Source organism: Bacteroidota bacterium (assembly GCA_038746285.1).
Classification (GTDB): domain Bacteria; phylum Bacteroidota; class Rhodothermia; order Rhodothermales; family JANQRZ01; genus JANQRZ01.
The window spans coordinates 1-56593 of sequence record JBCDKT010000016.1; the positions used below are offsets into that span (position 1 = coordinate 1).

The window sequence follows — 56593 nt, forward strand, 5'->3', positions numbered from 1 at the left end:
GCAAGGAGCGTGAATGCAAAGCATCGGGGAGCGAAGCGACCCCACCAGGCGAACCGTGAGGTTCGGCGATGCAGCGCGACGCAGCCGGTCAGTTCCGCAGCCGCTCGTGGCCCGCGATCACAAATCCGAACAGCTTCTGAGCCCCGAACTCTCCCAGGCGAGGCTGTGCGGCCTGCGGTATACTTACCGTCTGGGAAGAGTTTAGCTCACGAAGTTAGTCCGTCTGACGTGTTGGTACGCTGGTTCGTCTTCATGATCCTCGCCTCGGCTGCGCAGGCGCAGCCCGAGGGGCCCCGGGCTCCGGTCCGCTTCGAGCGAGCGACGGACGTGGAGGTGCACCTGCCGCAGTCGTCGGTCTACGACATGCTGGAGGACCGGCGCGGTTTCCTGTGGTTCGCCACGCGCGAGGGGCTCGGCCGCTGGGATGGCACCACGATGCGGACGTGGCGGCGCAACCCATTCGACCCCGCCTCGCTGCCGGGCAACCTCGTCCGCGAACTAGCCGAGGACGGCGCGGGCGACCTGTGGGCAGTGGCGCAGGCGTCGGACCGGACCCCCGCCGGGATAGCCCGCCTCGTCGGGCCGGGGCACGGGGAGGTCCGGCGCTACGACCGGCTCGACCCCTGCCTCTTCATCGGGCCCGACCGCGAGGCGTGGCTAGCGGGCGCGGACAGCCTGTACCGCTTCGACCGGGCGCGGGACCGCTTCGCCGGCGTTCGCGCTCGCCTCGGCACCGGGACGCCGATGCAGGGTCTCACCGCGCGCGACGGGACGGTGTGGGTCAGCACGCACCGGGACGTGGAGCGGTACGCCGTCGGCGAGGTGCCGGAAGAGGACGGAGTCATCGCTGTACCGTGGACGCAGAGCGCCGAGTCCGAGTTCGGCGTAGCGCTCGCCGAGGACGAGGCGGGTACACTCTGGGTGGCCGGCGTCGGCCTCGCCCGGGTGAGCAGCGGGGGTGTCGAGCCGGTGGCGGTCCCGCAGCCAGAGATTCCGGGCTACGGGACGGGCCTCGGGGTGAACCGGATCGTCCCGGCGGGCGGCGTGCTCTGGCTCGGCACGCTCGGCGGGGTCTACCGCTACGCCGTCTCTGCGGGCACCACCGAGCGCTTCTCGCTCCATCTCCCCGGCGGCATCCCGACGCAGAACTGGATCACCGGCTTCCACCGCGACCGGGCTGGGACGCTCTGGGCCGGGACCGTTTGGGGGCTCCACCGCGCCGTGCCAAACGCCGCCCCGTTTAGCCTCCTTGCGCACGACCCCGAAGACGCCAACAGCCTCGGGAGCGGGATCGTGCTCTCGGTCCACGAGGACACGCGGGGTGCGCTCTGGGTCGGCACGCTCGGCGGTGGACTGAACCGGATCGGGCCGGACGGGCGGGTGACGCGTTACCGCCACGACCCGGCCGACCCGTCGAGCCTCGGCCACGACTGGGTCTGGTCCGTCCAGCAAGACGGCACCACGCTCTGGCTCGGCACCGGCGCGGGGCTGGACTGGATCGACCTCGACGCGCCGGACGCGGTCGAGCACGTCCGCGTTGACATCCCCCCTGGGCCGTGGGGGCCGAGTGCGTCGGGGCTGCACCTCGATGCCGAGGGCACGCTCTGGTTCGGCCACGCCGGGCGGCTCTTTCGCCGGTTCACCGATGGTACCTATGCGTCTACGCCGGTGCCGCGCGGCGTGGGCGTGCAGGTCGTCCGGTCGGTCCCCGGCGGGGCGTGGGTGACCTCGTCCGCCGGCCTCCTCCGGTACGATGCCCAGACGGACAGCCTCCACAGCTACCTCCACGATCCCGCCGACCCGTCGAGCCTCAGCGACAACGCCACGATGGCGCTCCACCTCGACCGGCGCGGGCGGCTCTGGGTCGGGACGCAGAGCGGGCTGGACCGCTACGACGCATCCACGGGCCGCTTCGCGCACGTCTCCTCCGCCGACGGCCTGCCGAGCAGTGCCGTCTACGCGATCCTCGAAGACGACGACGGTCGCCTCTGGCTCTCCACCAACCGGGGCCTCGCCCGCTTCGACCCGGACCGGCCGGCCGCAGGCTTCCGCACCTTCGCCTTCGCCGACGGCGTGGGGAACGTCGAGTTCAACCGCCACGCCGCGTTCCGTGGGCGCGACGGCACGCTCTACTTCGGCGGCGACCGGGGCGTGACGGTCTTCCACCCGAGCGCCCTCCGCGACAACCCGTACCGCCCGCCGGTCGTCCTGACGGCGCTGCACCGCGCCGCGCGCGACACCACGACGACGACCGCCCACGTCGGCGAGACCGTCGAGATCGATCCAGGCGTGGCATCGTTCACCTTTGAGTTCGCTGCGCTCCAGTTTGCGAACGCCCACCGCACCCGCTACGCGGCGCGGCTGGAGGGCTTCGACGCTGGCTGGGTGGACCTCGGCCAGCAGCGCCGGGCGACGTACACCAACCTCCGGCCGGGCCGGTACACGTTCCGCGTCAAGGCCGCCAACGAGGACGGCCTGTGGAACGAGACGGGCGCGGCCGCGACGGTCATCGTGTGGCCTCGGTTTTTCCAGACGTGGTGGTTTCAGGTGCTGTTCGTCGGGCTCATCCTCACCCTCGTCGGGGCGGCCGTGTGGTCGGTCTCGCAGCGCCGCTACCGGCGCGAGTTGGCCCGCCTCGAAGCGCGGCAAGCCCTCGACGCCGAGCGCGCCCGCATCTCGCGCGACATGCACGACGAGGTTGGGGCCAGCCTCTCCGAGATCGCCATCCTCTCCGAACTCGCCCAGCGCGACCTCGACGGCGACCCCGGCTCGGCCTCCGGGGCAGGCTCCGCACCGAGCACTGCACGCCTGAGCCGGATCGCCGACACGAGCCGCGCCATGCTCGACGCGATCGGCGAGATCATCTGGGCCATCAACCCGCAGCACGACCGCCTCGACCGACTCACGGCCTACCTCCGCGAGCACGCCGCCCGCACGCTGGACGAGGCCGGGCTGCGCGTCCGGCTGGACTTCCCCGCCCAGGTGCCGCCGCTGACGGTCTCGGCCGAGTTCCGGCGCAACGTGTTCCTCGTGATGAAAGAGGCGCTCCACAACCTCGTCCGCCACGCTGGAGCCACGAACGCGACGGTGCGGCTAGAGGTGGACGAGGCCGCCCTCACACTCACCGTGCAGGACGACGGCTGCGGCCTGCCCGGCGGCGACGGAGCAGTGCCTCGACCGAGTGGGCGCGGCGGCAACGGCCTAGCCAACATGGCCCACCGCGCCGGTGAGATCGACGGCACGCTCGCCCTGGACGCCGGGCCGGACGGGGGGACGCGGCTCACGCTACGCGTGCCGCTGGGCGGGTGAGTGGGAGGAGTGGGAGGAGTGGGAGGAGTGGGAGGAGTGGGAGGAGTGGGAGGAGTGGGAGGAGTGGGAGGAGTGGGAGGAGTGGGAGGAGTGGAAAGAAAAGCCGAGAAAATTACCGAGGCCGCCGCGCTCCGCGCCAACGTCCCTTCTTCCCATTCCCCCCGTTCTCCCCATTCCTCCCATTCTGCGCCGAAGGCGCACTCTCCAAATCACCTTTCCATGCGATTGACACGCGGCACCGCGTGCCCGATGTTGGGAGCCGCACACACCCACAGGAGGAGCGCCATGATTCGAGTCGCCATCGTCGAGGACCGCGTCGAGGTCCGGCAGGGGCTGGGGTACCTGATCGATGCCTCGGAGGGGTTCGTCTGCGTCGGGACCTACGAGGATGCCGAGTCGGGCCTCGCCGTGCTGACGGGCGACAACGTGGACGTGGTGCTGATGGACATCGGGCTGCCGGGGATGCTCGGCACCGAGGCCGTCAAGCGCCTCCGCGCCGAGCACCCGCGCGTCCAGGTGATGATGCTGACCGTCTACGAGGACGACGACCACGTCTTCGCCTCGCTCCAGAACGGGGCCGCGGGCTACGTCCTCAAGACCACCCCGCCCGCCGAACTGCTCGGTGCCATCGCGCAGGTTCACACGGGCGGCTCGCCGATGTCGAGCGGGATCGCCCGCCGCGTCGTCGAGACCTTCCACCGGCCCCCGCGCGCCGAGGCCGACGGGGAGCCGCTCACCGGGCGCGAGGAGGAGATCCTCGACCTGCTCGCGCAGGGCTACCGCTACCGCGAGATCGCCGAGCAGCTTTTCATTTCCATCGACACCGTGCGGACCCACATCCGGCACATCTACGAGAAGATGCACGTCCGCTCCCGCGCCGAAGCCACGCTGAAGTACCTCGGCAGGGCGTGAGCCTGCCGCCAACGTTCCGCTCAAAATCACATCAATGGACGAGGGCAACGGTGGGACCACGGTACTACGTTAACCGGGCTGACCTGCCGCTGAGTAGTTTTCTCGTCTACGCTACAGAAGGCCGCGCTACAGAGTACGGTGCTACGCGCCGATGCCTCTATGTAGCACCTCGTTTGCTCCCGCAACCAACCCACACCTGACATGCTACGTCGCATTCCCACATTCCTTTTGTGCTTTCTCTTCGCCCTCACCTTTGCCGCGTGCGACTCCGGCGGTGACGACGACGATAACGGCGGCGGCGGCGGCGGCGGCGGCGGTGGCGGTGGCGGTGGCGGTGGCGGCGGTGGCGGCATGATGGTCGACAGCGGCTTCGAAGCCACGATCGATGGAGAGAGCTTCGTCGCTAGCTTGGTCGCTCTCGCAGAGGTAGACAGCGATGGGTCGATCACCATCACCGGCTCTAACCTCGCAACGACCATCGGCCTCGAACTGGAACAGGCCGCCACCGGCACATACTCGTTCGAAGCGGACAACATCGCTACCGTCGTGCGTGCCACGAATGACGGCGTCACCGAAGCCTTTAGCACGACTGTCGGTGGAACCGGGTCGGCTACCATCACGGGTATCAGCGAAACCGAGGTGTCGGGTACGTTCTCCTTCACGGCGAACTCGCTCAGCAGCATGGGCTCGATCGAGGTATCGGGTGGGTTTAGCGTCAACATCACCCAGTAGCGTCCCCTCGGATTCAAACCTACGCCCCCGCTTGCCCATTGCTGCAGGCGGGGGCGCTGCGTTCAGCCCTCGAAGATCGGCTCGCCCGTCGCCGCCGTCTCCTCGGCGTAGAGCGCCGAGAGCCGCTCGGTCATCGGGCCAACGGACCCTGTTCCAACCCTCCGCCCGTCGATCTGGGTGACGGCGGCGAGTTCGCCCATCGTGCCGGTGCAGAACACCTCGTCGGCGCGGTAGGCCTCGGCGAGCGAGACGTTGCGCGCGGCGTGCGGGACAGCTTCGCGCGCGCACAGATCGAGGATGGTCTGCCGGGTGATGCCCTCGGGGCAAGCGTTGGTCGTGCTCGTGAGCACGGTGCCCCCCGCGACCAGAAAGACGTGCGTGCCGTTGCACTCGGCGATGAACCCGTGCCGGTCGAGCATCAGCGCGGCGTCGGCCCCGGCGTGGTTGGCCTCGATCTTGGCGAGGATGCTCTGGAGCAGGTTGTTGTGGTGGATCTTCGGGTCGAGGCAGTCGGGCGGGAAACGGCGGACGGAACTCGTGATGAGCGACAGCCCGCGCTTGTCGTAGACCGGCGCTTTCCACTCGGCGAGGACGATCAGCGTCGGGCCGGCCTGGTTGAGGCGCGGGTCCATCCCGCTCGTGATCTTCGGCCCGCGCGTGAGCGTGAGGCGGACGTGGACGCCGTCGCGCATCCCGTTGGCCTCCAGCGTCCGGCGAATCTCCTCCCGGATCGCCTCGGGGCTCGGAATCTCAGCGAAGGCGAGGGCGTGGGCCGAGTCGCGTAGCCGGTTGAGGTGCTCGGTGAGGCGGAAGATGCGCCCGTCGTAGAGCCGCAGCCCCTCCCACACCCCGTCGCCGCCCTGCACGACCGAGTCGAAGGGCGAGACCCCCGCCTCGTCGCGGTGCACGAGGGTGCCGTTGATGTTGACGATCAGGTCGCGGTTGCGTTCGTCGAACTGCTGGAGCATCGGTGGGGATGGGCGTGTGGGTGGGTGAGGGTATGAGGGAGATCAGCGGAGGCGGTGGGGGTGCAGCTGCGCGTAGTAGCCCTTGCACTCCGCCAGTACCGACTGCAGCCGCTCCGGCACGGACTCGGTCTTCGGGCGGTACGGCTTGAACCCGGTCGAGGCTTCGACAGCGGCGTACCAGTGCGCGGCCCAGACGCCGTCGGTCGGGCGCGGGCCGGCCTCCCACGTCAGCATCGCAGGCTCGAACGGGACGCCGAGGGCCTCGCAGAGCAGCCGGAGCAGGCGCGGCGGGTCGGTCAGCACGTCCTCGGCGTCGATCACGGGCGGGACACGGCCCGCCTCGTCGCGGAGGCGCTCGACGAGCGCGACCTGCTGCGGCAGACCGGTGTCTTCAGGGCGCGGGTCGGGGAGCACCTTCGCGAGGGAGGTCAGCATCGCCGCCGGCTCGCGGAGGAGGAAGGCGTGGCGGAGGTCGCCCAGCCACGGGCCGACCATCCCGGGCAGGAGATGGTGGGCCATGTGCTTCTGGTAGAAGATGTCCTTGCCGCCCGGCGCGGGTCCGGTGAGCGCCGCCGCGACCGTGCGCCAGTCGGTCGGCTGCGAGCCGAGGATGGCGGCGCGGCCGGGGTGGTCGAGGCCCGTCGCCCACAGGTAGTGCGCGTAGAACGGCTCGTCCACGACTGCCGTGTCGGCGCGGCTGCCCCACGACCGCATCAGCGCCGTCGAGATGTTCCGGGGGCCGGACCAGCAGGCGATGCGGATGGGCGTGGGAGCGGGCACGGGGCGACGGGTCGAGGGCGCGCCAAGATCGCGCCGCTCACCCCTCTGCCGCACGCACCGCCGAGGCTTTTCTGCGTTGCCGCCACGCGACGCCGTAGCACACGGCAGCGGCGAGGACCATCGCCCCGAACACAGGCATCGCCCCGACGGGAGCCAGCCCGCGCATCTTGAGCATCGCCCCGACCAGCCCGCCCGCGAGCAGGAGGTAGGCCAGCGTCGCGGCCGCCCGGCCGGGGACCGCGTCGGGTCGCGCTGCCGAGGCGAACGGGAGGATCGGCTTGACGCGGTCGTAGTCCCACGCCAGCAGCCACAGGCAGGCGAGCGTCATCAAGCCCGTGACGGCCCACGTCCCTCGGAAACCCATCGACCAGGTGATGACTGAGATCGTGGTGATGATCGGGAGGTAGAGCACAGCCCCGAGCGTGGCCGTACGCGGGACGAGGAGCAGCACGCCCGCCAGCACCTGCATCGCGCCGACGAACGCGTAGAACGCGCCCGCCTGAAAGAACGCGTCGAAGAAGTAGCCGATCGGCGTCTCGACGCTCATCTGCGTGAACCGGTGGCCGGCGAGCTTGGTGAGGCCCGGCGGAATGAACCCGGCCGCGAGGAGCACGCGCGTCCCGACCGTGAACCGCTGGAGCCAGACGCTCCGGTGGATGCGAGCGTGCGTACGGTCGAGGCGGGTTTCGAGCGACATGGAGCCATCGAGTCAATGCCCCTTCCGCTACGCCTCGATCCCACGCAGGTTACGCTACCGGGCGAGCCAGTCGGCGTAGAGGTCCGGCCGCCGGTCGCGGAGGAAGAGGCGGCGCGCGTGCGAGCGCTCGACCTCGGCCAGGTCGAGGTCGGCGTAGAGGGTTTCTTCGGTGCCCTGCCCGGCGCGGGCGACGACCTCGCCGGCCGGGTTGCAGACGAACGACTCGCCCGCGAACGTCAGCTGCTCCTCCGGCCCGACCCGGTTGACGAGGGCGGTGAAGAACCCGTTCTGGAACGCGGTCACCTGCATCTCGGCCTCGTACAGCCCCTCGGGCCACTCGCCGACCGCGCCTGCCTGCGGGACGACGACCACCTCCGCCCCTTGCAGCGCCAGCGCCCGCATGTACTCCGGGTAGTGCCGGTCGTAGCAGATCGCCACGCCGACGCGCCCGGCGGCGGTGTCGTAGACCGGAGCCCCCTGGTCGCCGGGAGCGTAGTAGCCCTGCTCGTGGAACGCCTCGTAGTCGGTGATGTGGACCATCCGCGTCCGCCCGAGGAGGGTCCCGTCGGCGTCGATCACGGGCGACGTATCGAACGTCCGGTCACCGTCGCGCTCGAAGAGGTTGAGCACGAGGACGACGCCGAGTTCTTTCGCAAGGGCGGCGAACGCGTCGGTCGTTGGGCCGGGAATCGGCTCGGCGAGGGCGAGGGTCTCGGGCGTCGCGTGGCGCTGCGGGTAGAACGGCGTGAAGGCGAGTTCGGCGAAGGCGACGAGGTCGGCCCCAGCCTCGGCGGCGCGGCGGGCGGCGCTGAGGCCGCGCTGCACGTTGGTGCTGAGAGCCTGCCCCGGACTCGACCCGGGGTCTTCGGTGGCAGGTTGTTGGACGAGGGCGATGCGCATGAGGCGGTGCGGTAGATTGGCTGGCTCCCAAAGTATCCCATCCCGCCCTGCCATGCGAACCCTCGCCTTTTGCCTCGCCCTGCTCACCGCTGCGCCCGCCCTCGCACAGGATTTTCCTGCCGACACGCCGCGCCGGCCCGTCGCCACCTACTCCATCGTCGCGCACGACGCCGAGACCGGGCAGCTCGGGGTGGCGGTGCAGAGCCACTGGTTCTCGGTCGGCGCGGTCGTGCCGTGGGCCGAGCCGGGCGTCGGGGCCGTCGCCACGCAGTCGTTCGTTGACCCGGCCTACGGGCCGCGCGGGCTGGAGTTGATGCGGACGGGCAGCTCGGCCGAGGAGGCGCTCGCGGCGCTCGTCTCGGCCGACGCGGGCCGGGCCGTCCGGCAGGTCGCGTTCGTCGACGCCGAGGGTAGGGTCGCCGTCCACACCGGCAGCCGTGCCATCGCCGCGGCGGGCCACCGCACGGGCGACGGCTACGCGGTGCAGGCTAACCTGATGGAAAACGACACCGTCTGGGACGCGATGGCCGAGGCCTACGAAGCCTCCACCGGCGACCTCGCCGAGCGGCTCCTCGCGGCCCTCGAAGCCGCCCAGGCCGAGGGCGGCGATCTCCGGGGCCAGCAGTCGGCCGCGCTCCTCGTCACCCGCGCCGAGCCCACTGGCAAGCCGTGGGCGGACCGCCTGTTCGACCTCCGCGTCGAGGACCACCCGGCACCCGTCGCCGAACTGCAGCGGCTCGTCGGGCTGCAGCGGGCCTACCAGAAACTCAACGAGGGCGACGAGCACGTCACCGAGGGCGACATCGAGGCTGCGATGGCGAGCTACAGCGCGGCGATGGCCCTCGCCCCGGACGAGGCCAACAACGGCGAGTCGGCCTTCTGGGTCGGGATCACGCTGGCAGGCGTCGGGCGGGTCGACGAGGCCGTGCCGTACCTCGCCCGCGCCTACCGGCAGGACGTACGCTGGGCGATGCTCGTCCCGCGCCTCCCCGCCGCCGGGCTGCTCCCCGAGGCGCTCGCGCCGACGCTCGTCGTGCGGATGAAAGCGCCGGAAGAATAGGAGTGGAAGAGCGGAAGCGTGGAAGAACGACGCGGCGGTGCACCTGCCATCCTCCGCTCCTCCTCTCTTCCAGTCCTACACGTCCACCCGCCAGGCGGCGGCGACGTGGCGCAGCAGCGTCGACTCCATCGGGTGCAGCGTCTCGTCGGCCTCGGCGACAGCCTGGAGCGCAGCGTAGGCCTCGGCCCGCCCGTCCGCGCTGAGTGCGCCCGCGAGGCGGTAGACGACCGTCTCGGCACCCTCCACGCGGGTATCGAGGTACGCTCTCGCGCCGTCCTTGACAATCTCAGTCACGGCCTCCGGGCTGAGGTGCGGGGCGAGCCGGTGGAGGTGCTCGGCGAGCGTGTTCACCTCGCGCGGGTCGAGGTCGGCGTCGGCCCCGTGGGCGATCACGAGGGCGAGGAGCGTGAGGTCGGCGAGGGCGTCGTCGGTGAGCGGCTCAGGCATGGCGCGGCGCGTCGGGTGGTGCGCTAACGATAGGCATCCCGGCTCACAACGGCAAGCCCGCCGTCGGCTATCGACCGATAGGCATGTGCTCGATCTCTTCGCCCGATATCCGCCGCGAAGCGAAGGGGTCCGTCGAAATGAGAGGCTCGTAGCCCCAGCAGTCGAGACAAGGACCGAAGATTTCGAAATAGTTCGTCATGCCAAGCTCGAAGCTCTGCTCAGTCGTGTATCCCGACGAAATCTGAATCGCCTCGACCGTATGGTGCTCGAAGCCCACAAACGACGCCGTCACGTCGTAGGTGCCGGCGGGGATGCCGATGACGAAGTAGTTGCCGTCGTCGTCGGCGGAAGCGCCGAGTCGGGTGCCCTCGATGATCACGTTGGCGCCCGGCAGCGGGTCGCCGAGGTCGTCCACGATGCGGCCGGAGAGCTTGCCCATCGGATGCTGCGCGAGGGCGACGGTGGAAGAGAGCAGGAAGAGCAAGAGGATGCGCGTCATCGGAGTATCCAGGTTGGTCTACCCCCAACATCAGTTCTGACATCCCCGGCGAAAGGCCAAAGCGCGTCCCCGTCAGAGCGTCGCGCCGATGACGGCGAAGCCGAAGGCGGCGACGGTGGCAGCGAGGCTGGCGTAGGGGAGTTGGGTGCGGACGTGCGCGATGTGGTCGGTCGCGGCGGCGAGGCTGGAGACGATCGTCGTGTCCGAGATCGGCGAGGCGTGGTCGCCGAAGATGCCGCCGGAGAGGGCGGCGGCGAGGAACGGCGCGGCGGGCAGCCCGAGCGCGGCGGCGGCGGGTACCGCAATCGGGATCATGATGGCGAAGGTGCCCCAACTCGTCCCAGTCGAGAAGGCGATGAAGGCACCGGTGCCGAAGACGAGCGGGAGCAGCACCGGCGGCGGGAGGACGCCCGCGACCGCCCCGGCGACGAACGCCCCGGTCCCGAGTTCGCGCGCCACGCCGCCGAGCGCGAGCGCAAGCAGGAGCACGAGCGCCATGCCGAGCATTCCGCCCGCGCCGCGCAGCCCGGTCTTGGTGAGTTCGTCGATCTGAAGGCCGCCCTGGGCGAGTAGCAGCACCCATGCCGTCGCCAGTCCAGCGAGGACGGCCCAGAGCACGCTCGTCGAGCCGCTGCCCGCGAGGAGGTCGCCGTCGCCGGTGACCCAGAGCCCGAGCGGCATCGTCGCCACCATCACCCCGAGCGGGAGCAGCATGTTGACCGTGCGCGGCGGGATCGCCGTGGTCGGCCTCGGGACGAGGGCTTCCTCGTCGAGCATCGGGGTGGCGTCGGCGTCGAACAGCTCGCCGTCCTCGGCGCGGCGCTCGGCGCGGCGCATCGGGCCGGCCGCCCAGCCCGTGACGGCGACGAACGCGGCGAGCGCGACGGCGGCGAGGGCGTAGAGGTTCATCGGGACCGAGGCGACGAAGACGCGGAGCGGCTCGGCGATGCCCTGGTCGGCGAGGAGCGCGAGGACGTAGGCCCCCCATGCGTTCAGCGGAATGAGCACGCAGACGGCCGCGCTCGTCGAGTCGATCAGGTAGGCCAGCATCTCGCGGCTGTGGCGGTGCCGGTCGAAGAGCGGCCGCGAGACGGCCCCGGCGACGAGGACGGTGATGTTGGACTCGATAAAGATGACGACCCCGACGAGGAAGGCCAGCACGCGGGCCCCGCGCCCGCCGGTGACGAGCCCGCGCCGCTCGACCCAGTCGACGAACCCGCGCACGCCGCCCCCGGCCTCGACCGTCGCGATGAGCGCGCCGATCACAATTGTAAACAGGATCACGCGGGCGTTGCCCGCGTCGCCGAGGACGCCGACGAGCGCGTCGATGCTCGCGCCGAGGCCCGCGAGCGGGTTCCAGCCGCTGAGCACCGTCCACCCGAGCCACACGCCGGCGGCGAGCGAGAGGTAGACCTGCCGCGTCCAGATCGCCAGCACGATGGCGAGCAGCGGCGGCAGAAGCGAAATCCAAGTCGGGTCGGGCATGGGCACAGGGTGAGGTCGTAGCGCAGGGTCGTAGGGGCGAGGCGGGCCTCGCCCGGTGGCGAGCGAAGGTTACGACCCGCGCCGGGTTCGCGTTATCCTCGCGTGAACACCGCGCGCACGGTTGGCAGGGCGTTTCGCCGAGGCGGATATTGCCGTTGCACCGGAACAGACGGCATGTTCGGCGAGGGCGACCACACGGGATCGCCCCTACGGCATGCATGCGTCGCTCGTCCTTCGCCATTCGACCCTCCCCTCATGGTTCGCGGCATCTACACCAACCGCACGCTCAACCTCCGCTCGATCAAGGCGGTGGGCTACGACATGGACTACACGCTCATCCACTACCACGAGCGGGCGTGGGAGGAGCGGGCCTACAGCTACATCAAGGAGCGCCTCCTCGGGCGCGGCTGGCCGGTCGAGGAGTTGAGGTTCCAGCCCGACCTCGTGATGCGCGGGCTGATCATCGACACCGCGCTCGGCAACGTCGTCAAGGCCAACCGCTTCGGCTACATCAAGCGGGCCTCGCACGGCACGAAGCGGCTGGCGCGCGCCAAGCTGCGCGAATCCTACACCCGCACCCTCGTCGACCTCGACGAGCCGCGCTGGCTGTTCATGAACACGCTCTTCTCGCTCTCCGAGGCGAGCATGTACATGCAGCTCGTCGACCTCCTCGACGCCGACGTGATCGAGGCGAAGCTGAGCTACGCCGACCTCTACGCGCTCGTCCGCGGCGCGCTCGACGAGGCCCACATGGAGGGCCGCCTCAAGGGCGAGATCGTCGAGGACCCGGCGCGCTTCGTCGCGCTCGACAAGGAGGTGCCGCTCGCGCTCCTCGACCAGAAGCGCGCCGGCAAGAAGGTGCTCCTCATCACCAACTCCGAGTGGGCCTACGCCGCCCCGATGCTCGCCTTCGCCTTCGACCCCTTCCTGCCGGGCGCGATGACGTGGCGCGACCTGTTCGACCTCGCGATCGTCGGGTCGCGCAAGCCGGCCTTCTTCACCGCCCGGATGCCGACCTTCGAGGTGATGAGCGACGACGGGCTGCTGCGCGAGCACGTCGGGATGCTGAAGCCGGGGCACGTCTACGTCGGCGCGAACGCGGGGCAGGTCGAGGCCAGCCTCGGGCTGCGGGGCGAGGACATCCTCTACGTCGGCGACCACCTCTTCACCGACGTCAACGTCTCGAAGAGCGTCCTCCGCTGGCGGACGGCGCTCATCCTCCGCGAGCTCGAAGACGAGCTGGCCGCCATCGGCGGGTTCCACGAGACGCAGCGGCAGCTCACCGAGATGATGGCGCGCAAGGTCGAGATGGAGGCCGAGTACTCGGCCTACCGCCTCGCGCTCCAGCGCGCCAAGGGCGGCTACGGCCCGGACCCGGCGCGCCCGCCGGCCGAGATCGAGGCCGAGATGGACGCGCACCGCGCGCGGCTCCTCGCGCTCGACGCCGAGATCGCCCCGCTGGCCCGGGCCTCGGCGCGGCTCCACAACAAGCGGTGGGGCCTGATGATGCGCGCCGGCAACGACAAGAGCCACCTCGCCCGCCAGGTCGAGCGCTACGCCGACGTCTACACCGGGCGCGTCTCGAACTTCCTCCACGCCACGCCCTACGCCTACTTCCGCTCCCACCGCGGATCGCTCCCGCACGACGCGAGGTGAACCACGATGCCTGCACCTACTGCTGCGGCGAGCGAGACATTGAGGAAGCGAAACCCGACATCATCTCCCCTCGAATGTGAGATCGAACGGAGCCGAGAGCGAGATGTCCGTGGGTGCCGGAGCGCCTCGGTAGAGGGAGTCCTCGTCGCCGGGTGTCAGGAAGAGGGTAGCGCCCACGCGGTACAACCCATCGACAGGGCCTTCCCCCTCCCACAGTGCTACTCCGTCGGGGCGAAGATCGAGGGTGAGGCCAAGCGTTCGTGACTCGCCCGGACGAATCCGTTCGTTCTCTCTGAGGATAGCCGGCGTGTACGGGCTGTACGCCAAGTAGAGAGAGGCAGGCGTTTGATCGCCGGTCGAGAACGGAGGTTCAGACTCGCGAAACAGTTCGAGATTAGGCCGACCGAGGTAAAGGTTCGACTCGGTAGTGTTAGTTACAGTGACGGTGAGAGAGATGACCTCACCAAAGCGGAGGACGTCGGGCGCTTCGACTACAAAAGCAGCCGTCGACAGTTTGGCTGCCGCACTGGGGTCAGTACTGCTGGAATCGCAGGCCGATAGGCCAAGGAAGAGGAGAAGCATGGTCGCAACTCGGACTAGGTACGTCATGGTTTAGGAGGCACGCGCGGCCTTATTTAGATCAGAATAGCACGAGGGCGGCCGCCACACCTCCTGAGAGGTATGGCGGCCGGGAACGATCACGGCAGCGATTCTATACGTGTGGTGCCGCCAAAACGCGGACTACTGGGGTTGTGCGTGTAGAGATCACCGTTGCTGCCGCTGCGGCGGAGTTCTCTGTTGATGAGGTGAAAGGCGCTGTAGACGAAGAAGCGAGTCCCATTGCTCTCTGTTCGGCCGCCCCACAGAAGGCCCTGGAGGCGAGCTGTGTTACTACCGGTCGGGAAGAAAACGGGCGAGCCGCTGTCGCCGGCATCGGAGTAAGCCCGGACCTCGTACTGGCAGCGGAGGTCTTTGCCCGCGTTTGAATTGGACGGGTTAGTGTTGTCGAGGGGGATGGTTACACACGACCTCGTAATGGGGCCTGTAGTCCAGCCTGACGTGCGCCCGACTCTGTCTACGACGGTACCAACAATGTGCTGATAGCTAGCGGCATCAGACTCAATTTGGAAAGCGGCTATCCTGTCGTGAGAGCCAGGGCTGTTGGTGCCCGCGTATCTGGTTTTAGCGATCTGGCCGAACAGCGTGTTGGTATTGTTCTGGCTCAGGTCGTAATCAACGAAGGTGGCGTCTGAGTATCGCCACGGTCTGCCCCCGCCCCCACCAACAGGTGGTCCTTGTATAGCCGTAGCGCCAACTGGTCTCCCTAGTGTGTTAAAGGCAGGGTCCACGATCTCGACACCGAGGTAGCGGCCTGAGTTTCCATAAGAACCATTGCCCTGATAGAACTGCGCGCTGTTAACGCCACCCACAGCGCCACTGGCGTTCGTGCAATGTGAGTTGGTCACGAAACCGCCGATATCGCCTGACATGGAGCCACGGAAGGCCATGAAGCCGTGGGTGCAATGGCCCCACTGCATTGCAATAGCGTAGCCGGCCTCGAGGTATGGGCCGTAATTGCGGATGTCGATCTGAGCCTCGTACCTCGGCTCGACCCTCACTTCGAGGGCGTCGGACGGAATGCCGAGCGCAGCGGCGCTCTCACGAACGCGTCCGACCTCTTGTGAGGATGTAACCTCGACGTAGACGAGTCCCTTTCGCTCATCTGCGTCGTGGAGCGAGAGGCCAGGCGTCGTAAGGGCGAGAGCCTCCCGCCACGCGAGCACATCGGCGAAGCCGTAAAGCGCAGAAGCTGGGGTCGGAGCCGCTCTCTCGGCGAGAGGCGCGGAACCCCCTGGTGCTAGCTCATCGGCAACGGTGAGGGCTTCTGAGACGACCGCCGCGGGATCCTGCGCAGATCTGGCAACGGCGACCCGAAGCATACCGTTCTCCTCGAACAAGCCCGCAAAGTCCGGCACCCGCTCCGAGATCGACAGGAGGTAGCCGTCGTGGGTGTCGCGGTCTACGGTGGCGAGAGCGTCTTGGTGGGAGAGGGACGTACTCTGGGCGTCGGCCGACGAGAAGTCTGCGTCGTTTGTGGCATCGCAGCCGCCTAGCCAGGCAAGTGCGAAAGCAGCCAACAAGAGCAATGCAATGTGTTTCATGGTTCTATCCGGTTTGGGGTGGGCTGGTGATAGAACCGTCGGGCCCAACGGTACTCCATATGTAAAAAAAAAGGAAGGCAAGTCAAGTCATTTTTCCATCTTTATAATTTTTGTAGCGCAATGCTAGGAAACATATTTGTATATGCGAAGGCTCGGTGATTCGAGATATTGAGTCGGTGTATACACCGGGCGCGTCTTAGACTCCCTCCACGCCACGCCCTACGCCTACTTCCGCTCCCACCGCGGCTCGCTCCCGCACGACACCGTGCTCGGAGACCCCGCCGCCTACGGCGTGCCGGAGCAATAGCGCAGCCCGGCGCCTCGTTTCTCCGGCAACCCCTCACCCGACCCCGGTTGCCATGCTCCCTGCGCTACGAATCGCTGTGCTCTGCCTCGTCCTCGCCACGCCCGTCGCCGCCCAGGGCACGCTCGAAGTCGGGGGCGACGCCGCCGTGCTCGTCTTCCCTGCCGACAGCGTCCTCGTCTCCATCGGGGGCACCGAGGCGGCACGCGTCGAGGTCCGCTTCGGCCCAGACCGAGGGCCGGACCTCTACCCCGGCGACCTCGTCACCGCGCTCAACGGTACCCCCGTGGCCAACGGGCAAGAGGCCAGAGAGCTATACCGGGCGCTCGAGGCCGGCGACGAGGTGCGCCTCTCCGTCGAGCGCGACGGGACGGCGCGCGAGGTGGTCTTCGCCAAGCCCGCCCGGCCGGCGGGACAGCTTGCGATCTCGCCGACGCCGGAGCAGCTGGCCGCCGCCCGTGCCCGCCAGGGGTGGGGCGGCACGTCGCTCGCCACGGCCGAGTACGCCGACCGGTGGGTACCCACCAATGGAGCGGCTGCGACCCACGATGAGGCCAACGGAACGGTCCTGTTCAAAGGGACTGCGCCGGAGTCTGCGCTGCGCCTCGACGAGCCGCTCGACGTGCACCGCAGGGAGGGCCTGCGCGTCCGAGCCAAAGGAGACGGCGGGACCTACCGCGTTCGGCTGACCGATGCCGGCGGTGCCTCAGCGTCGGTGCCGTTCGAGGCGAGCGAGCGGTGGGGCGTCTACGACCTCGCCTTCGTAGACTTCGAGGGCGACGCGCTCGACCTCACCGCCCTCGCCGCCATCGAACTGGTCTCCGAGGCCGGCCCGTTCCAGGTCGAGCTCGACGCCGTCGAGCCGTACTAGGCCCGCGGCGCCGCCGGCTGCTCGTCGTACCTTCGCGCTTCACCGACTTCCGCTTTGCCCATGCTCCGCCTTGTTGTCCTCTTCCTCGTCCTCGCTCCGGCCACGGCTGCGATGCCCACTGCGCCGGACTCGACCGACTACGACGCACTCGAGAGCCTGAGCTACGCGGCCTACGTGCAGCCGCTCCTCGCCGCGCGCGACGCGTTCGGGCTGGGCGAGGCCGAGGCCTACGCGTGGGACGCCCTCTTCGCGGGCAAGGCCGGGGCGGCCATCGTCCCGTTCGACGCCGCCGGGAGCGACGCCCTCCGCCTCGTCCTCGACACCGACGAAGCGACGGCAATTCCGTACCCCAACCTCCGCCAGATGGAGCCGGACGAGCTGCGCTACCTCGCGCGCTGGATCGAGGCCGGGGCACGGGACGACGAGGGCACCGTGCCCTACGCCGACGCCGAGCACGTTCTCTTCGTCGCCGAGCAGGGGCAGAACGCGGTCGCGCTCGTGGACGCCGCCCGCCGCCGCGTGATCCGCCGCGTCTACCTCGACCACCACGGGCTGGAGAGCACGCCCTACGGCCCACACCACATGGTCTTCGAGCCGGACGAGAGCGCCTGGTACGCCTCGCTCATCAGCGCGGGCGTCGTCGCCAAGCTCTCGATGGACCTCACGCTCGACCCCTCGGCTCCGGCCTACCTCCTCGGCCACTCCGAGCCGGGCAGCTTCACGACGCCGGGGATGATGGCCCTCGACGCCGAGCGCGGCCGGCTCTACTCCGGCCGCTCGACGCTGTCCTCGGCCGGCACCTACGGCCTCGGCGCGTTCGACACCGAGACGATGGAGCTCGTCGAGGAGATGCCCCTCCCGGGCTACGACGTGCCGCACGCGCTCGCGCTCACGCCCGACGGGCGCTACCTCCTCACCGCCCCGCTCTCGGGCCGCGAGACGCTCGTCCTCGACGCCCGGACCGGCGACCTCGTCAGCCGCACGCCGCTCGGCGAGCGCAACCGCGAGCTGATCCACTTCAGCCTCCTCCCCGATGGCACGACGGCGACCCTCACCGCCAACGGCAACGGCGCGAGCGAGGTCCTCTTCTTCACCCTCGGCCCCGACGGCACGCTTACCCCCGGCGGCACCGCCCCGACCGGCGCGCGCGCTTGGCACGGCCACCTCGACAGCGACGGCCGCTCGCTCCTCGTCCCCAACCGCGTCGGCCAGAGCGTGACGGTGATCGACGTGCCGACCAAGACCGTCCGGCTGACCGCCGAGAACGACGCCCCCGACGGACCGATTGCGATGCCGCACTCGCCGGCCCCGACCTACGAGGGCAGCTTCTTCGTGACGAGCTCGAACCTCCAGGGGACCTGGGCACCGCCCGTCCGCTTCCTCGGCCCGCCCGATGCCGACGGCGCGCGCGCGCCGCTCCCGAACGACGCCTTCGGCAACCTGACGGTCCTGAACGCGGAGACCGGAGCCGTCGAGGCTGTGATCACGCTCGGGGCGTACCCCTCCGGCGTCGAGCACCCGATGCACGGCATGCACCACGGCGGGATGGAGCACGGCGGCATGCACGAGGGCATGGACCACGGCGACGGGCAGAAGGGCAGCCACGGCGGCCACTGACCGCGCGCGACGGCGCTGCGCTCACCCGCCTCGGGCGAAGCTCAGCAGCGCCTCCACGCGCGCGGCCGTCGGGTAGAAGACGGCCGCGAAGCCGAAGAACGGGACGACGAAGAGCAGGTTGACGGCCTCGCCGGTGAAGAACGCCGAGACCCCCGCTACGAGCGCCGAGCCTTCGAGGAACGCGAGCGACAGCACGCCCGACGACCGGATCTCGGCGACGGCTTCGGCCGGCGTTCCCGTCGCCGGGAGCTTCGCATCGATGAGCCGCCGCTGCACAGCAAACGCCCCGAGGACGGCGGCGAAATTGATAGCCGCATTGACGTAGAAAAACGTGGCCGCGTTGCCGCCGACCACCTGGCCGTAGCCGATGGCTGTCAGGCCGCCGAGCACGACGGTCATCAGCGCTACGCCGCCGACGAGGGCTTTCCAGACGATCTGCAGAGCGCGGAGGTCCGCGGCGGGCGTTTCCATGCCGGAAGCTACGGGAGCGGGGAGGAGTGGGAGGAGTGGAAAGAAAAGCTGAGAAAATTACCGAGGCCGCCGCGCTCCGCGCCAACGTCCCTTCTTCCCATTCCGCCCGTTCTCCCCATTCCTCCCATTCCGCGCCGCAGGCGCACCGTCCCGCCGGAGCGCCGTGCGAAAAGTCGGTGAGCCCGAGGGCAAGGGTGGGGGCGGTGTATATTTGGCGCAGCCACACCGCGGGGCGTGGCGCAGCCCGGTAGCGCGTCTGCTTTGGGAGCAGAAGGTCGTCGGTTCAAATCCGGCCGCCCCGACCAGAATGATCAGGCTGAGAGGGGGAACACGATGTGCCTCGCTCGGTGGCAGTTCGCGCAGAGGAGGACGCACTTCGCCAGCTCTGTTTGCCGGCGCTCTGCTGAGAACAGGCGGAGCTTCGTCCACTGGTATTCTTTCTCGGAAGGGTCGAGGTGATGGAAGTCATACAGGTCCGGGTGGAATCGCCCACCGCAGTCTGCGCATATCCCGCCCATCCGCTCGACCTCCTCGGCTTTAATTCTGCGCCACCGGTCGATGCAGTAGCGGTTGAAGCATGCCTTGCAGCGAGCCTGGATCTTCCGTCCACTCTTGTAGAAATCCCCCTCGGGCAGGGCGCGCTTGCATTCAGAGCAGGTTCGCACAGGTACATTGCCTCCGAATCAACGGCCCCGATAGCTTAATTGGATAAAGCCACGGCCTTCTAAGCCGTTGAGTCCAGGTTCGAGTCCTGGTCGGGGCGCAGGGTGGAACGCGAGATTCGACGAAAGGTAGTATCTTATCCGGTCCGAAAGGACCATCCGGTGACGTGGCCGAGTGGCTAGGCAGAGGCCTGCAAAGCCTCGTACAGCGGTTCGAATCCGCTCGTCACCTCCGAAGCAAAGCCCTGTCGCTCAGGACGAGCGGTGGGGCTTTTCGCTTGGGTGTCTCGGTTCAAACTAGAACGGTGCGTCGCCGGGCGGGTAGTCCTCGTAGCCGCCTTGTCCGTCCTGACGCCGAGGCACGTATGCGGGATCATCAGGATGCGAACCCGGGTGAATGTCTCCTGGATTGATCAGCGGTTGCCCTGCTCCTAGCTGGTGGGGTTGCGGAGCACCCCCAGGAGCACCGAAGGCGTAGCCGGGGTCCGAGCCGTAGTACGTCTGGAGGTTCTCGAACCGGGCGTACTGGTTGACGAAGGCGAGCTTGACGTTGCCGATCGGCCCGTTGCGCTGCTTGCCGATGATGATCTCGCCGACGCCGGCCGTCGAGTTGCCGTTCTCGTCCTGGGTGATGCCGTAGCGCTCGGCGCGGTAGATGAACGCGACCACGTCGGCGTCTTGTTCGATGGATCCGCTTTCACGTAAATCACTGAGCATAGGTCGCTTATCACCGCCTCGCGTCTCGACCGCGCGAGAGAGCTGGGCGAGGGCGAGGACGGGCACATCGAGCTCTTTGGCGAGCGCCTTGAGGCTGCGGCTGATCTGGGCGATCTCCTGCTCGCGGTTGCCGTTGCGGTTGTCCTGTGTGCCGTGCATCAGCTGGAGGTAGTCCACGATCACGAGGCCGATGCCGTGCTCGGCCTTGAGGCGGCGGCACTTGGCGCGGAGCTCCAGGATCCCGAGGCCGGGCGTGTCGTCGACGAAGATCTGGGCCTCGCCGAGGCGGCCGGCGGCGCGGGCGAGCTTGGGCCAGTCCTCGTCCGAGAGCCGCCCCGTGCGCGCCTTCTGCGCGTCGATCCGCGCCTCCGAGGTCAGCATCCGCTGCGCGAGCTGGTTCGCGCTCATCTCGAGCGAGAAGATCGCCACCGGCACGCCGTACTTCGGGTGCGTCGCCGCATTCATGGTGACGGCCAAACTGAGAGCCGTTTTTCCCATGGAGGGCCGGGCCGCGATGATGATGAGGTCGGACTTCTGCCAGCCGCCGGTCATGTCGTCGAGCGCGTGGAAGCCGCTCGGCACGCCGGTCAGGCCGCCCTCGCGCTGCCCGAGCGCTTCGAGCTGCTTGAAGGTGTCCATCACGACCTCACTCATCGCGCGGCTGCTCTTGCGGAGCTGGCTCTCGGAGATCTTGAAGATGTCCTGCTCGGCGCGGTCGAGGAGGTCGAAGGCGTCGGTCGTCGGGTCGTAGGCCTCGCCGACGGTCGTCGTCATCGTCTCGATCATCTGCCGCAGGAGCGACTTCTCTGCGATGATCCGGGCGTGGTACTCGACGTTGGCCGCGCTCGCCACGCGCGTGGTGAGTTCGGAGAGGTAGTAGCCGCCGATGGGCTCGAACTCGCCGCGCCGCTTGAGCTCCTCGGTCAGCGTGATGAGGTCGACCGGGTTGGTGCGCTCGAAGAGGCCGAGCATGGCGGCGTAGATCCGCTGGTGGCGCACGTCGTAGAACGCCTCGGACGGCAGGATCTCGATCGCCTTCGGGATGGCCTCGCGCTCGATCAGCATCGCCCCGAGCACCGACTGCTCGACCTCGACGGCCTGCGGCGGGACGCGCCCGGCCTGCTCGTGGAGCGAGACGACGTTGGCCCGCTGGCGCCCGCCGCGCCGGCCGGTCAGCTTTTCGAGCGGGAAGGTGCCGCCTTCTTCGATGCGGAGGGGGCGCTGCTGAGGGCCGTCCTGGTCAGGCATGCGGGTGGGAGATTTAGGCCTGGACGAGTTGGTCGTAGCGCGTGCGCATCAGTTTCATGTCCTCCCACGTCGGGCGCTTCCACTGCGGGTTGCGAAGCAGCGCGGCCGGGTGATAGGTCACCATCATCGGCAGCCCGTAGAAGTCGTTGAACTTGCCCCGGAGCGAGGCCAGCGACGAGGTCTTCTTGAGCAGCCCATTGCCGGCCGACTTGCCGACGGCGAGCACTATCTTCGGGCGCACGAGCGCGATCTGCTTGTAGAGGATCGGGATGTGGGCCTCGACCTCGTCCGGGCGCGGGTCGCGGTTGCCGGGCGGGCGGCTCTTGAGGATGTTGGTGATGTAGACCTCCTCGCGCTGGAAGTTCACGGCTTCCAGAATCTTGTTGAGGAGCTGCCCGGCGCGTCCGACGAACGGCTCGCCGGTCTTGTCCTCGTCCGCCCCCGGTGCCTCGCCAATCACCATCAGGTCGGCGTCCTCCGGCCCGACCCCGAGCACGGGGTTGATCCGGTTCTCGTCGATCGGGGTGAGGATAGTGTCCCCGAGCCAGTCGAAGATCTCGCCCAGCGAGCCCATCTCGCCGAGCGGCGAGTCCTCCGGGACGAGGGCTTCGATGCGGTCGTAGGGCGAGAGCGTGGCGTCCTGCGAGGGGTCAGGCAGGGCACCGAAGAGGTCGGGCGACATGGAATCGGGAGAGGCGGGAGGCGGGAGGGCGTCGGGCAGCCAGTCGCCGCCGAGGGTGCGCTGGAGGTCGAGCACGGAGCGGGCGTCGCGGAGAAGGTCCAGCACCCTGGGGTAACCGGTTACTGTGGGATGCGTTGCGCCGAAAGAACCAGCGGCTCTGCCGGTGCGCGGGCGGGCTCGCCAATCTACCAGGTCCGGGCGAGACAGACAAGGCGAGGGCCGGTGAATTCGCGCCCGCGAGCCTCAGGCCGTGCCCAGCGACAGCTCCTCGTAGGCCCCTGCCACGACGAGCAGCCCGAAGGCTCCGGTGAAGAAGATGCCGACGACCAGGGCGAGCACGCCGAGGAGCAGGAGGACGAACAGCACCAGGCCGATCAGGAAAAGCTGGAGGCGGTAGCCGCTCGTCATCGCCCACGCCTCTTGCAGCGTATCCATCACCCCCCGGTCCCCATCCATTACCAGGAAGAGGCTCGGCCACAGCCCGACGCCGATGATGATACCCGGCACGACGAAAAGGAGCAGCCCGAGGACCGTCGCGAGTGCGCTCAGGGCGTACACCCCGAACGCTCGGCCAAACTCGTTGAACCCAATGAAGAGGTCGCCGAACGCGGGCCGCTCGCTGCGGTGCACTCTGAGCATCATCCAGTAGAGCCCTGCCGTGAGCGGCCCGGTGATGGCGAACCCGACGATGTTGAGGACGCCGCTTCCTACGCCGAAGTCATCCAAGAACGGGTCCGACCCGATGCTGGCAACCACGATGTAGATCGCCGTAGCCCCGACCAGGACCCAGAGGTGTTCCTTGAACAGCGGCCAACTCCGGGCGAAGAGGTACCCGATGCCGAGGTTGGGGACGTACGGTTCGCTGTAGCGGTCGGGCGAGGGTTCCATGCAAAGTTCGGTTGAGCGCGAGGGGCGGACGCGTCAAGGTAGCGAGGCGGCCAGCCACGGTGCCAACGGTCAGCCCCCTGCGGGCCTACTGCATCTCCATCGCGGCGTGTGCTCGTACTTCGGCGAGCGCCGGGTGGGCGTCGGCCGCGTGCCACGCAGCGGCGAGGTCGGCGTACGCCTCCCGGGCCATCTCGGTGCCGCCGGCCTCCATCGCGGCGCGGGCGAGGCCGAGAAGGGAGCGGGACCGGCGCGGGTAGCGAGCGAGGGCGTGCTCGAACTGCTGCCGGGCCTCGTCCGGCCGGTCGAGGTCCAGCAGCACCTCGCCGAAGAGTTCGTGCGCCGGCTTTATGGGCAGCGCCGGGCCGAAGTCGAGCGGCATCGCGTCCTCAAGCTCCGCTGCTTCCTGGAGAAACGCGAGGGCTTCGTCCGTCGCGCCCTCGTCGAGTGCCAGCAGCGCCTGTAGCTGAGCCTCAGGGACCCTGTCCTCGGGGTCCGGGTCGCCGTCCGTGTCGAGGCGTTCGCGGAGCGCGGCGGCGAAGGCCTCGGCGGCGGCCCGGTCGCCGCGCTCGAGCGCCGCCCAGCCGTCGGCGAACAGGCTCTGCGCCGAGACGGTCAGACTCTCGTCGGCCAAGTCGGGAGCCGTGTGAGCGAGGGGGCCGTCCCAGTCTTCGGTATTCACGAGGACGTGGGCGCGCAGGAGGACCGGTGCATAGCTGCGGCGCGCTTGTCCTTCGGCTAAGTCCTCCGAGAGCGCGAGCAGGCGGCTGGCTTCGTCGAAGCGTCCGCGCTGAAGCTCGGCATAGGCCAGCCACTGGAGCGCGTGCCAGCCGTGTCCGTTGAGCGGGTCGCCGCGCCGGTCGGCGCGGGCCTGCGCGGCCTCGTAGGAGCGGCGGTTCATCTCGGCCCCCTCGTCCCACATCCCGAGCGCGAAGTGGATGTGGCTCGGCATGTGGAGCGCGTGCGAGGCCGCGGGCGCGATCTCGGCGTAGACCCGGGCGGCGCGCAGCCCGAGCGGGGCGTGGACCGGGTCGTCGTAGGCGTGGATCAGGTAGTGCGCCGCGCCGGGGTGGTCCGGGTTGGCGTTGAACACCTCCTCCGCAATCGCGGCGGCGCGCATGTAGATCCCGAAGTCGCGCCCGTCGTGGGCGGTGCCGAGGACGGCGAGGGCGTGGAACGCCGCCGCGTCGAGGTCGCCGGGGTAGCGGTCGGCGAGGGTACCGAGGGCGTTGGCGTAGGCGAGGTCGCGCGCCTCTTTCGAGCCGTCGCCGTAGAGGACCCCCAGCGTGCGGAGGTAGTCGGCCTCACGCTCGGTCGCGCCCGGGAGCGGGGCGCCGCGCTCGATGGCCGTCCAGAGGTCGCCGAGCGCGGCAATCGCCGCGTCGCGGTCCTGCTGCTGCCAGATCGGGTGGTTGTGCGTCAGCGCCTCGCCCCACGCCGCGAGGGCGAAGTCCGGGTCGACCCGCCGCGCCTCCTGGAAGGCCTCGCGGGCGTCCTCGTACTCGAAGCTGTGGAGCATCAGCAGGCCGCGCAGGAACGGCCCCTGGGCCTCGTCCGACCCGGAGTTCTCGAACTCTGTCGCCCCGTAGGCGGCCGTGTCGTACTCGGTGAGGGTGACGGGCTGCGCCGCGAGCGGGGCGGCAGCCAGCAGGGCGAGGAGGACGAGGGGGCGTAGCATCAGAGGCGGGGTCGGTTGAGCCGCCAATCTACGGGTTCACGCCTGCTGCCTGCCCAGCACCGCGTCGTAGACGGCCAGCAGCCGCTCGAACGTGCGGTCCCACGAGAAAGCGGCCTCGACGTGCGCCCGCGCCGCTGCGCCGAAGCGCTCGCGCTCGGCCGCGACCTCGGCGATGTTGCGGGCGAACGCACTGGCATCGCCAACCGGCCCGAGGCGGCCCGCGCGAGGCGGCACGCGGTCCACGAGCGCCCCCGCCGCCACGCCGACGACCGGCAGCCCCGACGCCTGCGCCTCGACGACCGACAGCCCGAAGGTCTCGTGCGGCCCCGCCGTCACGTACACGTCCGCCGAGGCGAGCAGCCGCGCGAGCGCCTCCTTGTCCCCGACGTACGGCAGCACGCGGAGCCGCTCGCCGGTCGCTGCCCGCGCTTCGAGGGCGGCCCGGTGCGGCCCCTGCCCGGCGAGCACGAGCGTGGGGCGGAGGCCGGCAGGGAGCAACTCCACGGCATCGGCCAGCACGGCCGGTTGCTTCTCCGAGTCGAGCCGGCCAGCGTAGACGAGCAGCAGACCGTCTCCTGCAACTCCAAGCTGCTCGCGGAGCGCCGGATCCCGTTTCGCCGGGTGGAAGAGGCCCAGGTCCACGCCGAGCGGGACGGCGTCGAGCGGGGCCGCGACGCCCATCCGCCGGAGGCGCTGCACGAGGTCAGCCGAGACGGCGAAGCCTCGGTCGCAGCGGTCGAAGACGGTGCGGACGTAGGCCTCGGTCCAGCGCTCCGCGACGTCACCGGCGCGCTCACCGAGTAGCCTCGCCGCGGCAGGGCGGACGTAGGCCGAGGGCAGGTCGGTGTGGTAGAACGCGGTGACGGCCACGGGGTGCATCTTCCGGTACGAGAACGCAGCCCAGGGCGAGGTATAGAACGTGTGGAGCTCGACGAGGTCCGGCTGCACGGCGGCGAGCGCGGCGCGCACCTTGTCAGCCCGGAGGAAGAAGCGGTAGGGGTCCGCGCCGGGGATGACCGGCCCGGCGACGCGGATCGTGGTCGCCCGGCCGTCGCGCTCCACGCCGTCCTTGGGGCCCGGCGCGATCAGGACGTGCTCGTGGTCTGTGTGGCGGAGGAGGTAGCGGCGCTTGGCGTCGATCGTCGTGCGGATGCCGCCGCTCGTGTCGGTGTAGGCGTGCGTGAGGTCGCAGACCCGCATGCGGACACCTTATGCCGGGACCGAGGCCCTGTGGGGCGCGAGCACGTCTTCGTAGTACGAGCGGAGCCGGGCCAGGACGGCGTCCCAGTCGTAGTGGTAGGCGCGCTCGATGGCGGCCTCGCCGAAGCAGGCGCGGCGCTCGGGGCTGCTCACGAGGCGGGCGACGGCATCGAGGAACGAGTCTGGGTCGCCGGGCGGGGCGAGGTAGCCGGTCGTGCTGTGCTGGACGAGTTCGCTCGCGCCGGTGGCGTCGGCGCAGACGGCGGGGACGCCGCTCGCCATCGCCTCCAGCGTCACGTTGCCGAAGGTCTCGGTGTCGGACGGGAACAGGAAGACGTCGGACGAGGCGTAGGCCTTCGGCAGGGCGTCGCCGCTGAGGTGGCCGGTGAAGACGGTGCCGGGGAGGCGGCGCTCCATGTCGGCGCGCGCCGGGCCGTTGCCGACCATCATGCTGCGGACCCGAAGCCCGCGCGCGTGCAGCCCCTCGATCACGTCGGCGTAGATGCCGAGACCCTTCTCCAGCACCAGCCGGCCGACGAACGTGATGAGCACCTCGTCGTCCTCGATCCCGAAGCCGCGCCGCCAGCCGAGGTCGCGCTCCTGCGGCCCGAAGCGGCTCACGTCGACCCCGCGCTCCCACAGCCGGAGGCCGTCGGTGATGCCGTGGACGCGCAGCACCGCAGCCACCGACAGCGAGGGCACGTAGACGTGCTCGCACTGCCCGTAGAACCACCGGCCTGCCTTCCACATGAACCCCTCCATCGACTGCACGCCGTAGTACTTCAGGTAGGCCGGGAAGTGCGTGTGGTACGAGGCGACGACCGGAACCGCTGCAGCCTGCGCCCAGCGGAGCGCCCTGAACCCGAGCACGTCCGGCGTGGCGATGTGGACGAGGTCGGGCGCGAACGCGTCGAGCCGGCGGCGGAGGCGGCGCGGCATGTGCGTCGTCAGGCGGTACTCGGGGCGCCCCGGGATTGGCACGGAGGGGACGGAGACGAAGTCGCCTGCGTGGTCCATCGGCGGGTCGTCCACGGTCGGGCCGAAGACGAGCACTTCGTCGCCCCGGCCGAGCAGGTAGCGGACGAGGCGGTTGAGCGTCAGGCTGACGCCGTCCTGGACGTGGTTGTAGTTGCCGGTGAAGAGCGCGATGCGACGAGGCGGCGGGGCCTCACGAACGCTACGTGGTGGAGAAAGAACGGCGGTGGTGGACGGCATACGCGCGAAGATGAGCTTGACGGCGGACGTACCTACGGCCCGGGGCCAAAGTTCGCTCAAACGCCGGACATAGACGAAGTGTTACGGCTGGGGGCTCGTTTTTCACCGCTTCTCACCAACCCGCGCCCGCGCTCGCTGCCCTCTGGAAGCCGTGACCCTGCCGCAAGAGAGGCTACGCCTCGACGAACGCTTCGAGCAGCACAGCGATGTCGGGGAAGCGCTCCGCCACCCGCCGGTCGCCCGTGACGAGCGGGACCTGCTCGGCCTCGGCGAGGGCCACGTACTCGCAGTCGTAGCTCGAATGCCCCGTGCGCTCGACGAGCTTCAGCACGTCCGCGCTGCGGACCTCGTACGCACGTCCCGACAGCATCGCCTCGGCCTTGTTCGCAACCCACACGGCGTCGGCGAAACTGAGCGACCCGTGCACGAGGTGCTGCCGTAGCACGCTCCGAAACTCGGACTGCCAGAGCAGGGGGACGATCCAGTCAGTATCGCGTCGGCGCGCCCGAAGCACGGCCGCGGTTCGAGGCCCCTTTATCCAGAACGAAGCGATCACATCGGCGTCGATCACGATCACGGTGCGCCCTCGCCGGGAAGCGGGTCCTCGTACTTCCGGCCCGCTCGCTTGCCCTCTGCGGCCAGGTCAGGCAGCGGCTCGGGGAACTGAGCGTGAAACGACTCAGCCATGGCGATGAACGGGTCCGGCTCGACGCGCCGGGGCAGGAGCTGCTCTTCGAGGAGCGTGACGATCTCGTTGCTCATCGAGCGGCGGTTGCGCCCTGCGCGCTCCTTGAGGCGCTCGTAGACGCGGTCGGGGATGTTGCGGACGGTGAGGGCAGGCATGAGGCAGCACAGTCGTGTGATGCCTAGGTGACATCAGTCCGATGCCGCGGGTTCCGCCCGAGGCCTCACGCCGGCGCGATCCCCTCGTCCCGGAGGAAGCGCCCGGTGTGGCTCTCCTCGACCGACGCCACCTCCTCCGGCGTGCCGGCGGCCACGACGAACCCGCCGCGCCGCCCGCCCTCGGGCCCGAGGTCGATCACGTAGTCCGAGGCCTTGATCACGTCGAGGTTGTGCTCGATGAGGATGACCGAGTGGCCCTCGGCGACGAGCGCGTTGAAGGCACGGAGCAGCTTCTCGATGTCGTCGAAGTGGAGGCCGGTCGTCGGCTCGTCGAAGAGGTAGAGCGTGTGCTCCGAGGCCGGGCGGCTGAGGTGGGCGGCGAGCTTGACCCGCTGCGCCTCGCCGCCGGAGAGCGTGTTCGACGCCTGCCCGAGCGTGAGGTAGCCCAGCCCGACGTCCTGGAGTACCGTCAGCTTGTTCGCCACACGCTTCTCGCCCGCGAAGAAGTCCACGGCCTCGTCGACCGTCATCGACAGGATGTCGTCCACGTTCTTGCCGTTCCAGCGGATCTCGAGTACGTCCTGCTTGAAGCGCTTGCCGCCGCACGCCTCGCACTCCAGAAAGAGGTCGGCCAGGAACTGCATCTCGACCCTCACCACGCCGTCGCCCTGGCAGACCTCGCACCGCCCGCCGGGGACGTTGAAGCTGAACGTGCCCGCCTTGTAGCCGCGCACCTTCGCCTGGTGGGTCCCGGCGAGGAGCGCCCGGACCGCGTCGAACGCCTTGATGTAGGTCACCGGGTTCGAGCGCGGGCTGCGGCCGATCGGACTCTGGTCCACGAGTTCGACCGAGTCGACGAGGTCGTGCCCGCGGACGGCGTCGTGCGCGCCGAGCTTGCCGCCGATCTCGTGGCCTTTGAGCCGGTGCAGCCCGCGGTAGAGCGTCTGGTTGACGAGCGTCGACTTGCCCGAGCCGGAGACGCCGGTGACGCAGACGATCATCCCGAGCGGGAAAGCCACGTCGAGCCGCTTGAGGTTGTTCTGCCGCGCGTTCTCGACCGTGATGACGCGCTCGGGGTCAACCGCCCGCCGCGCCTCGGGAACGGGAATCGTCTTGCGCCCGGAGAGGTACTGGCCGGTCAGCGAGGCCTCGTCCGCGAGCATCGCCTCGATGTCGCCCTGGAAGACGACCGCCCCACCGTGCACACCCGAGCCGGGGCCGATGTCGACGATCTGGTCGGCGCGGCGCATCATCGCCTCGTCGTGCTCGACGACGAGGACGGTGTTGCCGATGTCGCGGAGGCCTTCGAGGATGCGGATCAGCCGCTCGTTGTCGCGCGGGTGCAGCCCGACCGTCGGCTCGTCGAGGACGTAGAGGCTCCCGACGAGCGAGGAGCCGAGGCTCGTGGCGAGGTTGATCCGCTGGCTCTCGCCGCCGGAAAGCGTCTGGCTGAGCCGGTCGAGTGTGAGGTAGTCGAGCCCGACCTCGACGAGGTAGCGGAGCCGCTTGCGGACCTCGTCCATCACGCGGCCTGCAACGGCCAGTTCGTATGCTGAAAGCTCGAGCTGGTCGAAGTGCTCCTTCGCGTCGGCGGTCGTGAGCTCGCAGACCTCGCCGATGTGGTAGGCCGGGACGCCGGTACCCTCGCCGCCGACCTGGACGTAGAGCGCCTCGGGGCGGAGGCGGTAGCCGTCGCAGTCGGGGCAGGGCGTGTAGCCCCGGAAGCGCGCCGAGAAGATGCGGTAGTGCATCTTGTACGCCTTCTTTTCGAGGTACCGGAAGAAGCCGCGCACCCCGGCGTAGCTGCCGGCCCCGTTCCACACCCATTGCCGCTGCTCTTCGGTGAGAAGGCTGTACGGCGTGTCGATGGGGAACTGGATTTTGGCCGCCTCGCGGACGAGGTCGCGGAGGTGCTTGCTCCACTGCTCGGTGCGGAACGGGGCGAGCGCGCCCTGCCGGATCGAGAGGTCGGGGTTGGGGACGACGAGGTCCTCATCGACGCCGGGGACGCGGCCGAAGCCCTGGCACGTCGGGCACGCGCCGAGGGGCGAGTTGAAGCTGAAGAGCTGCGGCGTCGGATCCTCGAACGTCATCCCGTCGCGCTCGAAGAGCGCCGAGAAGTCGAGCGTCTCGAACGGGCTGTCTTTGGGCGCGGTCACGACCACGACGCGGTCGCCGCCCTCGCGGAACGCCTGCTCGACGGAGTCCGCGATGCGGGCCGTCGTCGCCTCGTCACCCGCCCGGACGGCGAGCCGGTCGACGAGCACGAGGAGCCGCGTTTTCGGCGTCTTGACCTCGGCCGGGTCGGTCTCGTTGAGGTCGATCACCTCGGCGGGGTCGCCCTTCGCGCGCGCTTTGGCTGTCGGGAGGGCGAGGAGGCGGAAGAAGCCGCGCGCCCGGAGCGCCTCCAGCTCCTCGGCCTTCTTGCGGCCCTTGTGCTCGGGGAGCGGGAAGCAGAGGTAGAACCGGGTGCCGCCTGCGAGGTCGGCCTGCAGCGCCTCGGCGACGGAGCGGGGCGCGTCTTTGGTCACCGGCTCGCCGGAGACGGGCGAGACCGTCGTCCCGATGCGGGCGTAGAGGAGCCGGAGGTAGTCGTAGAGCTCGGTCTGCGTGGCGACGGTCGAGCGCGGGTTCTTGATGCCGGTCTGCTGCTCGATGGCGATCGCCGGGGCGAGGCCCGTGATGAGGTCCACGTCGGGCTTGTCCATCCGCTCGAGAAACTGCCGCGCGTAGGCGCTCAGGCTCTCGACGTAGCGCCGCTGCCCCTCGGCGTAGATCGTGTCGAAGACGAGGCTCGACTTGCCCGACCCCGACGGCCCGGTGAAGACGACGAGCTGCCGCTTGGGGATCGTGAGGTCGATGCCTTTGAGGTTGTGCTGCCGCGCGCCGCGCACGACGAGGTCACGTCCCGCGAAGCGGTCGCGGCGGCTGCGCCGTTGGCAGCGCGGCCGCCCGTGACCGTCTTCTTTTTCGCAGCGGCGGTTCTCTTTTTGGTCGGCATCGGGACAGTCGTTGGCGGTGGACGGGGTCAACGCCCCGGCACGCCTGGAAGATGCGGAAGCCCGCGTGAAACGTGAGGGGTCGCAGCCACGACGCGCGGTCTACACACCGCAGCGGGCGCTTGCCCGCCCCGGCGGGACGCTTAGCGCGGTCACCCTGACGCCGATAAACGGGTCCACCTCTCTTGACATTCCCATCGCCCGGCACTGCGCCCACCACGACGTCCTGCTTATGCTTCGAAGGCTCGTACTCCTCTTCCTGGTCTGCTCGCTCGCTCCCCTCCGCGCGCAGGACGCGCCGTCAGACGAAGAAGAGCCGCTGGACGAACTCTCCGAACTGCTCGGCGAGGAAGTCGAGACGGCGGAGGCCTACATCCAGCAGGCTCGCGAGGCAGCGGCCTCGGTCACCGTCGTCACGAGCGAAGAGATCGCGCGCGCCGACTACCGCACGCTGGCCGACGTGCTGAACAACGTGCGCGGGTTCTTCCTCACCGACGACCGGCGCTACGCCTACGCCGGCGTGCGCGGCATCGGCCGGCCGAGCGGGACCAACAACCGCATCGCCGTGTTCGTCGACGGCGTCCCCTTGCGCAACGGCTTCAACGATGCCGCTCCGATCAGCCTCGTGCTCGGCGTCCCGCTCACGGCGGTGGACCGCATTGAGGTGCTCCGCGGCCCGGGCTCGGCGCGCTACGGCACCGGGGCGATGTTCGCCGTCGTCAACGTGATCCTGAAGGACACCCGGACGCTCGACGGGGCGCGGGCGTCGGCATCGGTCGGCGTGTACGGCAGCTACCACGGCGAGGCCGTCGTCTCGACCGACCTCCCCGGCGGCGTCGGGATCGCGCTGGCCGTGCACGGCCGCCGCGAGGACAACCCCGACGTGGTGTTCTCGGTCTCGGACTTCTATGCGGGTAGACCTACGGCGGGCGTGCCGAGTGCGGACTGGTCGGAGACCTACGGGGTCCTCGCCGCCGTGCAGCGCGGCCCGTTCCGGCTCGACCTCCGCTACGGCGAGCGGACGCGGAGCATGCCGAGCGGCGCTTTCGCTACAGCATTCGGGCTGGACTCTGAGGTCCGCGACCGCTCGGCGACGGCGACGCTCCGCGCCGAGCACGCGCTCTCGCCGCGCGTGACGCTCTCCGGCACCGGCGCGCTCGACCACTACAGCACGGCCTCGGACCTCGATGTCATCGTCGAGCCCGGGGTCTCCGAGCCGCTGGAGGCGCTCTACCTGACGGACGCGACCGTCGCCCGCGCTGGCACACAGATGCAGTGGGACGCGAACTCGGCCTACCGCCTCACAGCCGGAGCCGAGGTGCTCTCGCAGTTCCAGAGCGAAGGCCGGGCGTTCGCCGAGGCTAGCACGTTTTTCCCGGCGGTGGAATACTACGACGCGCGCGACCCGTTCACGGCTGGCGCGGTCTGGGCCGAAGGCGAAGTCACCGTTGCGCCAACGCTCCTCGCTACGGCCGGCACCCGCTTCGACGCCGTGCGTGGCAAGACCGCGCTCTCGCCGCGTGGCGCGCTCGTCTTCACGCCCGACCGCCGGACGAGCCTGAAGCTCGTCGCCGGGTCGGCGTTCCGCGCGCCGTCGTCGTACGAGTTGAGCATTTTCCTCGAGGAGCTCGGGCAGGCGCAGGCTATCGACCTGGGGGCGGAGCGCGTCGTCTCGGTCGAGGCGATCGCCGCGCGCGAGGTGGTGCCCGGCCTCCGGCTCGAAGGCTCGCTCTTCACCACTTACGCCCGCGACTTCATCGATCTCGCCTACGACCCTGAGGACGACGTCAACCGGTTCGCCAACGTCGAGCGGGCCCGGTCCCAGGGGGCCGAGATCGAAGCCGAGGCCCTCGTAGCGAGGTGGCGTGCGCGCGCCAGCTACGGCTACCAGCGGACCTCGAACCCCGACACCGACGCGGACGAGCAGCTCTCGAACTCGCCCGCGCACGTCGGCAAGCTGACGGCCTTCGGCCCGCTCGGGCGAGGCTTCTGGCTCTCCGTCGGCGGCCGCGCCGAGAGCCGCCGGACGACCTGGAACCCTGACACCGACGCCTTCGCCGTGCTCGACGCTGCGCTCTCGGCCGACGTGCTGGGCGACCTCGGCCGCCTCACCCTCGGCGTCCGCAACGCCTTCGACGCCGACTACGTCCTCCCGGCGCGTCCCGAGCACGACCAGGCGACAATCCCGCAGCGCCCTCGCACCGTCTACCTCCGGCTGGACGTCCGCCTGTGATGCGCCCTCCGCTCCCCCCGACTGCCCCTGCGCGGCCCCGACTCGCCGCGACGCTCCTCGCTGCGCTTGCCCTCGGCGTTACCTCGCCCGGCGCGGCTGGGCAGGGCGAGATGGAGGTACCCGTTGAGCGGCAGGTCCCACTCCTGACGCGCACGCTGGCCTTCGACCGCTCGCTCAAAGGCTCCGAGCCGCTCGTGCTGGCGGTGGTCTACCAGGACCGGAACCGGGCGTCGCTCCTTGTCCGCGACGCGTTCGTGCAGGCTCTCGAAGAGAGCCGCCCCATCATCCAGGGCCGCCCGGTCCGGGTCGTCCCTGTCTCCGCTGCCTCGCCCGGCGAAGTCGCCCGCGACCTACAACGGCTCGGGGCCGAGGTCGCCTACGTGACTCCGCTCCGCGGTGCCGACGTGTCCGCCCTCGCCCGTGCCCTCTGCGACGCCGAGGTGCTGGGCCTCACCGGGGTCCGCCGCTACGTCACCGACGGGGTCGCCCTCGGCGTCGGGATGCGGGACGGCCGGCCGGAGATCCTGCTGAACCAGGACGCGGCCGACTCCGCCGGGGCTGACCTCAGCGCCCGCCTCCTCCAACTTGTCACCCTCGTCAGCCCATGAGCCCCCCGCCTCCTGCCCCTCGCCGCAGCGCGCTCCGCCGGCCATACACTGCCTGGGCGTCGCTGACTATCCGCGCCCGCCTCATCGCGGTCTTCGGGTTGCTCCTGGTCGCGTACGGGATCGGGGTCTACATCGTCGTGCCGGACCTCGTCGAGAACGTGGCGATGGAGACGGCCGAGGCGCGCGCGGAGAACGTGGCTCGCGTCACGGCCTTCGGCGCGGCCCCGGGCGTAGCCTTCGGCGACGACGAGGCCGTGGCCGACGCGCTCCGGCAGGCGCGGCAAGACCCCGACGTGCGGACGCTCCGGGCAGTGGACTCTGACGGCAACGTGATGGCGGCCTACCGGGCCGAAACGGACGCCGACGACCTCTACACGGCGCAGGTCCCGATCAACCTCGACGGGGCCGTCATCGGGACGCTCGAACTCGGGGTGACGCTCACGCCAGTCTACGAGCGCGTCGCCCTCTTCCGCCGGACGGCCCTCTGGATACTCTTCGCCGCCTTCGCGCTCGGCACGGTGCTGCTCACCGTCGTCGCCTCCGCCATCACCCGGCCCATCGGAGAGATGGCCGCCCTGGCGCGGTCGATCGCCGAGGGCGGGCGGGACCTGCGCGCCCAGCCCCAGGCCAACCCCGAGACGCAGGCCCTCGCGCTCGCCTTCAACCAGATGCTCGACGAGACCGAGGCCCGCGAGGCCGACCTCGACACGGCGCGGCGTGCGGCGGAGGCGGCCACGCAGGCCAAGAGCGAGTTCCTGGCCAACATGAGCCACGAGATCCGCACCCCCATGAACGGTGTCATCGGCATGACCTCGCTGCTGCTCGACACCTCGCTCGGCAGAGACCAGCGCGACTTCGTCGAGACGATCCGCACCTCGGGTGACGCGCTGCTGACGCTCATCAACGACATCCTCGACTTCTCCAAGATCGAGGCCGGGCACCTAGACCTGGAGCTCTACCCGTTCGAGGTGCGCACGGTCGTCGAGGAGGCACTGGACCTCGTGGCGCAGCCCGCAGCCGAGAAGGAGATCGAGTTGGCCTACATCGTCGGGGAGAGCGTGCCGCACGCCGTCGCGGGCGACGCGACGCGGCTCCGGCAGGTCCTCGTCAACCTCGTCTCGAACGCGGTCAAGTTCACCGAGACCGGCAGCGTCTGCGTCCGTGTCGAGGCTGCTCCGGCCAACCCCGAGACCGGAAGCCAGGTCCGCCTGGACGTGGCGGTCGAGGACACCGGCATCGGCATCGCCCCCGGCAAGCTGGAGGCCATCTTCGAGAGCTTCCGCCAGGCCGACGCCTCGACGACGCGCAAGCACGGCGGCACCGGCCTCGGCCTGACGATCAGCCGCCGCCTCGTCGAGCTGATGGGCGGCACCATCAGCGCCGAGAGCACCGAAGGGGCCGGTTCGACGTTCCGGTTCTCCGTCCTGGCCGAGGCTGCCCCGGGCGAGCGGCGCGTGTTCCTGCGCCGCGAGCAGCCTGCGCTCGAAGGCCGCCGCGTCCTCGTCGTGGACGACAACGCCGTCAACCGGGAGATCCTGGACCGGACCCTGGGCCGGTGGGGGATGGCGTCTCGGTGCGTCGCGTCAGGCCGGGCTGCGCTGGCAGCGCTGGCCGAGGCGCGCGCCGCAGGCACGGCCTACGACCTCGTCGTGCTCGACATGCAGATGCCCGAGATGGACGGCATCGACGTCGCCGAGGCGGTCCAGGCCGGCCCCGACGCGGCCCCGCCGATGGTGCTGCTGACCTCGATCAGCCGCGACGCGGACCTGCACGCCCGGGCCGCTGCAGCCGGCATCGCGAAGGTTCTCTACAAGCCCACCAAGCCGGAGCAGCTCCACGACGCACTCCTGCGCCTGTTCGAGGTCGCCACGGTGCCCGCGCACGCCACGGTGCCCGCGCACGCCACGCTGGAGGGCGGCCCCCGGACCGGCAGCGAGGACGAAGCTGCCGGCGCGGCTCCGTCCAAGCGCATCCTGCTGGCCGAGGACAACATCGTCAACCAGAAGGTGGCGCTCCACATCCTCCGCCGCCTCGGCCTCGACGCCGACGTGGCCGCCAACGGAACCGAGGCCGTCGGGTCGGTGCGGCAGCGCGACGCGATCGGCCAGCCCTACGAGGTCGTGCTGATGGACGTGCAGATGCCGGAGATGGACGGGCTAGAGGCGACGCGCCGCATCCGGGCCGACGCCAGCCTCATGCAGCCCCGCATCATTGCCCTGACGGCGAATGTCATGCAAGGCGACCGTGAGCGCTGCCTCGAAGCCGGAGCCGACCACTACCTCTCCAAGCCCGTCAAGCTGGAAGACCTACAGTCCGCGCTGGCAGACGCGCCGGACGGCGCAGGCGAGGCAGCGCCTCAGCTGGCTGGCCTCGCCCCAGGCAGCCTGCCCCTGCCCGGCACGGCGTAGAGCCCAGGCCGATAGCGGAGCCTGAGCGAACGGGAGCAGGGCACGGCACGCAAGAATGCGAAGCATCGGGAAGCGAAGCGACGCCACCTAGATGCCACATTACTGGGCGACGCGTGCAACACCGCCGCGCGCTCGTGCAGCCACACGAAGCCGAGGCGGCTTTGCGGCCCTCAGCCGTCGAAGGTCTGGGCGAGGAAGGCCTCGACGCTCTGGAACGGCTGCCCGCCCGGAAACAGCGCCGCCGACGTCTCCTCGAAGGTCAGGTCCGCCTCGGGCGTGACGTCGTAGAGGAACTGCTTGAGGTCCGAGAAGAGGTGCGCGCCCGACTCCGGGGTGTAGCCCGGCAGGAGGGCTGCGAGGCGAAGGCGGTCGAGGTCGGAGAGCAGCACGTAAGCGTCGCCGAGCACGGCCCGCATGCCGCGGACGACGAGCGGGAAGTTCTGTGCGGCGGGGCTCGCCGGGGCCATCCGCAGCGCGAGGACGAGAAACGGGTGCGCCGCTGTCTCGTAGAGCAGGGAGGATGCCCTGAACGCCTGAATGAACTGGCGGCGCGGCACAGAGTCGCCTGGCGCGTACTCGGCGGGCTGAGACAGAAACGTGGGCAGTGTGGAGAACAGCGCCGCGTCGGGCGGAGCCAGCGGTCCCGGCTGGACCAGCGCGTACTCGAACGGGTCAGCTCCCGGCGGGAAGTCGGACGCGGCCGGCGTGTCAGGCGGCGGCGTGTCAGGCCGGCGCGGCCGGGGCGGGGCGGGGTCCTTCAGCGAAGGCGCGTCGCCGTCCTCGAAGTCGAAGAAGTAGATGCCGGGTAGGTCGTAGCCTGAGGGGTCAGGGGCGTCCATCGCGCCTGCCACCGCAAGCACGCGGGCAGCCTCGGTGCTCGGCAGCCACGTCGGGACGAGCGGCTCCGGGGAGAGAACGAGCGGTTCGCGCGCCGCGCTCGGCTGGGGACGGACCGGGTCCCGGAAGTCCCAGTTCTGAGCGCGCGCGCCCTCCGCGTGGAACCGGCTGGGGCGAAGCACGAGCGTGCAGGCTCCGGGCGCGTCGGCCGGACCGGGCGCAAGCTCGATCACCCCCGTCATCTGGGCTTGCACGAACTCGGCGAGGTGCTCCGACGCCTGGTTCGGCCGCGCGTGCATCGCCAGGATCAGCGTGGACCCCGTCAGGCGGTCGAGCAGGGTGAAGAAGGCGTTCGCAAACCGCTCGAAGGCCTGGAAACGCGTGAACGGCTCGAAGTCGTCGATCACGAGCCGGCTCGGCGCGTAGTCGCGGATGAGCGAGGTTAGGTCCGTGAGCGCCTGTTCGAGCTCGTCGTCTGCGGGGTCGTCCGAGACCGGAGCGACATGGAGCAGGCGGAGCCGCTCGCCGTCCGGCTCCACGCGCAGGCCGAGGCGTGCGGCGCGGTCCGCCAGCACCTCAGGCGGGCTCGGCGAGACGAAGAGGCAGGTGTCCCCGGCCTCGACGGCGGCCCGCGCCAGCTGAAGGGCCAGCAGCCGGTTGCCACTCTGGGCACGTCCGTAGAGGAGGTACGCGCCGCCCCGGTACAGTCCACCCCAGGTCTCGTCGATGATGGGAAGGCCGGAGCGCGCTTTGGCAGGCAGCATGAGCGGAGAAAACGAGCGGCGCAGGTGGAGGCGCCGGAGAGGATATAGAGGTTAGATGGGCAGCGTCAGCGGGACGGGCTTGGACAACGCCCGTACCGCTGCGCTTTGAGAGAGAGCGATGGAAACTAGCGGTTCCCCGGACGGGGAGGTGAAGGCTGAAAAGCCGGCTGAGCAGGGCCGGGTCGTTGGAGGGGCATAACGCGTATATTGACAGCGCGCAAGGGGCTAGCGGGAAGTGACAAAGGTACCGGTCCAAAAGCGACATGCGCTAGGGAGGTATGGCGCAACAAAGAGGAGCGGTGTGGCGCATTCTCCTATGCGCATTCCCGAGACACTGATGGTATACTAGGGACGGATCCTCCTGGCGCTGGCGCGGAGGGAAACAGAACCGAACGCTTTGCGAGCCTGAACCAACCCGCCCCGGGCTGGAACGTCGCTTGTCCTAGCGAGTCGTACCGCCTTCCGGGGCGACCATTTTGCACGACGAGCACGGGTGCCGATTTGGGCCGGCACCTGTGGTGGGGTGAGAGAGCCCTCTGCCTGTGGTGGGGCGGAGGGCTCTCCTTTTTTATACCAGGCATCCTGGGTCGAAGGGCCGGGAGCCAACGAGAGCCTGCCGGACTGCCGGGACGCTCACCGTCCCGCCGTCCACCGCGACGTGGCCTATCTTGCCGGTCCCTCCGCCCGACGCCGACTTCCATGGACGCCGACCTCCGCTCGGTTCAGCAGGCGCGCGACCTGCTCCGCCAAGCCCACCACGCGCAGAAGCGCTTCGCCACGTTCGGCCAGGACCAGGTGGACCGGATCGTCGGCGCGATGTGCGAGGCGGGTGCGGCCGAGGCGGCCCGGCTCGGGCAGGCGGCCCACGACGAGACCGGCTTCGGCCGGCCCGAGAGCAAGCGCGAGAAGAACCTCTTCGCCACGCGGACGCTCCACGAGCGGATGCAGGGGATGCGCACGGCCGGCGTGATCGAAAAGAGCGCCGACGGGAGCGTGTGGAAGGTGGCGACCCCGATGGGCGTCGTCGCAGCTCTCGTGCCGAGTACCAATCCGACCGCGACGGCGATGTACAAGGCCATCATCGCGGCGAAGGCGCGGTGCGGGGCCGTGATGAGCCCGCACCCGCGGGCGACGGCCTGCACGGCTGAGGCGCTGCGCGTCGTCGCGGAGGCGGCCTACGGAGTCGGCGCGCCGGAGGGCCTGTTCGGCTGCATGACCGAGGTTTCGCTCGCCGGCACGAATGAACTGCTGGAGCACGAGCACACCGACGTGATCCTCGCCACCGGCGGCGGGGCGATGGTCCGGGCGGCCTACTCAAAAGGCAAGCCTGCCTACGGGGTCGGCTCAGGCAACGTCCCGGCCTACGTGGACCGCTCGGCCCGCCTCGCCAAAGCCGCCGCCGACATCCTCGCGGGCACCGCCTTCGACTGGGGCACCCTCTGCTCGACCGAGCGCAGCGTCGTCGCGGACCTGCCCATCCGGGGCAAGCTGAAAGCCGAGCTGGAGCAGCGCGGCGGGTACTTCTGCTCGGAGGCCGAGCGCGAAGCGCTCCGCCGGACGGTCGCGCCGGACGGGCGGCACCTCAACGTGGACATCGTCGGGCAGAGCCCGGTGCGCATCGCCGAGATGGCGGGCTTCGCCGTGCCGGACACGGCGACCGCGCTCATCGCCGAGGTAGACACCGTTGGCCCCGGCGAGCCGCTCTCGATGGAGACGCTCTCGCCCATCCTGTCCTTCTACACCGAAGACGGCTGGCAGGCGGGCTGCGCGCGCTGCACCGAGATCCTGGGCTTCGGCGGGATCGGCCACACCCTCGCCGTCCACGCCGAGAGCGAGCACGTCGTCGAGCGGTTCGCGCTCGAAAAGCCCTCGATGCGGATCGTCGTCAACACGGTCGCCGCGCTCGGGTCGGTCGGGATGACGACGGCGCTGTTCCCGGCGATGACGCTCGGCCCGGGCACGGTCGGCGGCTCGATCACGAGCGACAACATCTCGCCGGTGCACCTGCTCAACGTCAAGCGCGTCGCCTTCGAGACGGCACCGCTGAACACCGCCGGTGGCGAGGCATCTGTCGGGCGAACGGCCGTTCGCCCCTACGGAGGCGGGACATCGGCAACGGTCGCGACCCCGCGCGAGGGCGACTGGATCGAGGAGATCGAACGCCGCCTCCGCGCCCGCGCCGGGAGCGCGCCGTCGGCCTCCACGCCTCCGGACGACGCCCGGACGGCCGACGCGACGCGCGACGCGGCAGCCTCGTCGCTGCCCGTCTCCGAGACCGACATCGACCGGCTCGTGCAGCGGTTCCGCAAGTAACCCAGGCCTGATGCCCCGCACCGAGGACGCGCCCGCCCTGCCCGTGCCCGTGCGCCCGGCGTGGGTGCTGCGCCGCCTCGTCGCGGTCGCCGCCGGCGTCGTCGCCGTGAGCCTCACCGTCGAGGTTCTCTACCACGGGGCCGGCGTGGCCGTCCCGGACTGGGTCCTCAACGCGCTCACCCTGGACCAAGAGCGCAACGTGCCGACCTTCTTTGCGACGGGCCTCCTGCTTGCGGCGTCGGCGCTGCTGCTGCTCGTCGCGGGCGTCGTCCGGCGGCGCGGCGGGCGCGACGCCGGGTACTGGAGCGTGCTCTCGGCTGGGTTTCTTTTCCTCGCCCTCGACGAGTTCGTCGGGTTCCACGAGCGGCTCAGCTACGCGCTGCGCACCGCGCTCGGCACCGAAGGGTGGCTGCACTACGCCTGGGTGATTCCCGGCCTGGCGGTCGCCCTCGGCGTGGCGGCGGCCTTCGTGCCCTTTCTGCGCCGCCTGGAGCCGTGGCTGCGGGGGCGCGTCCTCGTGGCAGGGGCGCTCTACCTCGGCGGCGCACTCGGGCTGGAGGTCGTGGGCGGCGCGTGGGCCTCGGCGGTGAGCGACTTCGACCTCGTCTACGCCCTCCTCACGACGGTCGAGGAGACGCTGGAGCTGGCCGGCGTGGTCGCGTTCATCTACGCGCTCCTGCTGTACCTGGAGCGCCGGGCGGCAGAGCCTGCCGGCCTGCGGTAGCCAGAGCCGATTCTCGCCGACTCCCGCACGGTGCCGCGCTTTGCCCGTAGATTCGGCGGCCCTAGCTCACCCCACAGCTGCTATGCTCGAATACGACACCATTATCGTCGGAGCCGGCCCGGGCGGTGCGACCGCTGCCGCCTTCATGGCCCGCGCCGGCCTCCGTCCCCTCCTCCTCGACAAAGACACCTTCCCCCGCGACAAGATCTGCGGCGACGCCATCTCCGGCAAGAGCGTGGACGTGATGAAGCGACTCGGGATGATTGAGGCGATGGTCGAGGCCGAGGACCAGGACGAGACCGTCGGCAGTTGGGGCGTGACCTTCAGCGGCCCCTACGGCGACGAGGTGGCGATCCCGTTCACCAAGATGCTCGACCAGCCCGTCGCTCCGGGCTTCGTCATGGACCGGGTGCGCTTCGACCACCTGGTCTTCCAGCAGGCCGTCGAGGCCGGTGCCGAGATCTGGCAGAACGCGACCGTCAAGGGCCTCATCATGGAGGAGGCCGACGGGCCGGGGCCGGGCCGCGTGCTCGGCGTCGAGGTGCAGCACGAGGGCGAGACGAAGCACGTCCGCGCCCCGCTCACCGTCGGGGCCGACGGGCCGTACTCGGTCGTGCTCCGCGCGCTCGGGCTGGACCAGCTCGACGAGCGCCACTACTGCGCCGGGCTGCGGTCCTACTGGCGCGGCGTGACCGGCTTCCACCCGCGCAACCACGTCGAGATCCACTTCGTGGACGAGGCCATCCCCGGCTACTTCTGGATCTTCCCGATGGCCGACGGGATGGCGAACGTCGGCGTCGGGATGCTCTCGAGCGTCATCAAGAAGAAAGACATCAAGCTCCGGCCGCTGCTCGAACTGCTCGTGGACCACCCCCGCTTCCGGCACCGCTTCACGGACGCCGAGCTGGTCGGCAAGGTGCGAGGCTGGGGCCTCCCGCTGGGCTCGAAGCCGCGCACGATGCACGGCGACGGCTGGCTCCTGGTCGGCGACGCGGCCAGCCTCATCGACCCGTTCACGGGCGAGGGGATCGGCAACGCGATGGTCTCCGGCGAGAAGGCCGCCGAGTGGGCCGGCTACGCGAAGTCGTTCGGCGACTACTCGGCGGCGCACCTCCGGGGCTACGAGGAGGCCGTGCTGGACTACCTCGGCGACGAGCTCAAGCTGAGCCACGCCATGCAGCGGCTCGGCAACTGGAAGTGGCTGCTCAACACGGTCGTCGCCAAGGCCAGCCGCTCGCCCGAGCTCGCCGACGCGATCTCGGCCATGTTCGACGACGAGAGCCAGCGCAAGAAGCTCATCTCGCCGCTGTTCTACCTCCGCGTCCTCGCGGCGTAGACGAGCTCTCGCTACCGATAGCGCGGAGCAGCCGCAAGGGGGATGCGTAATGCATTTGACGTGAAGCGAGGTTGGGAATTACTTTAGCCCCGAGACACCGTGGCACATCGAGGATTCATCTCATGTCTTCCTCATTCTTGCTCCCGCCTCGTGCGTCTCGCTTCCGTTCTTCCATCAACCTACTCCACCTTCCCATGAATCGTTTTCTACTTCTGCTGACCCTCGGCGCTTTCGTAGTGGTCTCGGCACTGCCCGCCACCGCGCAGTCGCGCCCCGAGATCGAGATGGCTACCGTCGCGCCTGATGGTCCTCGCGCTGCTTCACAGACGCCCATCGTGGAGGTCTCGCGCATCGACGAAGGCATTACCTACGGGATGCACAACCGCAACGGTCCGGAGAATGACTGCTACGGTGCTATTGACCCCAACGATGACTTCACGGCGGCGTGCATCGAGAACTACCCCTCCGCGGCCTTCGCCGGCACTATCGTTACGACGGAAGCTGGCGAGGGGCTGTTCTACTACGTCGATGGCACCGGACCTGGGGCCGGCGGCGATCTGCAGGATTCGCTCGGCGTCTACAACTTCGACACGATGGAGGAGGGAGAACTACTCCCTGTGACCTACTTCGATGCCGATGGCAACGAGCTTCCGGCGGAACTCGCCCCACAGTGGGCGGACGCTGGATACGACACGTCGACAGGCGAGATGATCCTTCTCGGGCGCTTCCAGGCCTGCTCGGCTGATGCCGGTGGACAACTCTGGAGCCTGAACATCCAGAGCCGCGAAGCCCGTCCGCTTCTGACGTTCACCGACCCGGACGCATGTCCGCTCTCGATGGCCTACGACAACGAGAACAACCGGGTCATCGGCATGGTGCCGGATGCAGGTTTCGAAGGGTTCTACCAGATAGACCTCACAACCGGCGAAACAGTCGCTGTGGCCCCGATTCCTCTGGAAGACCTCTCCGGGATGGTCGTTGCTCCCTTCATCCAGGGCGGTGCGACGAACTTCTTCGATAACGATGACCCGAGCGACAACGAAGCATGGATCTTCCTGTTCGAGGGACCGAACGGTGGACCGGATCCCAATGCTTCCTCCTCGCATCTCATGACGTTCGATGAGAACGGCATCATCAATGGGTCGATGGAGACGGGCATCATCGACGCCAAAACGGAATGGGTTGAAGTGCTCGCCACGGGCTTCAGGACTGTACCGTTCGTTATAGTGTCCAACGAGAGCGGTGTCGCAACGGGCGCACTCGAATTCATCGGTGTCTTCCCGAACCCGTTCCAGAGCTCGGCAGCAGTGATGCTCCGTGCGAACGAGCCGGTCGCGAACGCAACGGTCAAGGCGTACGATGTGCTTGGGCGCCAGGTAGCCACGCTGCACGACGGTCCGCTCGCCGCGACGCAGCACCAGTTCGGACTGCAGGCGCGGGACCTCCCCAGCGGGGTCTACTTCGTCTCTGTCCGCAGCGGTGACTCCTCGCAGACCAAAAAGGTAGTCCTTGTCGACTAAACCTTCCGCGTCTGCGACGCTTAGAGCCGGCCGTGCCCTCGGGCGCGGCCGGCTCTTTTCTTATGCATCCTCAGCGTAACGGCGGGCGCGCTTCTCGACGGACTCCTCGGCGTCGCGCGCGCGCCACGCGGCGAGGCGCTCGGCGACGGTGCGCTCGTAGCCGCTCTCGCGCGGAGCGTAGAAGTAGAGCCCCTGCATCTCGGCCGGGAGGTACTGCTCCGGCACGTAGCCGTCGCGGTAGGCGTGGGGGTACTTGTAGCCGGCCCCGTGCCCTAGCCCGGCCTTGTCGCGGCTGCCGTCCTTGAGCGGGTTCGGCACCTCGCCCGTCTGCTCGTCCTGGACGTGCCGCAGGGCGTCGAAGTAGGCGAAGACGCTGTTGGACTTCGGCGCCGTGGCGAGGTAGAGGCAGCACGCGGCGAGGTGAAACTGCCCCTCCGGCATCCCGACGACGTCGAACGCTACCGCGCACGCCGAGGCGACCTGCACGGCGCGGGGGTCGGCGAGGCCGACGTCTTCGGCGGCGAAGATGAGGAGGCGGCGGAGGATGAAGCGCGGGTCCTCGCCCGCGTAGACCATCCGCGCCAGCCAGTAGAGCGCCGCGTCGGGGTCGCTCCCGCGGAGGCTCTTGATGAACGCCGAGATCGTGTCGAAGTGCGCGTCGCCTTCCTTGTCGTAGAGCACGGCCCGGCGCTGGATCGAGTCCTCGGCCACGGCCAGGTCGACGCGGACGGTGCCCGCCTCGTCCGGCGGGGTGGTCTCGACCGCCAGTTCGAGCGCGCCGAGCAGGCTGCGGGCGTCGCCGTTGGCGGTGCTCACGAGGTGCGCCAGCGCGTCCTCGTCGAGCTGGACGGCCCGGTCGCCGTAGCCGCGCTCGGCGTCGGCGAGGGCCTGGCGGGCGACCTGCCGGAGGTCAGCCTCGGTCAGCGTTTTGAGTTCGAAGATGCGGCTCCGCGAGACGAGCGCCTTGTTGACCTCGAAGTAGGGATTCTCCGTCGTCGCCCCGATGAAGGTGACCGTGCCGTTCTCGACGTGGGGGAGGAGGGCGTCCTGCTGCGCCTTGTTGAAGCGGTGCACCTCGTCCACGAACAGGATCGTCCGCGCGCCGCGAAGCCGGAGGCGCTCCTCGGCCGCTGCGATCTCCTCGCGGATGTTCTTCACCCCGGCGAGCACCGCGTTGAGCGTGGCGAAGTGGCTCTCGGTCGTGCCCGCGATGATGCGGGCCAGCGTCGTCTTGCCGGTCCCCGGGGGACCGAAGAAGAGCAGCGATGTGAGGCGGTCAGCCTCGATAGCCCGGCGCAGCAGCTTGCCGGGGCCGAGGATGTGCGGCTGCCCGGCGAAGTCGCCGAGCGTGCGCGGTCGCATCCGGTCGGCGAGGGGGGCCGCCGCGGCGCGGGCGTCGTCGGCGCGGGCCTGGAAGAGGTCGGGCATGGATGGTGGACAGAGAACGGCGGGACGGAGGACGGTGAGACGGAGGACGGTGGGACGGAGAACGGCGGGACGGAGGACGGTGGGACGGAGGACGGTGAGACGTAGGACGGTGAGACGGAGGACGTGAGCAAGGTACCGAGGCGGTCGCGCCTTGCGTCGGCGTGTGCTGCTCGCTTTCTCCCTCCTCACCCTCCCTGCCCTCCACGCCGGAAGACTCCCATTCCTCCACCCCACGCCAGAAGCGCACTGACTATGCGCCAGGGGCGCTTGCATTTTCTCGTTTTAGATAGTTTATTGTAAGCGCTTTCATCGCACCATCCTTCATCCCTAGCCCCTTTCTGCCATGATGCGCTCTCTCCTGACCGCCCTCGCGGTCCTCCTCTTGCTGGCCCCGGCCTCGCTCGCGCAGCCCGTCATCGACGGCGACCTGTCCGACGGCGACTACCGGACCCTCGCCTCCAAGCTCAACGCCAACGCCGGATTCGGCCCGGACATCGACGTGACGGATATCCGCTACTTCGCCGACTTCGACAACGAGGTGCTCTACCTCGGCGTCCAGGGCAAGGTCAATCCGTTCTCGAGCGACGGGTTCGGCCTCTACCTCAACTTCGACGACCCCGTGGGGGCCTCGGCCGGGACGCTCCTCGGCGACGTGGCTGGGGCAGAGTTCAACTACCTCGGCGCGGCCGACTCGGCCTTCACGGCGGACTTCGAGGTGGACTACGCCTTCTGGGCCAGCCCTGGCGGCACCAGCACGAGCGTCTTCTTCGACGCCGTGACCTACGTGGACTCGACGCGCTCCGACTTCCTCGGCACTGCCGACCAGACGGGGACCGCCATCTCGGGGCCGGCCGACGACAGCACCAACACGGGCGGTCCGGTGTTCTTCAACGAGATCACGTTCGCATTCGACAACAGCGCCTCGGGCAGCACCGGGCTGGAGTTCTCGATCCCCTTCGCCGACCTCGGCATCGACGCCGCCCAGGCCGGGGCCATCCACGCCTTCGCCTTCGTCGTCTCCTCGACGTCGTACTTCTCGGACGTCACCGTGCCGGGCGACGTGACCGCCGGCAACCTCGGCTTCGACGTGGACTTCAACGCCAACCTGACCGACGCCGACTGCGCGTGCCCGAACCCGAGTTCGTCCATCGGCAACGGCCCGTACAACGCCTCGGCTCCGCTCATGCCGCCGACCGGCCCGAACTTCGACCTGACGGCCTCCGGCGTTCCGTCCTCGGTCCTGCCCGGCGGCTCGTTCCAGGTCGACTTCACGGTGACCAACAACACGGGCAACCCGGTGACCGGCGACCTGTTCTACACGGCCTCGCCCGGCGGGATACAGTTCAACGTCTTCAACGACCAGACGGTGGCAGCAGGCGCGACGCGGTCGGGCTTCTACACCCAGAACGTGCCAGGCAACGCCGTCCCAGGCATCTATACCTACACGGTGCGGATCGGCAACTTCCCGAACGCAACGGTCGACTCCGAGGTCTTCACGATCGTCGTCAGCGCGTCGGCTCCGGCCGCCGGTGGGACTGCTGAGTGGAGCGCCTCGGACGCCGTCTGGGGCGGCGAAGAGGTCATCGCGGCGGCCGGCCTTGCGACGGCTTCGGTGGGGGCCTACCCGAACCCGTTCGCGTCGGAGACGACGATCCAGTTCGAGACGGCCAAGACGGCCAGCGTCCGCCTCGCGGTGTACGACGTGACGGGCCGCGAGGTCGCGGTGCTCGTCGACGGAACCGTCGCGGCGGGTACGCACCAGGCGACGTTCGACGCGCGGGGCCTCGCCAGCGGGCTCTACGTTTGGCACCTCGAAGCGGGGGGCCGCGCCGAGACCGGGCGGATCACGCTCGTGCGCTAGGCCGCCGACCGGCACGAACCCACAGCGCCGCCCGGGCTCCGGCTCGGGCGGCGCTGCCGTTTTGCGATGCGTTGCCTCTTTCAGATGTCGCCCCGCTGGGGTCGGAGGATGATCTCCTCTGCGACGGTGCGGCCGGTGAGTTTGTGGAGGTCCACGAGCGCGTGGGCGATGTCCTCGGGCGGCATGAAGCGCGCCGGGGGCAGGTCCGTGCCCTCCCAGCTCGCAGTCAGCGTGGCCCCGGGAAGGAGCGTGGTTACGCGCAGGCCGGTGCCTTTGGTCTCCTCGCGGACGGCCCGGGCGAGGCCGAGCAGCCCGTGCTTGGCCGCGCAGTAGGCCGCCCCGCCGGGGTAGCCTCGGATCGCCGCGACGGAAGCCATGAAGAACAGGTCGCCGCGCCCGCGCTCCAGCATGGCTGGGAGGAAGGCCCGCGTGACGAGGTAGGCACTCGTGAGGTTGACGTCGACTTGGGCGCGGAAGTCGGCGGGGTCGAGGTCGAGCAGGCCGCCGGGCAGGAACGCGCCGGCGTTGTTGACGAGGACATCCGGCGTGCCGAGACGCAGGTTCACGTCGTCGGCCATCGCCGCGACGGCCTCGTCGTCGGTCACGTCGCACGGAAAGACGGCCGCCTCGGCCCCGAGCCGCCGGCACTCGGCGGCGACGGCGTCGAGCTTGGCTTCGGTGCGAGCGACGAGGGCGAGGCGTGTTCCGTCCTCGGCAGCAAACGCCTCGGCTACGGCCGCGCCGATGCCCTGGCTCGCGCCGGTGATAACAATCGTCATGTCAGCGTGTCTCTTCGAGTGTGGAGGTGCCTTCGGACCGGTCGCCGCTCGTCCAGCGCCAGCGCTCGTGGAGCCGGAGCCGCCCGTCGGGCAGCACCTCCGGCGTCGTCTCGCAGGAGCCCGTCATCAGGCGGCCGGCCATGTTGACGTGCTGGTAGCGCATGTCGAGCCTGCCCTCGGCATCGGCCGTGGCGACGAGTGACCCGAACGCGACGCGGCCGCCGCGGTAGGTGGCCCACACGACGCACCCCTCCTGGTGGTACTCGAAGACGGTCGCCTCGCCGGCCTCGCCACCGGCTGAGTTCTCGGCGGCTCGGAAGCGCCGTCCGTCGTAGTCGACCATCAGTGCCGGTTGATGAGCCGCATGAACTCGGCGCGGGTGTGGATGTTGTTGAGGAACTCGCCCGAGACCGCGCTGGTGGTCGTGACCGAGTTCTGCTTCTCCGCCCCGCGCATCATCATGCACAGGTGCTGCGCCTCGATCACGACGGCCACGCCCTGCGGGTCGAGCACACGCTGGACGGCGTCGCGGACCTGGATCGTCAGGCGCTCCTGCACCTGGAGCCGCCGAGCGAACACGTCGACTACGCGCGGGATCTTGCTCAGTCCCACGATCCGCCCGTTCGGGATATAGGCCACGTGGGCCTTGCCAAAAAATGGGAGCATATGGTGTTCACATAACGAATACACCTCGATGTCCTTGACGAGGATCATCTGCGAGTAGTCCTCCTCGAACAGCGCCGAGCGGAGGATGGCGTCGGGGTCGAGCTGGTAGCCGTGCGTCAGGAACTGGTACGCCTTCGCCACGCGCTCGGGCGTCTTGACGAGCCCCTCGCGCTCCGGGTCCTCGCCGACGAGCGAAAGGACGCGGCGCGTGTGCTCGGCGAGGCGTTCGGTCGTCGGCGGGTGGTAAACGTCGCGCCGCTCGTAGAGGTGTGGAGCGGCGAAGTCGGTGCCGTCAGGTTCGTGGTCGGGCATCGGGGGGAGGGGGCGAGCGGAAGCAAGAGAGAGGAGAAGATAGGGAGGCGGTGCGTCCGAGACCCCCTGCGTTTCTCCGGTCTCGCTCCTGGATTACTCGCCGCGGTATTCGGCCACGTTGTGCTGCGTCTCGGCGAGGCGGACGCTGTGCAGACGCCCGCTCGGCAGCGCGTCCGCGATCTGATTCCAGATGGCGATGGCGACGTTCTCGGTCGAGGGCATCACGCCGTCGAGGAAGTCCACGTCGAGGTTCAGGTTGCGGTGGTCCAGCTTGTCCACCACCCGCTCGTTCAGGACGCGCTTGAGCACCCCGAGGTCGATGACGTAGCCCGTCAGCGGGTCGGGCTCACCGGCCACGGTCACTTCGAGCGTGTAGTTGTGCCCGTGCCAGTTCGGGCTGTTGCACTTGCCGAACGTCTCCCGATTCCAGTCGTCCGACTGAGCCGGGTTGTGGAGCCGGTGGGCTGCGTTGAAGCGGACGGTGCGGGTGACGTAAACAAGGGGCATGGGCTGGGCAAAGTCGGATGCTCCGTCTGAACCCGCCCTTGCCAGGCTTCGTTCCTGCGGATAATAGGCGTAGGTTACGTTAGGGTACCGGGACGCTGTGTTCTGATTATTTGACGCCGCCAGGGTCTCGCATTTGGTTTGCTTTCGGCCTACCTTGTCTCTCTGCCTTTCCTTGTGCTTTTTCCTGCTCTCCTCTCAAGCCCGTGACTAAGACGCTCTTTCAGCAGATCGCCGACGGTGACATCCCGTCGCAACTCCTCTACGAGGATGACCGCGCCATCGCCTTCCGCGACATCGACCCGCAAGCCCCGGTGCATGTGCTCATCGTGCCCCGTAAGCCCATCCCCCGCGCCGACGAGATCCAGGTAGAAGACGAGGCACTCATTGGGCACCTATTTGTCATCGCCCGCCAGGTCGCGGAGCAGCAAGGCCTGAAGAATTATCGCCTTGTGATGAACAACGGCGAAGGGGCCGGGCAGACAGTGTTTCACGTCCACCTGCACCTCCTCGGCGGGCGTTCGATGCAGTGGCCTCCAGGGTGATTTTGGATGTGGGATTCTAGACGTGTCTCACAGGCACCGAGTCCAAAATCCCTGATCTAAAATCCAAAACCGAATGATTGACGTCCAGGATGTCCACGTCACCCTCGGCGGCGCGCCGGTGCTGCGCGACGTGTCGTTCTACGTGGCGACGGGACAGATCGCAGGCTACGTCGGTCCCAACGGGGCGGGTAAGACAACGACGATGCGCCTCCTGACCGGGACGCTCGCCCCGGACCACGGGCGGGTCGTCGTGGCCGGCGTGGACGTGGGGACGCACCCGCTCGACGCCAAGCGGCGCTACGGCTTCGTGCCGGAGCACGGGCACATCTACGAGAGCTTCACGCCCGAAGAGTACCTCCTCTTCGTCGGGCGGATGTACGGGCTGGACGAGGCGCTCGTCCGCACGCGCCTAGCCGCGCTCCTGCAGTACTGGCGCCTCGGCGACGAGGCCCAGCGCAAGATGGTGGGGTTCTCGAAGGGGATGAAGCAGAAAGTCCTCCTCAGCGCCGCGCTCCTGCACGCCCCGCCGGTCCTCCTGCTCGACGAGCCGCTCTCCGGCCTCGACGCCGAGGCCGTGCTCCTGGCCCGCGCCCTGTTTCGGACCTGGGCCGACGCCGGGCACACGGTGCTCTACTCGTCGCACCTCCTGGACGCCGTCGAGCGGATCGCCGACTGGGTGATCGTGATCCGCGAGGGCCAGATCATCGGCGAGGGGTCGCCGGAGGCGCTGAAGACCGAGACGGCAGCGGCCTCGCTCGAACTCGCCTTCAGCCAGCTCACCGCCACCGAGGACGTGAGCGCCCGGACGGCGCAGCTGATGGCGGACGGCTTCGGCGGGGCCGGCTCCGGGCCGTAGCTAAAAACAGGAGCGCAGGGGCACGGCGGTGCCGTGCCCGGAGGTCGGTGGTGGGTTCGAACACGGCGTAGCAGTGCTACGCCCCTACGGGTGTCTGTGACGGGCTGTACCTGATTCTCTATCTTTCGCTCGCCCCCGCTCCTGCTCACCCCTGCCTCGCATCATGAAAACCCTCGGCGTCACCGGTGGCATCGGCAGCGGCAAGTCGGCGGTGTGCCGGGTGCTGGGCGACCTCGGGGCGCGCGTGGTCTACGCCGACGCGGTGGCGAAGCGGCTGATGCACGAAGACGCCACGCTCCGGTCGGAGATCGCGGCCGCCTTCGGAGCCGGGAGCTACGACGCGGGCGGCGCGCTGAACCGGGCGCACCTCGCGGCCCGCGTGTTCGGGGACGAGGCCCAGGTCGCCCGCCTGAACGCGATCGTGCACCCGCGCGTCCGCGCGGAGATGCTGCGGCTGATCGACGCCGCCCGCGCCGATGGGGTCGCGCTCCTCGTCTACGAGGCCGCCCTGATTTTCGAGACGGGGGCCGACGCCCTGCTCGACGCGGTTGCGGTCGTCGACGCGCCGGTGGAGACGCGGGTCGCCCGCGTGATGGCTCGCGACGGGGCGACGCGCGAGGCCGTGCTCGCCCGGATGGGGCACCAGCTTCCGCCCGCTGACCTCCGCGCCCGCGCCGATTTCGTCATCGAGAACGGCGGAGGCCTGGCCGCGCTCCGGTCGCAGGTCGAGGCCCTGTACGTAGACCTCGCGCCTGGCGACGCCGGCGCGTAGCCGTGCGGAAGTAACACTTTTATAACGCGGCCCCCGCATGAGGCCGGGCGCTGTATTTTCCTAGTACCCCCTACCGCGCTGTGTCTGTGCCACGTCGCCTGACGATTCCCCGAGCCTTCCATCCGCCGGCCGCTCTTCTCGGTCGCTGGGTGCGGCGACGGGCAAAGGACGCGCGGCACGCCGAGAGCCTCACGATCATCGCCGTCGCGCTCGTGTTCACGGCGGCGACGCTCGCCAGCCAGTGGAGCTGGATTCTGCTAGGGGACGCGGCACCGGGCAACGCGCTCTCGCTGTGGGTCTTCGCGGCACATGTCGTCGGCGGGGCGCTGTTGGGGTGGACGTGCCTGTGGGGGTGGAAGCCCCCGGTCGTCGTGGAAGCCGGGCCGGAGGAAATCGTCGTCTCGCAAGGCGAGGAGACGCTGAAGCTCGGCTACGAGGACATCGAGACCACCGAGCGCGTCACGGCCGATGCCTACCACCGGCACTGGCGGCGCTACGCGGCCACGCGCGCCTTCGTAAACCGGCTGCCCGGCGAGTCGCTGCTGCTCCGAACGGCGTCGGGACCCGTCGTCCTCGGCCTGTCCTCGGAAGACCTCGCCGACCTCGAGGCGTACGTGACCGCTGCGCTCGGCATGGAGACGGTGGAGCCGATGGTGCGAGCAGCCTAGCCGCGCGCAGAATCCGGCGCGCTTTCGGTGTGCGCAGCGCGTAGTTTCGCGCCTCTCACCGGCCACCCTGCTCGTGCCTTTTACGCTCCTCCACGAAGACGCTGACACCGACGCCCGCCTCGGCCGACTCGACACGGACCACGGGGTGGTCGAGACGCCGGTGTTCATGCCGGTCGGGACGCTGGGCAGCGTCAAGGCGGTCGAGCAGCGCGAACTCGCTGCGGACGTGCGGGCGCAGATCATCCTCGGCAACACCTACCACCTCTGCCTCCGCCCCGGCACCGAGGTCCTCGAAGCGGCCGGTGGCCTCCACCGGTTCATCGGGTGGGACCGACCCCTCCTGACCGACTCCGGCGGCTACCAGGTCTTCTCGCTCGCCGACCGCCGGACGCTCTCCGAGGAGGGCGTCCGCTTCCAGAGCCACCTCGACGGCTCGGCCCACCTCTTCACGCCGGAGTCGGTCGTGGACACGCAGCGCAGTATCGGCTCGGACGTGATGATGGTGCTCGACGAGTGCCCGGCAGCGGACGTAGACGAAGCTTACGCCCGGACCTCGAACGACCTGACCGTCCGCTGGGCGAAGCGCTGCCAGGACCGGCACCGCGAAACCGGCGGGCTGTACGGTCACCACCAGATGCTCTTTGCGATTGTCCAGGGCGTGACCTACCCCGCCGTCCGGCGCGAATCGGCCCGGCAACTCGTCGAGCTAGATTTCGAGGGGTACGCCATCGGCGGGCTGTCGGTCGGCGAGGCGGCCCCGGTGATGTACGAGATGGTCGAGGTCGTGACCGCGCTGCTGCCGCGCCAGAAGCCGCGCTACCTGATGGGGGTCGGGACGCCGGCCAACCTGCTCGAGAACATCGCGCGCGGGGTCGACATGTTCGACTGCGTGATGCCGACGCGCAACGGCCGCAACGGCACGCTCTTCACCACCGAGGGCGTCGTCAACATCAAGAACGCGCAGTGGAAGACGCACTTCGCGCCCGTCGACCCCGGCCTCGACGGCTACGCGAGCCAGGCGTTCACGAAGGCGTACCTCCGCCACCTGATCCTGTCGGGCGAAGTCCTCGGGCTCCAGATCGCAAGCCTCCAAAACCTGTCACTCTACACCTGGCTGATGCGCGGTGCCCGCACGGCGATCCGCGACGGGCGGTTCGCCGCGTGGAAGGCCGAGGTGCTGCCCCGCGTCAGCCGCCGGATATGACAGCGTGGAGGGCAAAGAGAGAAGAGAGGGCGGGGAGGGCGTCGTCCTTCCTTCGTTACGCTGACGGTCCAGGTTGAAATCCCTCCCGGCCCTCCGTGCTCTCCACGCCCAAGAAGAACCTCATCCCTCCAGCCGCCGCGATCCGTCGGGCTGAAAGAGGACGCGGAAGGTGTAGTACCGGAAGTTCTTGGACGGGTCGAGGTCAGCGAGCGCAGGTGCGCCGAGGTAGTAGCTCTGGATCTCGACCTTCGCGTAGCGCCCGTCGGCGGTGCGGACGGCGAGCACGACGGGGCGCGGGGACACGATGCCCGAGACGAAGTCGTAGTCGTACCACCCGTTCCCCGCACCGCCCGGAATGGCGGTCTCGGTTCGGTCGGTCCCCGTGTCCGCGGCGAACGCCTCGTCGGCGGGTGCTTCGGTGACGGCGGCGAAGTTCGTGTCTTCGAGCACGACGGCCCCGCCCATTCCTGGCCCCGAGGTCCCGCCGTTGACGAGGACGGTCGTCGAGCGGAACGCAAGGTCCCACGCCGTCGAGGCCGAGTCGGCAACCGGGACGAGCCGGTTCTCGCGCAGGCTGAAGAACGCAAAGTGTCCGCCCACGCCCCGAGCGTCGATGTCGGCGACGGTGTAGGTCAGCGGCTCGGACGAGGTCGCGGCGCGCTGCCCGGCGCAGGCCGTAAGCGCGAGCGGAAGCAGCAGGAGCAGAACGAGACGGGGCATGAGGCGGGCGTGTTAAATCGGCGGGGAGGCGTCTACGAGCGGAACCTCGCTCCGGTCGCAGGGTGCCGGTGAATTTCGTATAGTCTACGATGGCACGAAACCTGCCGCCGCTACGGTTCTCCTGTAAAGAGGCACGACATGTCTTTGCTCGCCGTCTCCTCAGACCGCGTCTCTGTGAGCCGCATCACTGCCCGAAACCGTCGGATCCGCACCCGTGCGCGCCGGGCCGTCGTGCGTACGCAGGCGGAGGTCGCGGCCGAGCGGCGGCTGCGCGAGGAGATCGCAAACGTGGTGACACACGGGGCGGGCCTGCTCATGGCCATCGCTGCGGTGCCGGTCCTGGTCGTGCTGGGGGCGCTGCGCGGCGACGCGCTTCACGTCGCGAGCTTCGCCGTCTACGGTGCCACGCTCATCCTCGTCTACCTCTCCTCGACGCTCTACCACGCGTTCAAGGAGCCGAAGATGCGGCGCGTCTTCCGTATCCTCGACCACGCCGCCATCTACCTGATGATCGCGGGGACGTACACCCCGTTCATGCTCATCAGCCTCAACGAACCCTGGGGCTGGACGATCCTCGCCCTCGTCTGGACGCTGGCTGCGGTCGGCTGCGCGGCCAAGATCCTAGAGATCGAGGGGTTCAAGAAGTACTCGACCGCCTTCTACCTCGCGATGGGCTGGCTCGTGGTGATTGCGCTGGAGCCTGTCCTGGCGGCGGTGCCGCTGGCCGGCCTCGTGTGGCTGGCCGTCGGCGGGGTGCTCTACACGGGAGGCGTGATCTTTTTTCTCTGGGAGACGCTCCCGTTCAACCACGCCATCTGGCATCTCTTCGTGATCGCAGGCAGCGTCTGCCACTACATCGCGATCCTGCTCTACGTCTGGTGAACTGCGAAGAATAGAGTGGGAGGAAAGGGAGGAATGGGGAGGGCAGGAAAAAAGCTGGGGAATCTAGCGAGGCCATCGCGCAGAGCATCAGCGTCTCCTTCTCCCATTCCCTCCACTCCTCCCACGCCATCATAGCTCCTCGCCGAAGGCGCTACAGCTTGCGGTCCTTCCAGTTGATCCGGGGGAAGAGCAGCAGCACGGTCGGCAGCGTGGCGAGGTAGAAGAACAGGTAGGCCTCCCACAGCGGGAATACGCGCACGAGGCCGCGCCGCGTGCCGAGCGTGGCCCACAGTGCGGCGAAGTCCGCGCCGACCTTCAGGCCGAGCACGGCGAGCGTCGGTCCGGGGAGGACGAACAGCGCGATGAGTGGGAGGAAGTGGGCGAGGTGGGTGACGGTGTACAGGCCGTGTACCCAGAGCTTCGACTGTGTCCCGCCGCGTGCCCAGCGCCGTCGTTGCTGGTAGACGTCGACGAGCCGGCCGAGCGGAAGCGTGTAATTGCGCAGCGCCGGGTCGGCCGGGTAGCGGAGGCGGTAGGCGGTCTGCTCGTAGACGGCCCGGAAGAGCATGTAGTCCTCGGTGACCGAGAACGGCAGCGCCGGGTAGCCGCCGACGGCCTCGTAGGCGGCGCGCCGGAAGGCCATGTTGTTGCCCATCGCCGTGACGGGCCGGCCGGTCTCCACGAGCGCCGAGCAGATCGCGAGCAGGTAGCTCCAGTCGAGCGCCTGCAGCTCGGTCAGCCAGTCGCCCCGGTGCTCGACGTAGGTGTGGCCACAGACCATCCCGGTCTCCGGTTCGTCGAAGTAGGCGACGAGGCTGCGCGCCCATCCCGGCGGCGGGGCGCAGTCGGCGTCGGTGACGAGGAGGAGGCCGTGGTCGCTGGCCTCGAAGGCGGCGTGGATGGCGAGCGCCTTGCCGCGCAGGTGCCCGCTCGGCTCGGGCACCGCGACGGCGTGGACGGCCGGCCGGTTCGCCTCGTTCTGCGCACGGTAGCGCTCGATGACGGCCGCCGTGTCATCGGTCGAGTGGTCGTTGGCGACGAAGAGGTCGAGCCGGTCGGCGGGGTAGTCCTGGGCCAGGAGCGCGTCGAGGCAGCGCGGCAGCCGCGCCTCCTCGTTGCGGGCCGCCACGAGCACGGCGATGCGCGGCAGCGGGGGAGTGGGCTCTCGGTCCCGGTACCTCGCCCGCGCCATCACCACGGCCACGCCCAGCACGAAGACGGCATAGGCCAGGGTGGGGGCGAGCAGCAGAAACCACATGCGGGCGGGGCGGAGGCGGGAGGTCGGCGCAGGATGATACGCGACGCGTCCGGCACGCGGGGTGAACTTCACCCCAACGCCGCGCACCCAGCTTCAGAGCGCGGCGAAGCGGTAGCCGTCGGCCAGCAGGAGGGGGAGCGCGAGCGCGAGCGCGGGGGGCGTCACGCGCCGGGCGTGCCCGCCCTCGTGCAGCACGATGACCGAGCCGGGCCGCGCCAGGTCGACCGTCCGGTTCAGCACGGCGTCCGGCGTGGCCGAGGCCAGGAAGTCGCCCGGCATCACGTCCCACATGGCGATCCGCTGGCCGTGCTGCCGGCACCAGCGCCGCATCGCCGTCGTGAAGTAGCCGTAGGGGGGGCGCATCCAGCGCACCGCCTCACCGGTGAGGTCTTCGAG

General features: G+C 69.4%; 49 protein-coding genes and 3 tRNA genes (1 of these 52 cut by a window edge). 24 read left to right on the plus strand and 28 right to left on the minus strand.

Annotation, left to right across the window (positions count from 1 at the left end; genetic code table 11):
• Positions 1-231: 231 nt before the first annotated feature.
• From AAGI91_07015 to AAGI91_07025, 3 genes are all read left to right on the plus strand, one after another.
• Positions 232-3309 carry a two-component regulator propeller domain-containing protein gene (locus AAGI91_07015; protein MEM1042367.1) on the plus strand — a complete coding sequence of 1026 codons (3078 nt, stop codon included), beginning with the start codon at positions 232-234 and terminating at the stop codon, positions 3307-3309.
• Between the two features lie 285 nt (positions 3310-3594).
• Entirely contained in the window at positions 3595-4221 is a 627-nt protein-coding gene (locus AAGI91_07020; protein MEM1042368.1) for a response regulator transcription factor, read from the plus strand.
• A gap of 201 nt (positions 4222-4422) precedes the next feature.
• Positions 4423-4953 (plus strand): DUF6252 family protein, encoded by a 531-nt coding sequence (locus tag AAGI91_07025; GenBank protein MEM1042369.1) that lies wholly within the window; start codon positions 4423-4425, stop codon positions 4951-4953.
• 62 nt (positions 4954-5015) lie between these two features.
• Here AAGI91_07025 and AAGI91_07030 read toward each other — a convergent pair whose 3' ends face one another.
• The 4 genes from AAGI91_07030 to AAGI91_07045 are packed head-to-tail and all read right to left on the minus strand — an operon-like array spanning position 5016 to position 8298.
• Positions 5016-5921 carry an aminotransferase class IV gene (locus AAGI91_07030; protein ID MEM1042370.1) on the minus strand — a complete coding sequence of 302 codons (906 nt, stop codon included), beginning with the start codon at positions 5919-5921 and terminating at the stop codon, positions 5016-5018.
• 42 nt (positions 5922-5963) lie between these two features.
• Positions 5964-6701, minus strand: coding sequence for an HAD family hydrolase (locus tag AAGI91_07035; GenBank protein MEM1042371.1), 738 nt, complete (start codon positions 6699-6701; stop codon positions 5964-5966).
• 37 nt (positions 6702-6738) lie between these two features.
• Positions 6739-7398: a hypothetical protein gene (locus tag AAGI91_07040; GenBank protein MEM1042372.1), complete on the minus strand. Its 660-nt coding sequence runs from the start codon at positions 7396-7398 to the stop codon at positions 6739-6741.
• Between the two features lie 54 nt (positions 7399-7452).
• Positions 7453-8298 (minus strand): nitrilase-related carbon-nitrogen hydrolase, encoded by an 846-nt coding sequence (locus AAGI91_07045; GenBank protein MEM1042373.1) that lies wholly within the window; start codon positions 8296-8298, stop codon positions 7453-7455.
• A gap of 52 nt (positions 8299-8350) precedes the next feature.
• Between AAGI91_07045 and AAGI91_07050 the strand changes: the two genes are divergently transcribed.
• Positions 8351-9358, plus strand: a complete 1008-nt coding sequence (locus AAGI91_07050) for a DUF1028 domain-containing protein (GenBank protein ID MEM1042374.1) — start codon at positions 8351-8353, stop codon at positions 9356-9358.
• Between the two features lie 75 nt (positions 9359-9433).
• Here the strand turns inward: AAGI91_07050 and AAGI91_07055 are convergent, their stop codons facing one another.
• From AAGI91_07055 to AAGI91_07065, 3 genes are all read right to left on the minus strand, one after another.
• Positions 9434-9805, minus strand: coding sequence for a TerB family tellurite resistance protein (locus AAGI91_07055; GenBank protein ID MEM1042375.1), 372 nt, complete (start codon positions 9803-9805; stop codon positions 9434-9436).
• A 67-nt stretch (positions 9806-9872) separates the two neighbouring features.
• Positions 9873-10304: a carboxypeptidase-like regulatory domain-containing protein gene (locus tag AAGI91_07060; protein ID MEM1042376.1), complete on the minus strand. Its 432-nt coding sequence runs from the start codon at positions 10302-10304 to the stop codon at positions 9873-9875.
• Positions 10305-10376: 72 nt separating this feature from the next.
• Positions 10377-11789 (minus strand): Na+/H+ antiporter NhaC family protein, encoded by a 1413-nt coding sequence (locus tag AAGI91_07065; protein MEM1042377.1) that lies wholly within the window; start codon positions 11787-11789, stop codon positions 10377-10379.
• Positions 11790-12044: 255 nt separating this feature from the next.
• Between AAGI91_07065 and AAGI91_07070 the strand changes: the two genes are divergently transcribed.
• A complete protein-coding gene (locus AAGI91_07070; protein ID MEM1042378.1) occupies positions 12045-13445 on the plus strand; it encodes an HAD-IG family 5'-nucleotidase in 1401 nt (466 codons plus the stop codon).
• Positions 13446-13505: 60 nt separating this feature from the next.
• Here the strand turns inward: AAGI91_07070 and AAGI91_07075 are convergent, their stop codons facing one another.
• Positions 13506-14054: a hypothetical protein gene (locus tag AAGI91_07075; protein MEM1042379.1), complete on the minus strand. Its 549-nt coding sequence runs from the start codon at positions 14052-14054 to the stop codon at positions 13506-13508.
• An 89-nt stretch (positions 14055-14143) separates the two neighbouring features.
• Positions 14144-15607 (minus strand): hypothetical protein, encoded by a 1464-nt coding sequence (locus tag AAGI91_07080; protein ID MEM1042380.1) that lies wholly within the window; start codon positions 15605-15607, stop codon positions 14144-14146.
• 359 nt (positions 15608-15966) lie between these two features.
• Here AAGI91_07080 and AAGI91_07085 point away from each other — a divergent pair, with 359 nt between their 5' ends.
• Together AAGI91_07085 and AAGI91_07090 are read left to right on the plus strand one after the other, a co-directional pair.
• Positions 15967-16782: a PDZ domain-containing protein gene (locus AAGI91_07085; GenBank protein ID MEM1042381.1), complete on the plus strand. Its 816-nt coding sequence runs from the start codon at positions 15967-15969 to the stop codon at positions 16780-16782.
• A gap of 60 nt (positions 16783-16842) precedes the next feature.
• Positions 16843-18399 carry a hypothetical protein gene (locus AAGI91_07090; GenBank protein MEM1042382.1) on the plus strand — a complete coding sequence of 519 codons (1557 nt, stop codon included), beginning with the start codon at positions 16843-16845 and terminating at the stop codon, positions 18397-18399.
• Between the two features lie 21 nt (positions 18400-18420).
• Here AAGI91_07090 and AAGI91_07095 read toward each other — a convergent pair whose 3' ends face one another.
• Positions 18421-18870, minus strand: a complete 450-nt coding sequence (locus tag AAGI91_07095; GenBank protein ID MEM1042383.1) for a hypothetical protein — start codon at positions 18868-18870, stop codon at positions 18421-18423.
• Between the two features lie 228 nt (positions 18871-19098).
• On the opposite strand from AAGI91_07095, the gene AAGI91_07100 reads away from it, so the two are divergent.
• The 3 genes from AAGI91_07100 (at position 19099) to AAGI91_07110 (ending at position 19764) form a co-directional block, all read left to right on the plus strand.
• Positions 19099-19175 (plus strand) — tRNA-Pro (locus AAGI91_07100).
• A 384-nt stretch (positions 19176-19559) separates the two neighbouring features.
• A tRNA-Arg gene (locus tag AAGI91_07105) sits at positions 19560-19633 on the plus strand.
• 60 nt (positions 19634-19693) lie between these two features.
• A tRNA-Cys gene (locus AAGI91_07110) sits at positions 19694-19764 on the plus strand.
• Between the two features lie 65 nt (positions 19765-19829).
• Here AAGI91_07110 and dnaB read toward each other — a convergent pair.
• From dnaB to uvrA, 9 genes are all read right to left on the minus strand, one after another.
• Entirely contained in the window at positions 19830-21497 is a 1668-nt protein-coding gene (gene dnaB / locus AAGI91_07115; GenBank protein ID MEM1042384.1) for a replicative DNA helicase, read from the minus strand.
• A gap of 13 nt (positions 21498-21510) precedes the next feature.
• Entirely contained in the window at positions 21511-22284 is a 774-nt protein-coding gene (locus AAGI91_07120; GenBank protein MEM1042385.1) for a uracil-DNA glycosylase, read from the minus strand.
• Positions 22285-22422: 138 nt separating this feature from the next.
• Positions 22423-23067: a hypothetical protein gene (locus tag AAGI91_07125; protein MEM1042386.1), complete on the minus strand. Its 645-nt coding sequence runs from the start codon at positions 23065-23067 to the stop codon at positions 22423-22425.
• 85 nt (positions 23068-23152) lie between these two features.
• Positions 23153-24742, minus strand: a complete 1590-nt coding sequence (locus AAGI91_07130; GenBank protein MEM1042387.1) for a hypothetical protein — start codon at positions 24740-24742, stop codon at positions 23153-23155.
• A 36-nt stretch (positions 24743-24778) separates the two neighbouring features.
• Positions 24779-25942 carry a glycosyltransferase gene (locus tag AAGI91_07135; protein ID MEM1042388.1) on the minus strand — a complete coding sequence of 388 codons (1164 nt, stop codon included), beginning with the start codon at positions 25940-25942 and terminating at the stop codon, positions 24779-24781.
• A gap of 9 nt (positions 25943-25951) precedes the next feature.
• Positions 25952-27157: a glycosyltransferase family 1 protein gene (locus tag AAGI91_07140; protein MEM1042389.1), complete on the minus strand. Its 1206-nt coding sequence runs from the start codon at positions 27155-27157 to the stop codon at positions 25952-25954.
• 172 nt (positions 27158-27329) lie between these two features.
• A complete protein-coding gene (locus AAGI91_07145) occupies positions 27330-27734 on the minus strand; it encodes a type II toxin-antitoxin system VapC family toxin (protein MEM1042390.1) in 405 nt (134 codons plus the stop codon).
• Complete coding sequence (locus tag AAGI91_07150) at positions 27731-28000, minus strand: Arc family DNA-binding protein (protein MEM1042391.1); 270 nt, start codon at positions 27998-28000, stop codon at positions 27731-27733. Before AAGI91_07150 ends, AAGI91_07145 begins: the two co-directional genes overlap by 4 nt.
• Before the next feature lie 65 nt (positions 28001-28065).
• The gene (gene uvrA / locus AAGI91_07155; GenBank protein ID MEM1042392.1) at positions 28066-30894 is read right to left on the minus strand and encodes an excinuclease ABC subunit UvrA; all 2829 of its coding nucleotides are present in this window, start codon (positions 30892-30894) and stop codon (positions 28066-28068) included.
• A gap of 337 nt (positions 30895-31231) precedes the next feature.
• Here uvrA and AAGI91_07160 point away from each other — a divergent pair, with 337 nt between their 5' ends.
• Genes AAGI91_07160 through AAGI91_07170 form a run of 3 tightly spaced genes read left to right on the plus strand, consistent with a single transcriptional unit; the run spans position 31232 to position 36248 of the window.
• Complete coding sequence (locus AAGI91_07160) at positions 31232-33232, plus strand: TonB-dependent receptor (protein ID MEM1042393.1); 2001 nt, start codon at positions 31232-31234, stop codon at positions 33230-33232.
• Complete coding sequence (locus AAGI91_07165; protein MEM1042394.1) at positions 33232-33840, plus strand: YfiR family protein; 609 nt, start codon at positions 33232-33234, stop codon at positions 33838-33840. Before AAGI91_07160 ends, AAGI91_07165 begins: the two co-directional genes overlap by 1 nt.
• Positions 33837-36248, plus strand: a complete 2412-nt coding sequence (locus tag AAGI91_07170) for a response regulator (GenBank protein MEM1042395.1) — start codon at positions 33837-33839, stop codon at positions 36246-36248. Before AAGI91_07165 ends, AAGI91_07170 begins: the two co-directional genes overlap by 4 nt.
• A gap of 170 nt (positions 36249-36418) precedes the next feature.
• Here the strand turns inward: AAGI91_07170 and AAGI91_07175 are convergent, their stop codons facing one another.
• On the minus strand, positions 36419-37849 hold the full coding sequence (locus AAGI91_07175; GenBank protein ID MEM1042396.1) for an ATPase domain-containing protein: 1431 nt from the start codon (positions 37847-37849) through the stop codon (positions 36419-36421).
• A 699-nt stretch (positions 37850-38548) separates the two neighbouring features.
• Here AAGI91_07175 and AAGI91_07180 point away from each other — a divergent pair.
• From AAGI91_07180 to AAGI91_07195, 4 genes are all read left to right on the plus strand, one after another.
• On the plus strand, positions 38549-40162 hold the full coding sequence (locus AAGI91_07180; protein MEM1042397.1) for an aldehyde dehydrogenase family protein: 1614 nt from the start codon (positions 38549-38551) through the stop codon (positions 40160-40162).
• Between the two features lie 10 nt (positions 40163-40172).
• Complete coding sequence (locus tag AAGI91_07185; GenBank protein MEM1042398.1) at positions 40173-40886, plus strand: multidrug transporter; 714 nt, start codon at positions 40173-40175, stop codon at positions 40884-40886.
• 82 nt (positions 40887-40968) lie between these two features.
• Positions 40969-42222 carry a geranylgeranyl reductase family protein gene (locus AAGI91_07190; protein ID MEM1042399.1) on the plus strand — a complete coding sequence of 418 codons (1254 nt, stop codon included), beginning with the start codon at positions 40969-40971 and terminating at the stop codon, positions 42220-42222.
• Positions 42223-42416: 194 nt separating this feature from the next.
• Positions 42417-43742 (plus strand): T9SS type A sorting domain-containing protein, encoded by a 1326-nt coding sequence (locus tag AAGI91_07195; GenBank protein MEM1042400.1) that lies wholly within the window; start codon positions 42417-42419, stop codon positions 43740-43742.
• Positions 43743-43802: 60 nt separating this feature from the next.
• On the opposite strand, the gene AAGI91_07200 is transcribed toward AAGI91_07195, so the two are convergent.
• Entirely contained in the window at positions 43803-45170 is a 1368-nt protein-coding gene (locus tag AAGI91_07200; GenBank protein ID MEM1042401.1) for an AAA family ATPase, read from the minus strand.
• Between the two features lie 343 nt (positions 45171-45513).
• Here AAGI91_07200 and AAGI91_07205 point away from each other — a divergent pair, with 343 nt between their 5' ends.
• Positions 45514-47031: a T9SS type A sorting domain-containing protein gene (locus AAGI91_07205; protein ID MEM1042402.1), complete on the plus strand. Its 1518-nt coding sequence runs from the start codon at positions 45514-45516 to the stop codon at positions 47029-47031.
• 80 nt (positions 47032-47111) lie between these two features.
• Here the strand turns inward: AAGI91_07205 and AAGI91_07210 are convergent, their stop codons facing one another.
• From AAGI91_07210 to AAGI91_07225, 4 genes are all read right to left on the minus strand, one after another.
• Positions 47112-47810: an SDR family oxidoreductase gene (locus tag AAGI91_07210; protein MEM1042403.1), complete on the minus strand. Its 699-nt coding sequence runs from the start codon at positions 47808-47810 to the stop codon at positions 47112-47114.
• 1 nt (position 47811) lies between these two features.
• Positions 47812-48153, minus strand: coding sequence for a n-acetylglutamate synthase (locus AAGI91_07215; GenBank protein MEM1042404.1), 342 nt, complete (start codon positions 48151-48153; stop codon positions 47812-47814).
• Positions 48153-48788, minus strand: coding sequence for a GTP cyclohydrolase I FolE (gene folE / locus AAGI91_07220; GenBank protein ID MEM1042405.1), 636 nt, complete (start codon positions 48786-48788; stop codon positions 48153-48155). Before folE ends, AAGI91_07215 begins: the two co-directional genes overlap by 1 nt.
• 93 nt (positions 48789-48881) lie before the next feature.
• Positions 48882-49295, minus strand: a complete 414-nt coding sequence (locus AAGI91_07225; protein ID MEM1042406.1) for a 6-carboxytetrahydropterin synthase — start codon at positions 49293-49295, stop codon at positions 48882-48884.
• Positions 49296-49498: 203 nt separating this feature from the next.
• On the opposite strand from AAGI91_07225, the gene AAGI91_07230 reads away from it, so the two are divergent.
• From AAGI91_07230 to tgt, 5 genes are all read left to right on the plus strand, one after another.
• Entirely contained in the window at positions 49499-49837 is a 339-nt protein-coding gene (locus AAGI91_07230; GenBank protein ID MEM1042407.1) for a histidine triad nucleotide-binding protein, read from the plus strand.
• A gap of 73 nt (positions 49838-49910) precedes the next feature.
• Complete coding sequence (locus AAGI91_07235) at positions 49911-50693, plus strand: ABC transporter ATP-binding protein (protein MEM1042408.1); 783 nt, start codon at positions 49911-49913, stop codon at positions 50691-50693.
• Between the two features lie 163 nt (positions 50694-50856).
• Complete coding sequence (coaE, locus tag AAGI91_07240; protein ID MEM1042409.1) at positions 50857-51465, plus strand: dephospho-CoA kinase; 609 nt, start codon at positions 50857-50859, stop codon at positions 51463-51465.
• Positions 51466-51551: 86 nt separating this feature from the next.
• Entirely contained in the window at positions 51552-52133 is a 582-nt protein-coding gene (locus AAGI91_07245) for a hypothetical protein (protein MEM1042410.1), read from the plus strand.
• A 73-nt stretch (positions 52134-52206) separates the two neighbouring features.
• Positions 52207-53337, plus strand: a complete 1131-nt coding sequence (tgt, locus tag AAGI91_07250) for a tRNA guanosine(34) transglycosylase Tgt (GenBank protein ID MEM1042411.1) — start codon at positions 52207-52209, stop codon at positions 53335-53337.
• Between the two features lie 120 nt (positions 53338-53457).
• On the opposite strand, the gene AAGI91_07255 is transcribed toward tgt, so the two are convergent.
• Positions 53458-54057, minus strand: coding sequence for an HmuY family protein (locus AAGI91_07255; GenBank protein MEM1042412.1), 600 nt, complete (start codon positions 54055-54057; stop codon positions 53458-53460).
• Positions 54058-54288: 231 nt separating this feature from the next.
• Between AAGI91_07255 and AAGI91_07260 the strand changes: the two genes are divergently transcribed.
• Positions 54289-54939 (plus strand): hemolysin III family protein, encoded by a 651-nt coding sequence (locus AAGI91_07260; protein ID MEM1042413.1) that lies wholly within the window; start codon positions 54289-54291, stop codon positions 54937-54939.
• Positions 54940-55090: 151 nt separating this feature from the next.
• Here the strand turns inward: AAGI91_07260 and AAGI91_07265 are convergent, their stop codons facing one another.
• Both AAGI91_07265 and AAGI91_07270 read right to left on the minus strand, forming a co-directional pair.
• Positions 55091-56197, minus strand: a complete 1107-nt coding sequence (locus AAGI91_07265; GenBank protein MEM1042414.1) for a glycosyltransferase — start codon at positions 56195-56197, stop codon at positions 55091-55093.
• Between the two features lie 93 nt (positions 56198-56290).
• On the minus strand, positions 56291-56593 hold the end of the coding sequence (locus tag AAGI91_07270) for a polysaccharide deacetylase family protein (GenBank protein ID MEM1042415.1). It continues 336 nt past the right edge of the window; 303 of the gene's 639 nt are visible here — the last part of the coding sequence; its start codon lies beyond the right edge, outside the window; its stop codon occupies positions 56291-56293.

What these genes read in the sequence shown, in the direction of transcription:
- AAGI91_07060 (MEM1042376.1), bottom strand. Translation starts at nt 10,304, where the DNA reads ATGACGCGCATCCTCTTGCTCTTCCTGCTCTCTTCCACCGTCGCCCTC.
- AAGI91_07095 (MEM1042383.1), bottom strand. Translation starts at nt 18,870, where the DNA reads ATGGAAACGCCCGCCGCGGACCTCCGCGCTCTGCAGATCGTCTGGAAA.
- AAGI91_07185 (MEM1042398.1), top strand. Translation starts at nt 40,173, where the DNA reads ATGCCCCGCACCGAGGACGCGCCCGCCCTGCCCGTGCCCGTGCGCCCG.
- AAGI91_07235 (MEM1042408.1), top strand. Translation starts at nt 49,911, where the DNA reads ATGATTGACGTCCAGGATGTCCACGTCACCCTCGGCGGCGCGCCGGTG.
- AAGI91_07080 (MEM1042380.1), bottom strand. Translation starts at nt 15,607, where the DNA reads ATGAAACACATTGCATTGCTCTTGTTGGCTGCTTTCGCACTTGCCTGG.
- AAGI91_07130 (MEM1042387.1), bottom strand. Translation starts at nt 24,742, where the DNA reads ATGCTACGCCCCCTCGTCCTCCTCGCCCTGCTGGCTGCCGCCCCGCTC.
- AAGI91_07175 (MEM1042396.1), bottom strand. Translation starts at nt 37,849, where the DNA reads ATGCTGCCTGCCAAAGCGCGCTCCGGCCTTCCCATCATCGACGAGACC.
- AAGI91_07180 (MEM1042397.1), top strand. Translation starts at nt 38,549, where the DNA reads ATGGACGCCGACCTCCGCTCGGTTCAGCAGGCGCGCGACCTGCTCCGC.
- folE (MEM1042405.1), bottom strand. Translation starts at nt 48,788, where the DNA reads ATGCCCGACCACGAACCTGACGGCACCGACTTCGCCGCTCCACACCTC.
- AAGI91_07025 (MEM1042369.1), top strand. Translation starts at nt 4,423, where the DNA reads ATGCTACGTCGCATTCCCACATTCCTTTTGTGCTTTCTCTTCGCCCTC.
- AAGI91_07070 (MEM1042378.1), top strand. Translation starts at nt 12,045, where the DNA reads ATGGTTCGCGGCATCTACACCAACCGCACGCTCAACCTCCGCTCGATC.
- AAGI91_07210 (MEM1042403.1), bottom strand. Translation starts at nt 47,810, where the DNA reads ATGACGATTGTTATCACCGGCGCGAGCCAGGGCATCGGCGCGGCCGTA.
- AAGI91_07020 (MEM1042368.1), top strand. Translation starts at nt 3,595, where the DNA reads ATGATTCGAGTCGCCATCGTCGAGGACCGCGTCGAGGTCCGGCAGGGG.
- AAGI91_07075 (MEM1042379.1), bottom strand. Translation starts at nt 14,054, where the DNA reads ATGACGTACCTAGTCCGAGTTGCGACCATGCTTCTCCTCTTCCTTGGC.
- AAGI91_07135 (MEM1042388.1), bottom strand. Translation starts at nt 25,942, where the DNA reads ATGCGGGTCTGCGACCTCACGCACGCCTACACCGACACGAGCGGCGGC.
- AAGI91_07045 (MEM1042373.1), bottom strand. Translation starts at nt 8,298, where the DNA reads ATGCGCATCGCCCTCGTCCAACAACCTGCCACCGAAGACCCCGGGTCG.
- AAGI91_07050 (MEM1042374.1), top strand. Translation starts at nt 8,351, where the DNA reads ATGCGAACCCTCGCCTTTTGCCTCGCCCTGCTCACCGCTGCGCCCGCC.
- AAGI91_07205 (MEM1042402.1), top strand. Translation starts at nt 45,514, where the DNA reads ATGATGCGCTCTCTCCTGACCGCCCTCGCGGTCCTCCTCTTGCTGGCC.
- AAGI91_07225 (MEM1042406.1), bottom strand. Translation starts at nt 49,295, where the DNA reads ATGCCCCTTGTTTACGTCACCCGCACCGTCCGCTTCAACGCAGCCCAC.
- AAGI91_07125 (MEM1042386.1), bottom strand. Translation starts at nt 23,067, where the DNA reads ATGGAACCCTCGCCCGACCGCTACAGCGAACCGTACGTCCCCAACCTC.
- dnaB (MEM1042384.1), bottom strand. Translation starts at nt 21,497, where the DNA reads ATGCCTGACCAGGACGGCCCTCAGCAGCGCCCCCTCCGCATCGAAGAA.
- AAGI91_07140 (MEM1042389.1), bottom strand. Translation starts at nt 27,157, where the DNA reads ATGCCGTCCACCACCGCCGTTCTTTCTCCACCACGTAGCGTTCGTGAG.
- AAGI91_07165 (MEM1042394.1), top strand. Translation starts at nt 33,232, where the DNA reads ATGCGCCCTCCGCTCCCCCCGACTGCCCCTGCGCGGCCCCGACTCGCC.
- AAGI91_07090 (MEM1042382.1), top strand. Translation starts at nt 16,843, where the DNA reads ATGCTCCGCCTTGTTGTCCTCTTCCTCGTCCTCGCTCCGGCCACGGCT.
- AAGI91_07150 (MEM1042391.1), bottom strand. Translation starts at nt 28,000, where the DNA reads ATGCCTGCCCTCACCGTCCGCAACATCCCCGACCGCGTCTACGAGCGC.
- AAGI91_07190 (MEM1042399.1), top strand. Translation starts at nt 40,969, where the DNA reads ATGCTCGAATACGACACCATTATCGTCGGAGCCGGCCCGGGCGGTGCG.
- AAGI91_07265 (MEM1042414.1), bottom strand. Translation starts at nt 56,197, where the DNA reads ATGTGGTTTCTGCTGCTCGCCCCCACCCTGGCCTATGCCGTCTTCGTG.
- AAGI91_07030 (MEM1042370.1), bottom strand. Translation starts at nt 5,921, where the DNA reads ATGCTCCAGCAGTTCGACGAACGCAACCGCGACCTGATCGTCAACATC.
- AAGI91_07085 (MEM1042381.1), top strand. Translation starts at nt 15,967, where the DNA reads ATGCTCCCTGCGCTACGAATCGCTGTGCTCTGCCTCGTCCTCGCCACG.
- AAGI91_07255 (MEM1042412.1), bottom strand. Translation starts at nt 54,057, where the DNA reads ATGCCCCGTCTCGTTCTGCTCCTGCTGCTTCCGCTCGCGCTTACGGCC.
- coaE (MEM1042409.1), top strand. Translation starts at nt 50,857, where the DNA reads ATGAAAACCCTCGGCGTCACCGGTGGCATCGGCAGCGGCAAGTCGGCG.
- AAGI91_07160 (MEM1042393.1), top strand. Translation starts at nt 31,232, where the DNA reads ATGCTTCGAAGGCTCGTACTCCTCTTCCTGGTCTGCTCGCTCGCTCCC.
- AAGI91_07215 (MEM1042404.1), bottom strand. Translation starts at nt 48,153, where the DNA reads ATGGTCGACTACGACGGACGGCGCTTCCGAGCCGCCGAGAACTCAGCC.
- AAGI91_07195 (MEM1042400.1), top strand. Translation starts at nt 42,417, where the DNA reads ATGAATCGTTTTCTACTTCTGCTGACCCTCGGCGCTTTCGTAGTGGTC.
- AAGI91_07170 (MEM1042395.1), top strand. Translation starts at nt 33,837, where the DNA reads ATGAGCCCCCCGCCTCCTGCCCCTCGCCGCAGCGCGCTCCGCCGGCCA.
- AAGI91_07040 (MEM1042372.1), bottom strand. Translation starts at nt 7,398, where the DNA reads ATGTCGCTCGAAACCCGCCTCGACCGTACGCACGCTCGCATCCACCGG.
- AAGI91_07200 (MEM1042401.1), bottom strand. Translation starts at nt 45,170, where the DNA reads ATGCCCGACCTCTTCCAGGCCCGCGCCGACGACGCCCGCGCCGCGGCG.
- AAGI91_07065 (MEM1042377.1), bottom strand. Translation starts at nt 11,789, where the DNA reads ATGCCCGACCCGACTTGGATTTCGCTTCTGCCGCCGCTGCTCGCCATC.
- AAGI91_07055 (MEM1042375.1), bottom strand. Translation starts at nt 9,805, where the DNA reads ATGCCTGAGCCGCTCACCGACGACGCCCTCGCCGACCTCACGCTCCTC.